Genomic DNA, 56,546 nt, shown 5'->3' on the forward strand with positions numbered 1-56,546 from the left:
CTCTTTCGCGAAACCCCGACCAACAGGGGCCGCCCCAAGGCATGCAAGGCCTCCATATGCTTGAACAAGCTTAGATTGTGTTGCAGGTTTTTGGCGAAACCGAAACCCGGATCAAGAATGATCCGCTCGACGGGTATGCCTGCCGCTGCACATTGCGCCATGCGTCCGGCAAGAAACTCACCGACCTCCCCGGTCACGTCCCGATATTGCGGATTGTCCTGCATGTCGCCCGGCTCACCGAGCATATGCATCAGGCAGACCGGCAAGCCGGTGGCCGCGGCCGCATCCAGCGCGCCATCGCGTTGCAGCGAACGCACGTCATTGATCAACCCGGCCCCCAGCCGTGCGGTTTCGCGCATGACGGACGGGGTCGAGGTATCAACCGAGATGATGACATCCAACTCGCGATGAATTCGCTCGACGATGGGCGCTACGCGCTCGAGCTCCTCCAGCGGCGAAACCGCCCTGGCACCCGGCCGGGTCGATTCGCCACCGACATCGATCAGCGTCGCGCCGGCCGCCACCATGGCTTCGGCGTGGCGCAAGGCCGCATCGAGCTGGTTATATTGGCCACCGTCAGAAAAGGAATCGGGAGTGACATTGAGAATACCCATGACATGCGTCAGGGCCAAATCAAGAACCCGGTTGCCGCAAGGCAACCGGGTCGAGGACTGAACAGAAGTCATTTCAAACCTTAAACGTCAGCAGCCGGACCGCCGATAGGTGTTTCCGGACGCTCGCCCTGCACCACCGGAGGCGTTCCGGACGTACCGGTACCACCCGACCAGTCGCGAGGTTCGCGAGGCGTACGACCCGCCATGATGTCATCGATCTGATCGGCATCGATCGTTTCGTACTTCATCAAGGCATCGGCCATGGCGTCGAGCTTGTCACGGTTATCCGTGAGAATCTGCTTGGCCGTGCCGTAGCACTGGTCAATGATGCTGCGCACTTCGGAGTCGATCAGCTTCGCTGTCTCGCCGGAGAAGCTGGTGCCCTGACCGCCGCCACCGCGACCGAGGAACACTTCACCCTCTTCTTCGGCGTACATCAGCGGACCGAGTTTTTCCGACAGGCCCCACTTGGTCACCATGTTCCGCGCAATCTGGCTGGCACGCATGATGTCGTTGGATGCACCGGTGGTGACACCGTCGAAGCCAAGGGTCATTTCTTCAGCGATACGGCCGCCGTAGAGCGAGCAGATCTGACTGATCAAAGCCCGCTTGGACAGGCTGTAGCGATCTTCTTCCGGCAGGAACATAGTCACGCCCAAGGCACGACCGCGGGGGATGATCGACACCTTGTAGACCGGGTCATGCTCAGGCACGACGCGACCGACAATGGCGTGGCCGGCTTCGTGATAAGCGGTGTTCTGCTTCTCTTTCTCGGACATGACCATGGATTTGCGCTCGGCACCCATCATGATCTTGTCTTTGGCCAGTTCGAACTCTTTCATTTCAACGATGCGCTTGCCGGCACGGGCGGCGAACAGCGACGCCTCGTTCACCAGGTTCGCCAGGTCGGCACCGGAGAAACCAGGGGTACCACGGGCGATCACAGCCGGAGCGACGTCGTCACCCATTGGCACCTTGCGCATGTGGACCTTGAGAATCTGCTCACGGCCACGGATATCCGGCAGGCCGACCACTACCTGACGGTCGAAACGGCCCGGACGCAGCAGCGCCGGGTCCAGTACGTCCGGACGGTTGGTGGCCGCGATGACGATGATGCCGTCATTCATTTCGAAGCCGTCCATCTCTACCAGCAACTGGTTGAGGGTCTGTTCGCGCTCGTCGTGACCGCCACCCATGCCGGCGCCACGGTGGCGACCGACGGCGTCGATTTCATCGATGAAGATGATGCATGGCGCGTGTTTCTTGGCCTGCTCGAACATGTCGCGAACACGGCTGGCACCGACACCGACGAACATTTCGACGAAATCGGAACCGGAAATGGTGAAGAACGGCACTTTGGCTTCGCCGGCAATCGCCTTGGCGAGCAAGGTTTTACCGGTACCCGGAGGACCGACCATCAGTACGCCGCGGGGAATGCGACCGCCCAGGCGCTGGAACTTGCCCGGATCGCGCAGGAATTCAACCAGCTCGCCGACTTCTTCCTTGGCTTCGTCGCAACCGGCAACGTCACCCAGGGTGGTTTTCACCTGGTCTTCGGAGAGCAGGCGCGCCTTGCTCTTGCCGAAGCTCATCGGCCCGCCCTTGCCGCCCGCACCGCCCTGCATCTGCCGCATGAAAAACATGAACACGGCGATGATCACCAGGATCGGGAAGCTTGCGACCAGCAGCTGAGTCCAGATGCTTTGCTGTTCAGGCTGCTTGCCTTCGACCACGACGTGGTTGTCCACGAGGTCGCCGATCAGACCGTTATCCTGGATTGCCGGACGAATGGTCTTGAAGCTGTCGCCATCGTTGCGCTTGCCGGTAATCACATAGCCGTCGACGGCTACGCGCTCGACCTTGCCATCCTTGACCTGCTGGATGAAGTCGGAATAGTTGAGGGTCTGCGGCTCGTTAGGGCTGGAGAAGTTGTTCATCACCGTCACCAGGACTGCCGCGATGATCAACCACAGGATCAGATTCTTTGCCATATCGTTCAATTAACTACCCTCTGAAGCAAGCGCCGCTGATGGCGCGCGCCTCGCATGATATTCACCGGCCTAACTTACTACATTACCTACGACTCTGGCAGGCGTCGTCTGTAACCCTTTGTGAAACACTTTCTACACAATATTCGCTAATGCTCTTGGGGCGAAATACGAAAATCCTATCGACCCGCAAAAAAACCTCGATTTACTCACTACGGCCGCGGTAGCCCCAAGCCAGCATGTATTGCTCGCGGGAACTGCCACGGGAAGAGTCCGGCTTGATCATCTGGACCTTGTCGAATTTCTGACGAGCGTCCTTCACGTAAGCATCAAACCCTTCGCCCTGAAACACCTTGATCACGAAATTACCACCCGGCTTGAGTATCCGAGCCGCCAGATCAAGAGCCAGCTCACATAGAAACATGGCTTTTGGCATGTCCACCTCAGGCGTACCACTCATATTGGGGGCCATATCGGAAATCACAAGGTCCACCTGCGAATTACCCACGGCTTCAAGGATCTGAGCGAGCACTTCGTCCTGGGTGAAGTCACCCTGGATGAAAGTCACGTCCGGAATGCTGTCCATTTCCAGGATGTCCGAGGCGATCAGACGCCCCTGACCACCGATCAGCCGACTAGTGACCTGCGACCAGCCGCCGGGCGCCGCACCCAGGTCGACAACGCTCATACCTGGACGGATCAGTTTGTATTTCTCCTGGACCTCCAGAAGCTTGTAACTCGCACGCGAGCGGTAACCATCCTTCTGCGCCTGCTTCACATAGGGATCATTGACATGTCTTTGCAGCCACTTAAGGCTTGTCTTGGAACGGGCCACGGGCCACCTCGAAAATAAAACGGGTCGTGATTAACTGGGCGGTCCCGGACTCGCTCGGGTAAACTGGCCGCCGCTTTTTACAAGATCAGACGCAGGGGTCAGATTATGCCGCTCACTCAAGAGCAGAAGAAACAGTACAAATCCATTGGCCACCATCTGAAACCAGTTTTGACTGTGGCTGACAACGGTTTGACTGAAGGTGTGTTAGCCGAGCTTGAACGCGCTTTGGCGGATCACGAGCTGATTAAAATCAAGCTCAACATCCTCGATCGCGAGTCGCGCCTGGCGAACATTGCAGAACTGTGCAAGGTCGGCAAAGCGGACCTGGTTCAGGTCATCGGCAAGATGGCACTGATTTACCGCAAGAACTTCAGCGTCAACAAGCAGCTGTCGAACGTCCATCGCTTCAAGTGATGACAAGGGTCAAGGGTGTGCTTCGCGCACCCTGCCACTCCATCCCGGTACCGGCTGCAACACCAGCACCAACCCGGAAAACCCCAGGATCAGATAGCTGAACAGCTGCCAACGCACTGCATCCGGCCAGCCGAAGTGCACCGCGAAGTACATCGCGCACGCATACAGCGCCATCATCAGCAGTTGCCCGCGAATATCGCGCCATAGACTGGCAAGGCCCTCGGCCTGAACCAGCACCAAAGCCTGAAAAATCACACACACTGCGGCGAAACCCACCATCAGTGTATTGAGCATGCCCACGATTTCGTCGATCAGCAGCGGTGCCAGGCCGATATGACCCAGCACCGGCAGCAGACCGATATGCAACAGCCACAGGCCGCCCACCCATAACATCTGGGTCAGCTGCCACAGCATGGCGCCCGCATGCAGCGGGCGCCTTCTTTCAGATGTGACGAACTTCGACAATCTCGTACTCGATAACGCCACCAGGCGTTTTCACGGCGACCACATCACCCTCTTCCTTGGCAATCAAGGCGCGAGCCAGTGGCGAACCCACCGAAATCTTGCCGAGTTTGAAGTCAGCCTCATCCTCACCCACGATGTGGTAAGTGACGCGCTCATCCGTCTCGACATTGGCGATTTCAACGGTGGTGCCGAAAATCACTTTGCCGGTGTGAGGAATGGTCGTGACATCGATGATGACCTGGTTCTGAATCCGGCCTTCGATGTCACGAATCCGCGCCTCGACCATCCCCTGCTGCTCGCGGGCAGCATGGTATTCGGCGTTTTCCTTCAAGTCGCCCAGTTCGCGGGCCGTGCCGATGTCCTGGCTGAGCTTCGGACGGACGACCTTGGTCAGGTGAGCGTGTTCTTCTTCCAGGGCTTTGGCGCCCTTGACGGTCATTGGGTATTTGATCATGCCTTCAATCCTGCGTGTAGATCCTGCAAGCGGCGCACGGTCTTCTCGGGACCGAACTTCAGCGCTTCGCAGATAGCTTCGCCAGCAGCAATGGTGGTGGTGCAGTAGATCTTGTGCTGCAAGGCATTACGACGAATGGAATAGGAGTCAGCAATCGACTGACGGCCTTCGGTGGTGTTGATGATCAAGGTGACTTCGTCGTTCTTGATCATGTCGACCACGTGCGGACGACCTTCGGTCACCTTGTTCACGCGACGGACTTTCAGGCCCGCGGCTTCGATCAGCCTGGCAGTACCGGCAGTGGCGACCACGTCGAAGCCCAAGTTGATCAGATCACGGGCCACGCCTGCAACCAGTGGCTTGTCGTCGTCACGTACGCTGATGAATGCGGTACCGCCGGTCGGCAGCACTTCGCTGGCGCCCATCTGGGCCTTGGCGAACGCTTCACCGAAGGTGTCGCCCACGCCCATCACTTCACCGGTGGACTTCATCTCAGGGCCCAGGATCGGGTCCACGCCAGGGAATTTGGCGAATGGGAACACCGCCTCTTTCACACTGTAGAAGTTCGGAATGATTTCTTTAGTGAAACCGATTTCCTTCAGGGTTTTACCGGCCATCACGCGAGCTGCGATCATCGCCAGGGAAACACCGATGCACTTGGACACGAACGGTACGGTACGGGAAGCGCGCGGGTTGACTTCGATGACGTAGATGTCTTCGCCTTGCAGCGCCAGCTGAACGTTCATCAGGCCGACCACGCCCAGTTCCAGGGCCATTTTCTTGACCTGTTCGCGCATCTCGTCCTGGATGTGCGCAGGCAGCGAGTACGGCGGCAGGGAGCACGCGGAGTCACCGGAGTGAACGCCGGCCTGCTCGATGTGCTGCATGATCGCGCCGATCACCACGTCGGTGCCGTCGCAGACCGCATCCACGTCCATTTCGATGGCGCAGTTGAGGAAGTGGTCCAGCAGCACCGGGCTGTCGTTGGACACCTTCACTGCATCGCGCAGGTAACGCTTGAGTTCTTCTTCTTCGTAAACGATTTCCATCGCACGACCGCCCAGTACGTAGGACGGACGCACCACCAGCGGGTAGCCGATCTTGCTGGCGGCACGAATCGCTTCGTCTTCGCTGCGCACGGTGGCGTTTGGCGGCTGACGCAGGTTCAGGCGCTCGACCATCTGCTGGAAGCGCTCACGGTCTTCGGCACGGTCGATGGCGTCAGGGCTGGTGCCGATGATCGGCACGCCGGCTTCTTCCAGGGCGCGAGCCAGTTTCAGCGGAGTCTGGCCGCCGTACTGGACGATCACGCCTTTTGGCTTCTCGACGCGGCAGATTTCCAGCACGTCTTCCAGGGTCACTGGTTCGAAGTACAGGCGATCGGAGGTGTCGTAGTCGGTGGACACGGTTTCCGGGTTGCAGTTGACCATGATGGTCTCGTAACCATCTTCGCGCAGGGCCAATGCCGCGTGTACACAGCAGTAGTCGAACTCGATGCCCTGGCCGATACGGTTTGGACCGCCGCCGAGGATCATGATCTTGTCGCGGCCCGACGGCGCGGCTTCGCACTCTTCCTCGTAAGTCGAGTACATGTAAGCGGTATCGGTGGCGAACTCGGCCGCGCAGGTGTCAACGCGCTTGTAGACCGGGTACACCTCAAGCTTGTGGCGGTGGCGACGCAGGCTCTTCTCGGTCACGCCCAGCAGCTTGGCCAGACGCATGTCGGAGAAGCCTTTGCGCTTGAGCTTGAACATCATGTCGCGGTCGATGCTGGACAGACCCAGGGTCTTGACCTTCTCTTCTTCCTTGATCAGATCTTCGATCTGCACCAGGAACCACGGGTCGATCATGTTCATGCCGAAGATGTCTTCGACCGACAGGCCGGCACGGAAGGCGTCAGCCACGTACCAGATGCGCTCGGCACCCGGCACGGTCAGTTCGCGCTTGAGGATGCTCATGCTTTCCGGGTTGCTCAGGTCGAGCTTCTCGTCCAGGCCGCAAACGCCCACTTCCAGGCCGCGCAGGGCTTTCTGCAGGGATTCCTGGAAGGTCCGGCCGATGGCCATGACTTCACCGACCGACTTCATTTGCGTGGTCAGGCGCGCGTCGGCTTTCGGGAATTTCTCGAAGGCGAAGCGTGGCAGCTTGGTGACGACGTAGTCGATCGACGGCTCGAAGGATGCAGGAGTAGCGCCGCCGGTGATTTCGTTTTGCAGCTCGTCCAGGGTGTAGCCGATCGCCAGCTTGGCAGCGATGCGCGCAATCGGGAAACCAGTGGCTTTGGAGGCCAGTGCCGAAGAGCGGGATACACGCGGGTTCATCTCGATCACGACCATACGGCCAGTGTCCGGGCAGATGCCAAACTGAACGTTGGAGCCGCCGGTTTCCACGCCGATCTCACGCAGTACCGCCAACGAGGCGTTACGCATGATCTGGTATTCCTTGTCCGTCAGGGTTTGTGCCGGAGCAACGGTGATCGAGTCACCGGTGTGCACGCCCATCGGGTCAAAGTTTTCGATCGAGCAAACGATGATGCAGTTGTCCTTCTTATCGCGGACAACCTCCATCTCGTACTCTTTCCAGCCGATCAGCGATTCGTCGATCAGCAGCTCTTTGGTCGGCGACAAATCCAGGCCGCGGGCGCAGATTTCTTCGAACTCTTCACGGTTGTAAGCGATACCGCCACCCGTGCCGCCCATGGTGAAGGACGGACGAATGATGCACGGGAAGCCGAGCTTTTCGAGGACCGCGTTGGCCTCTTCCATGCTGTGGGCGATACCCGAACGCGGGCAGTCCAGGCCGATGGATTTCATCGCCTTGTCGAAGCGCGAACGGTCTTCGGCCTTGTCGATGGTGTCGGCGTTGGCGCCGATCATCTCTACGCCGAACTTCTCCAGAACGCCTTCGCGCTCCAGATCTAGTGCGCAGTTCAGAGCAGTCTGGCCACCCATGGTCGGCAGCAGCGCGTCCGGACGCTCTTTCTCGATGATCTTGGCCACGGTCTGCCACTTGATCGGCTCGATATACGTGGCGTCAGCCATGTCCGGGTCGGTCATGATGGTGGCCGGGTTGGAGTTCACCAGGATGACGCGGTAACCCTCCTCGCGCAGGGCTTTGCAGGCCTGGGCGCCGGAGTAGTCGAATTCGCAGGCCTGGCCGATCACGATCGGGCCAGCGCCGAGAATCAGGATGCTTTTAATGTCTGTACGTTTTGGCATGGGTTGTCACTCAAATCCGCAGGTCAGTCGGCAAGCCGTCTTGTTCAATCTTTGAAGGCCCGAGGGGGTCACCGGTGTCGGGACCGCCCTCAAGCTTTGCTGCATCAAGGCGAGCGATCAGCGTCGCTTGGCCATTTCGTTGATGAAGCGATCGAACAATGGCGCTACGTCGTTCGGGCCAGGGCTGGCTTCAGGGTGACCCTGGAAGCTGAAGGCGCTCTTGTCGGTAAGCTCGATGCCTTGCAGGGTGCCGTCGAACAGCGATTTGTGGATCGCGCGGACGTTGCCTGGCAGGGTCGTTTCGTCTACCGCGAAGCCGTGGTTCTGACTGGTGATCATCACCACACCGCTGTCCAGGTCCTGGACCGGGTGGTTGGCGCCGTGGTGGCCGTGACCCATTTTCAGGGTCTTGGCGCCGGAGGCCAGGGCCAGCAGCTGGTGACCGAGGCAGATACCGAACACCGGGATGTCGGTTTGCAGTACGTCCTTGATCGCCTGGATCGCGTAGTCGCAAGGCTCGGGGTCACCCGGGCCGTTGGACAGGAACACGCCGTCCGGATTGAGCGCCAATGCGTCAGCCGCAGGCGTTTGCGCCGGCACCACGGTTACGCGGCAACCGCGCGCAACCAGCATGCGCAGGATGTTCAGCTTGACGCCGTAGTCGTAGGCAACCACGTGATACGGCAGCTCGGCGGCGTCGATGGTCGCATGGCTGTCGGTTTTCAGATCCCAGACCGTCGAGCGCCATTCGTATTGCTCTTTGGTGCTGACGACTTTCGCCAGGTCCATGCCCTTGAGACCAGGGAAACCCCGGGCGGCCGCGATGGCAGCTTCTTCAGAGATGTTGTCACCGGCCATGATGCAGCCGTTCTGCGCGCCTTTCTCACGCAGGATGCGCGTCAGGCGGCGAGTGTCGATACCGGCGATTGCCACCACATTGTTGGCTTTCAGGTAGTCGGACAGCGACAGCTTGTTACGCCAGTTGCTCGCCACCAGCGGCAGGTCACGGATGACCAGGCCAGCGGACCAGACGCGATCGGACTCGGCGTCTTCCGGGGTGGTGCCGGTATTGCCGATGTGCGGGTAAGTCAGGGTAACGATCTGTTGGGCGTAGGAAGGATCGGTAAGGATTTCCTGATAGCCGGTCATGGCGGTGTTGAACACCACCTCACCAACGGTGTGACCGTCGGCTCCAATGGCTTCGCCGCGAAAAATGCTGCCATCAGCAAGGGCGAGTATGGCTGGCTTAGTCAAGAAGACCTCCCGTAAATAAAGCCTGAAAGGGCGATCGCAGGTTGTAAAAAAGCGGAGTGACGTATGGACACGTCACCCCGCTTCTTCACCGAATAATTCTGCGCGCTTTTAGTGGACACACTAAAGCTGTAGCTTACAGAAAAAGGCATTTTTGGTCTACCGCCAATGAGCCCTAAAGGCCGGAGAATGCGACAGGACGTCGCTTGGCGGGATAAAACCGGGTCCGAACGCTGGGTTCGAACCCGATTTCGGGCGCATCTTACCTCAGGTCGAGCACATCTTGCATGTCGTAAAGGCCTGGCCCGCGTCCGTCCAGCCACAAAGCCGCACGCACTGCACCCTTGGCGAAGGTCATGCGGCTGGAAGCCTTGTGCGTGATTTCGACACGCTCACCGTCGGCGGCGAACAACACAGTGTGATCACCGACGATGTCACCGGCACGCACCGTGGCGAAGCCGATGGTTTCGCGAGCACGGGCGCCGGTCTGGCCTTCACGGCCGTAAACCGCCACCTTCTTCAAGTCACGACCCAGCGCATCGGCAATCACTTCGCCCATGCGCACGGCCGTCCCCGACGGCGCATCGACTTTATGCCGGTGGTGGGCCTCGGTGATTTCGATATCGACGTCATCACCCAATACACGGGCAGCGGTGTCGAGCAGTTTCAGGCACAGGTTGACGCCGACACTGAAGTTGGCGGCAAAGACGATGGGAATGTCCTTGCCCGCCTCGGCCAGCAACTGCTTCTCTTCGACGCTGAAGCCGGTGGTGCCGATGATCATCGACTTACCGTGCTTGCGGCAGAACGCGAGGTTCTTCAGGGTCACCGTCGGGTGCGTGAAGTCGATCAGCACGTCGAACTCGTCGACCACCCGCCCCAGATCACCGGACAGCGGCACGCCGATACGACCCAGCGCCGCCAGCTCGCCGGCATCGGCACCGACCAGGCTGCTGTCCGGGCGATCCACCGCCGCCGTCAGACCGGCACCCGGCGTTTGCTGCACGGCTTCGATCAGGGTTTTACCCATGCGCCCGGCGGCGCCCATCACTGCAATACGTCGCATGCCTGCCTCCTTACAAATCGCCGAAGAAGCGCTTTACGCCTTCGAACCAACCGGTGGTTTTCGGCGAGTGACTGTTATCGTCCGCCAGCGAGCTACGGAACTCTTCCAGCAATTCGCGCTGGCGACGCCCCAGGTTGACCGGGGTTTCGACCGCCACGCGACACATCAGGTCACCGGCACCGCCACCCCGCACTGGCGCGACACCCTTGCCGCGGACACGGAACTGCTTGCCGGTCTGGGTGCCCTCGGGGATCTTCAGCTTGACCCGGCCATCGAGGGTCGGAATCTCCAGCTCGCCACCCAGCGCCGCGTCGACAAAGCTGATCGGCACTTCGCAGAACAGATGCTTGCCGTCACGCTGGAAGATGGCGTGCTCGCGCACATTGATCACCACGTACAGGTCGCCGGTCGGACCACCCTGCGCACCCGCCTCGCCTTCGCCGGACAGGCGAATGCGGTCACCGGTATCGACACCGGCCGGCACTTTCACCGAAAGCGTCTTGTACTCTTCGACACGACCTTCGCCATGGCAGGAATCGCACGGATCGGAAATGATCTTGCCCTGGCCATGGCAGCGCGGGCAGGTCTGCTGCACCGAGAAGAAGCCCTGCTGCATGCGGACCTGGCCAATACCGCCACAGGTCGGGCATGTGACAGGCGCAGAGCCTTTCTTGGCGCCCGAGCCGTCGCACGGCTTGCAGTTGACCAGTGTCGGAACGCGGATATTCACGGTGGTACCGCGCACCGCTTCTTCCAGGTTCAGTTCCAGGGTGTAGCGCAGGTCGCTGCCGCGCTGAGCGCCGCCACGGGAACCGCCGCGACCGCCACCGAAGAAGTCACTGAAGACATCGCCAAAGATGTCGGAGAAGTTCTGGCCGCCAAACCCGGCACCGCCGCCGCCCATGCTCGGGTCGACACCGGCATGGCCGTACTGGTCGTACGCCGCGCGCTTGCTCGAATCGGACAGCACTTCGTAGGCCTCGTTGGCCTCCTTGAACATCTCTTCCGACGATTTGTCATCGGGATTACGGTCCGGGTGGTGCTTCATCGCCAGGCGACGGTAGGCCTTTTTCAGGTCCGCTTCGCTTGAGCCGCGCTCAACACCCAATACTTCGTAATAGTCACGCTTTGCCATAAGTCTTTGCACTCTTAAGGACGTTCGGCAAACCCCTCCTGAGCCTCGCCAAACTCGTTGAGCCCCAATACAGGCCCGGACCCAACTCACGTCAATTCAACGATCCTGGTCTTTGATTCAAATCGGTACTTTCGGCGCGAAAAGCAGGAGCATTTCCGGCCATACCATCAGCACCCGAGCGATGTCGCATGCTGTAAAAATTCGCTAACTCCAGACACGCCAACGCGGGAGCAAGCTCCCGCGCGGCGACATCCTACCAGTCACCGCCTGAAGGCAGTCAACCGGGCGACCAACAACTTACTTGTGGTCTTTGACTTCTTCGAACTCAGCGTCCACGACGTCGTCGGCTTTTTCAGCTTTTTCGTCGTTTGGTGCAGCGCCTTCAGCAGGCTGAGCCTGTTCGGCGTACATTTTCTGAGCCACTGGCGCGGAGACTTTGGACAGCTCTTCAACCTTGGCGTCGATAGCAGCCTTGTCGTCGCCCTTGATGGCGGCTTCCAGGGCAACTACTGCAGCTTCGATTGCAGTCTTCTCTTCAGCGGTCACTTTGTCGCCGGCATCAGCGACCATTTTGCGCGTCGAGTGAACCAGGGCGTCGCCTTGGTTGCGGGCGCTGGCCAGTTCTTCGAACTTGCGGTCTTCTTCGGCGTTCACTTCAGCGTCACGAACCATCTGCTGAATTTCTTCCTCGGACAGACCGGAGTTGGCCTTGATCACGATCGACTGAGTCTTGCCGGTGGCCTTGTCTTTCGCGCCGACGTGCAGGATGCCGTTGGCGTCGATGTCGAAGGTCACTTCGATTTGTGGCACGCCACGTGGTGCTGGTGGAATCTCGGCCAGGTCGAACTTGCCCAGGGACTTGTTCTGGGCGGCTTGCTTGCGCTCACCTTGCAGCACGTGGATGGTCACTGCGCCCTGGTTGTCGTCGGCTGTCGAGAACACTTGCGATTTCTTGGTAGGAATCGTGGTGTTTTTCTCGATCAGCGCGGTCATCACGCCACCCATGGTTTCGATACCCAGGGTCAGCGGGCTGACGTCGAGCAGCAGAACGTCTTTCACGTCGCCGGCCAATACCGCGCCCTGGATGGCAGCACCCATGGCAACAGCTTCGTCAGGGTTGACGTCTTTACGTGCTTCTTTACCGAAGAAATCGGTCACCAGCTTCTGAACCAGCGGCATACGGGTCTGACCGCCGACCAGGATCACGTCGTTGATCGCGCCAACGTCGATACCGGCGTCTTTCATCGCGATGCGGCAAGGCTCGATGGTGCGTTGAACCAGGTCTTCAACCAGCGCTTCGAGCTTGGAACGCGAGATCTTCACGTTCAAGTGTTTTGGACCGGTAGCGTCTGCAGTGATGTACGGCAGGTTCACGTCGGTCGACTGGCTCGAGGACAGTTCGATCTTGGCTTTTTCAGCCGCTTCTTTCAGGCGCTGCATCGCCAGCGGATCACCCTTGAGGTTCATGCCGCTTTCTTTCTTGAATTCGTCGACGAGGTAGTCGATCAGACGAATGTCAAAGTCTTCACCGCCCAGGAAGGTGTCGCCGTTGGTGGCCAACACTTCGAACTGGTGCTCGCCATCGACTTCAGCGATTTCGATCACGGAAACGTCGAAAGTACCGCCGCCCAGGTCGTAAACGATCACGGTGTGATCGCCCTTGGCCTTGTCCATACCGTAAGCCAGCGCGGCTGCGGTCGGCTCATTGATGATACGTTTAACGTCCAGGCCCGCGATGCGGCCGGCGTCCTTGGTGGCTTGACGCTGGCTGTCGTTGAAGTAGGCCGGAACGGTGATCACCGCTTCGGTCACTGGCTCGCCGAGGTAGTCTTCGGCGGTCTTCTTCATTTTCTTCAGAATTTCAGCCGAGATTTGTGGCGGTGCCATTTTCTGGCCGTTCACTTCAACCCAGGCGTCGCTGTTGTCAGCCTTGACGATCTTGTAAGGGACCATCTGGATGTCTTTCTGCACGACTTCTTCGTCGAAACGACGACCGATCAAACGCTTCACCGCGTACAGGGTGTTGTGCGGATTGGTCACCGCCTGACGCTTGGCCGACTGGCCAACCAGAATTTCGCCATCGTTGGCATACGCAACGATCGAAGGGGTGGTACGCGCGCCTTCGGCGTTTTCGATGACTTTGGCTTTGCCGTTTTCAAGAATGGAGACGCAGGAGTTGGTAGTCCCCAGGTCGATACCGATAATTTTGCCCATGTTCACTCTCCCGAAACTTTGGATTTGGATGCCGCAGCAGTGGTGGCTAACTGCGGTAGCACTTAAACGCTTGACTTCTAAATGGGGGCCTTGCGGCTAATTTCAAGCCTGCTCGTCAATAGAAGGCGAAACTGGCGCAGGCACCTTGCTGACCACAACCATGGCCGGGCGCAGCAGGCGACCGTTGAGCTGATAACCCTTCTGAAACACCTTGAGCACGCTGTTCGGCTCGACGTCGGCGCTTTCCTGCATGGCCATTGCCTGATGCTGCGATGCATTGAAGGGCTCGCCTTCAGGGTCGATCACTTCCAGCTGATAACGCTTCAGGGTGTCCTGGAACATTTTCAGGGTCAGTTCGATCCCTTCGCGCATCGGACGAATGTTTTCGTCGTCAGGGCTGGACAACTCAAGGCCACGCTCGAGGCTGTCGATGATCGGCAGCAGGTCGCCGGCGAACTTCTCCAGGGCGAACTTGTGAGCCTTCTCTACATCCTGCTCGGCGCGACGGCGGACGTTCTGCAGATCAGCTGCTACACGCAAAGCCTGATCATGGGCGCCAGCCAGTTGCTCTTCGAGCACTTGTACACGAGCCGCCAGCTCATCACCCTCCTGGGCAGCTTGATCGGCGTCTAGATTTTGCGTATCCACTGTCTGTTCGTCAGCCATAGATTTCTCCTTTCAATATCGTCCGCGAGCTCAACTCGCGCTTCTGTCCCGGTATATGGGGCCGCAAAATCGAGCTTCAAGGGCCGCTCGTTGATTTAACCCTACAAAACGCAGCTGCATTGTCATTCCCGGGCGCACTAAGGATTTCGTCGGATCAGGCAAATCGAGCTAAAGAGAGGCATTGTCAGCCAGAATAAAAACACTGTATAAATAACCAGACCTAATGCCTGGGAGCGGCCTTTATGCTGGTGCACCTGTCCGTACACAACTACGCCATCGTTGAACATCTCGATCTCGAACTCGATCGCGGGATGAGCGTGATCACAGGGGAAACCGGCGCCGGCAAGTCGATCATGCTCGACGCCCTGGGCCTGACCCTGGGTGATCGCGCCGACAGCGGCGTGGTTCGCCCCGGTGCCGACAAGGCCGACATCCTGGCCACCTTCGACCTGGTCGACATTCCGGAAGCCAGCGCCTGGCTGGCCGAACGCGACCTGGAGGGCGACGGCCCGTGCATCCTGCGGCGGGTGATCACTGCCGAAGGGCGCTCCCGCGGCTATATCAACGGCACGCCCTGCCCGCTTGGCGACCTCAAGGCCCTGGGCGAGTTGCTGATCGACATCCACAGCCAGCACGAACACCAGTCCTTGCTCAAGACCGACACCCACCGCCGCCTGCTCGACGAGTACGCCGGCGCGACAGACCTTGCCCGTCAGGTGCAACTGGCCGCCCAACGCTGGCGCCAGACCCGCCAGGAACTGCACCGTCTGTCCAACTCCGGCGACGAGCAACGCGCCCGCCATCAGCTGCTCAGCTATCAACTCGAGGAACTGGAAAACCTTGGCCTCGGTGAAAACGAGCTGGAGCAGCTCGAGCATGAACACAAGAACCTGACCAACGCCGAAACCCTGTTGGGCATCTGCCGGCAAGTGGTCGAACAATGCAGCGAAAGTGATTCGGGCAATGTGCTGAATGCGCTCACCGCCAGCCTCAACCGCCTGTCGAGCGTGAACAACTCGATCGGCGCCCTGGGCGAAGCCAGCAGCCTGCTGACCAGTGCGCAGATCCAGGTCGAGGAAGCCGTGGGCGAACTGAACCGCTTCCTGGATAATTTCGACGCCGACCCGGCGCGTCTTCAGTACCTGGAAGAACGTCTCGACGCGATCTACACCATGGCCCGCAAGCATCGCATCCAACCGACCGAGGTCGCGGAAATGCAACAGCGCCTGCTGGATGAAATCGAGACCCTGAATGCCAACGACGAATCCATCGAACGACTGAGCGATGAGTTGGCGTCCTACGCCCGTCATTATCAGGAGAAAGCCCGGGAGCTGAGCGACCTGCGCCATCAATCCTCAAGTAGCCTGGCAAGCGCCGTGGAGCAGGAAATCCAGCGACTGGGCATGCCAGGTGGGCGCTTCACCATCGAGCTGCGTCGCAACAGCAGCGATGAATTGCTGCCCAATGGTCTCGAACAGGTCGAACTACTGGTGAGCGCCAACCCCGGGCAACCGCTCAAAGCCCTGGCAAAAGTAGCCTCCGGTGGCGAGCTGTCGCGTATCAGCCTGGCGATTCAGGTGATCACCGCGCAAACCTCTCGGGTCCCGACGCTGGTATTTGACGAAGTGGACGTGGGCATCGGCGGCCCGACCGCCGAGATTGTTGGCCAGCTGTTGCGTCGACTGGGGGAGCGCGGGCAGGTTCTGACGGTCACTCACTTGCCACAAGTGGCGGCACAGGGTCACCAGCATCTATTCGTGCACAAGGTGCGCGGCGAGGACGCCACTCGCACTGCCGTCTCGAAATTGAGCATGAATGGTCGCGTCGAAGAAGTGGCGCGGATGCTTGGCGGCATCGACCTCACCAAAGAGTCCTTGGCTCACGCGAAAAAGATGGTCGTTACCGCGAAGATTTAATAAATGGCAGACAGCACGAAGGCGACCCTGGGGTCGCCTTCGTTCGTTTCGCGAACCTCAAGTTCGCGCGACAGGCTTACTTTTTCTTGCGCACGTACAGTACAAGATTGTGATCAACCATCTCGAAGCCATACTTGTCGACGATTGCCTTCTGCAGCCGCTCGATTTCTTCATCGAAGAATTCGATCACTTCGCTGGTCTCGACATTGACCATATGGTCGTGATGCTTGCCGTCATCCAGCTCGAAGACCGCATGGCCTCCGTCGAAGTTGTGCCGCACCACAAGGCCAGCTGCCTCGAACTGGGTCAGAACACGGTAAACCGTGGCCAGACCGACGTCCTCACCAGCTTCCATCAGTGCCTTGTAGACGTCCTCGGCACTCATGTGGCGTTGCTCGGCGGAATCGAGCATTTGCAGAATCTTGACCCGTGGAAGGGTCACTTTGAGGCCGGCTTTGCGTAGTTCGCTATTTTCAACCATGGTCAGCTTTCTCGCGATGCTGCTTCGCAGCTTCTCTTAATGCGGGTATGATCGGCGTTTACGTTGTCCCAGCCAAGATAGTGGAAGTCGCCCACCGATGCAAAACACCAAGCTCTTGCTAACCAGTTTCACCTTTGTGGGACTGCTCGCACTCGCCGGTTGTTCATTCCCCGGGGTTTACAAAATCGACATCCAGCAGGGCAATGTCGTCACGCAGGACATGATAGACCAGTTACGCCCGGGAATGACCCGCCGGCAAGTACGGTTTATCATGGGCAACCCTCTGCTGACTGACACGTTCCATGCCGATCGCTGGGATTATCTGTACAGCCTGCAACCAGGTGGCGGCGAACGCCAACAGGAACGCATTAGCGTTATCTTCAACCCAAATGACCAACTTGTCAGCCTTTCCGGTGATTTCATGCCGGGCATGAGCCGGGATGAAGCCATTCTTGGCAAGGACAGCGGCACCAACGTGACCGCGCCGGCAGAACAGGTCGAGAAGCCGAAACCGGAAAAACCGGTCAAGCCAGGTTCGTTGCTGGATCAGATTCAGAAGGACGTCGACGGTGTAGAAACCGTTCCGGTCCCGTCTCCAGAGCCTCTGGAAACCTCGCCGCAATAATTTGCGACGCAATAAAAAACCCGGCATGTCCGGGTTTTTTATCGCCTGGCGTTTATTCGCCTCACTGATTGCGCGCCTTGGCCTCGGCTGCCTTGGCGGCGCGCAGCCGGCGAACTTCTTTCGGATCGGCCAATAGCGGCCGGTAAATCTCGATGCGGTCCCCCGCCTGTACTGCCCGAGTGTCCGGATCGAGGATCTGCTTTGCGAAGATCCCCACAGGACAATTGGCCAAGTCCAGCTCCGGGAACGCCTGAGCGATACCCGATTTCTGCACAGCCGCCCGCACTGTCGCCCCCGCAGGCACTGCCACAGTGAGAAGCACCTGACGATCTACGGCGGCATACACCACCTCGACCTCGATAATGGCCTCAACCATGCATCTGCCTGGCCCGCTGGCAGAACGCATCCACCAGCGTATTGGCCGCCTGATTGAATAATGGCCCCAAGGTCGCGCGGATGATCGGCCCGGCGTAATCGAACGACAGGTCCAGGCTGATCTTGCACGCCTTCTCGCCCAGCGGTTTGAACACCCAAATGCCGTGTAATTGATTGAACGGACCTTTTTCAAGGTTCATTTCGATCGATTGGCCAGGCACCAGGGTATTGCGCGTCACGAAATGCTGACTGAGCCCGCCCTTGGCCACGCCCACACTGGCCCTCATGTGCTCGGGGGAGCTTTCAAGGACTTCGGCCGACGAGCACCACGGCAGGAATTCCGGATAACGCGCCACGTCGTTGACCAGGTCATACAGGGCTTGCGCGGGGTACGGCAGCAGGGCCGAACGTTGAATGTGTGTCGTCATGTCAGCGTCACTTCCACAGCTGGGCGGCAAACACTACGAGAATGCCGATGGGCGCCACATAGCGCATCAAGAACAGGGACAGGGCGAACAACATCGGGCTGCGGATCGACAATTCGTCGCGTACCGCTTCCCGACCCATCACCCATCCCGCAAACACCACGAAACATAATCCACCGAGTGGCAACATGATCCGCGAGGTGAAGAAATCGATCACACCGAAGAAGTCCAGGCCACCGGCCGCACCCCATTGGTAGAGATGGAACATCCCGCCTTCGTTCACGAAAAACTTGGCTTGCTTCCAGATATTGAAGGAAAAGACCGTACCCAGGCCGACAAACCAGCAAGTGAAGGCCAACCAGAACGTCACCCAGGCGCGACTGACTTTAGTGCGCTCAACCAGGTAAGCCACCATCGGTTCGAGCAGGGAAATCGCCGAACTCCAGGCGGCAATCGCCACCAGTACGAAGAACACTACGCCCATCAACTGGCCGAAGGCTACGTTGCCAAAGGCAAACGGCAGGCTGACGAACATCAGGCCTGGCCCCTCGCTCGGGTTCAGGCCCGCGGCAAACACAATCGGAAACAATGCCAGGCCAGCGACCAGGGAAACGAACGTATCCAGCAGTGCCACGCCAACGACGGTGCCGGAAATCGATGAATCCTTTGGCATATAGGCGCCGTAGATCATGATCGAACCGACGCCCACGCTCAGGGAAAAGAACGCGTGCCCCATGGCCGGCAGCAAACCGTCCAGGACTTTTTCCGGGTGGAAGTCGAACATGAAATGCACGCCCTCCATGAAATGGCCGGTGGTCATGCTGTAGCCCAGCAACACCAGGATCATCACGAACAGCAGCGGCATCATGATCCGCAGGCTGCGCTCAAGACCGGCGACCACGCCCTTGGCGATCACGATGGCGGACAGCAGCATGAAAATCGTATGCCAAAGTGTCAGACGCCAAGGATCGGCGATCACGTTGCCGAAATACGCGCCCACCTGGTCTGCGGTCACCCCCTGGAAATCGCCGCGCCCCATGTCGATGATGTAATCCAGCGACCAGCCGCCGACCACACTATAGAACGACAGGATCAGCAACGCCGTGATCATCCCGGCGAAAGCCCCCCAGGACCACTTCGCCGAATGTCCCGCCTCCAGCGCCAACACCTTCAAGGCGTTGGCCGGACTCTGCCGGGCGCGACGGCCGATCAGGGTTTCCGCCAGCATGACCGGCACCCCGATCAGCGCGATACAGGCCAGGAACATCAGCACGAAGGCGCCGCCGCCGTAGACGCCGACCATGTACGGGAATTTCCAGATACTACCCAGGCCCACGGCCGAACCGGTCGCGGCGAGTATGAAGACCCAGCGGCTAGCCCAACTGCCGTGGACAGAAACCTTGTCTGTCGACATCGTTATCACGCCCAAGCGTTCAAAAAAGAGGCCGCATTGTCCGGGATTCAATCAACCTGCTCAAGCACGTAGCGAGACCGTAGCCGACTAGCTTGTAACTCCCTATAATGCCGCCCCTATGGCTAAACAGAAGAAACACCCAACAGGGACCATCGCGCAAAATAAAAAGGCGCGACACGATTACTTCATCGAGCATAAGTTCGAGGCTGGTCTGGTCCTGGCCGGCTGGGAAGTAAAAAGTCTGCGGGCAAGCAAGCTGCAACTGGTTGACAGTTATGTGCTGCTCAAGGATGGCGAAGCCTGGCTGCTCGGCAGCCACATTACGCCGCTGATGACCGCCAGCACCCACGTCATCGCCGATCCGACCCGCACCCGTAAATTGCTGCTCAACCGCCGCGAGCTGGAAAAGCTGGCCGCGGCCGTGCAGCAAAAAGGCTACGCCTGCGTGTGCCTGTCCTGGTACTGGAGCAAGCACATGGTCAAGTGCGAGATCGCTCTGGGCAAGGGCAAGAAGGAATACGACAAGCGTGATACCGAACGCGAACGCGATGCCGGTCGCGAGTTGCAGCGTGCGGTGCGCAACAAGGGCAAGGAAGACTAACTCTCTTTTCGCCCGAGACCGCCATCGCGAGCAGGCTCGCTCCCACACTGGATTTGTGAACGACACAAAACAAATGTGGGAGCGAGCCTGCTCGCGATGGCGATAGCACACTCACTACAAATCTCACTGACTACATTCCTTTGCGCCGCTCCGCCCGAGCCACGCGCTGCACTTCCTGACGCACCTCCTCCAGCACTTCCTGCACATACAAAATATGCCGGCTGGAAACTTCCCGCGCCTGCTCCGCCCGACCTTCGATAATCGCCAGGTACAACTCCCTATGCTGTGAAATCAGCATGTCGCGGGTTTCGGTGCGTTGCTTGTACATCCCGCCGATGTTGGTCACCACATTGCGCTTGAGCAGATCGAACAGCCCGCGAATGGTGTGCAGCAACACCGCGTTGTGACTGGCTTCAGCGATCGCCAGGTGGAATTTCGCATCCGCTGCACCCTCCTCCGCACGGCTCACCTCATCGTGGCGCGTGTAGCAGTCCTGCAATTCGTTGAACGCCGTGGTCAGCCGTTCGCGATCGACATCCGTGGCTCGCAGCGCCGCGTAATAGGCGCAGGACGCTTCCAGGGTGTGACGAAATTCCAGCAGGTCGCGCTGGGCTTCAGGGTTGCTTTCCAGCAGATGCAGCAGCGGATCGCTGAAGGTCGTTCCCAACGACTCCACCACATAATTGCCGCCACCCTGGCGACTGACCAGCAAGCCCTTGGCCGCCAGTTTCTGAATGGCCTCGCGCAACGAAGGGCGTGACACGCCAAACTGATCGGCCAACGTACGTTCGGCCGGTAGACGCTCGCCCGCCTTCAGCGTGCCCTCGAGGATCATCCCCTCGAGCCGCTCGACAATATCGTCAGACAAACGGCGCTGACGTATCTGATCAAACCCCATAACTCACTTCTCCACGATCCCGGCAGCTCGCCGGGCCTTCTATTCTGGCCGATCGGCGCCGAGTCGGCACCCTGGCAGATTGCATTGGATCGACCGCATCAGATCACCTGCGCGCCGCGTATTCGACAAAAGTTGCAGGGCGACAAATTGACACGCCGCCCATAAGGCTTTTACCCTAGCCAACAGCGATTGTAAATTGGTATTACCAATTAACCAAGCACGCTGACCAGTGCCTGACCAACAACAATTAGGGGCCACCCCATATGCAAACCTGGCAACAGCTCTATAGTCCGCTCGGCAGCCTCGGCCTTTCCGCGCTCGCGGCCGTCATCCCCATCGTGTTTTTCTTCCTGGCCTTGGCCGTGTTCCGCCTCAAAGGCCATGTGGCCGGCAGCATCACACTGGCCTTGTCCATCGCCGTGGCCATCTTCGCGTTCCAGATGCCTGTCGACATGGCGTTCGCTGCGGCCGGCTACGGGTTCGCCTATGGCCTGTGGCCGATTGCCTGGATCATCGTCGCGGCGGTGTTCCTCTACAAACTGACGGTCAAGAGCGGGCAGTTCGAAGTGATCCGCAGCTCGGTGCTGTCGATCACTGACGACCAGCGCCTGCAAGTGCTGTTGATCGGCTTCTGCTTCGGTGCGTTCCTGGAAGGTGCCGCCGGTTTCGGTGCGCCGGTGGCGATCACCGCTGCACTGTTGGTGGGACTGGGCTTCAACCCGCTGTACGCCGCCGGCCTGTGCCTGATCGCCAACACCGCGCCGGTCGCCTTCGGCGCCCTGGGGATCCCGATCATCGTTGCCGGGCAAGTGACCGGCATCGACGCGTTCAAGATCGGCGCCATGACCGGCCGCCAATTGCCGCTGCTGTCGCTGTTCGTGCCGTTCTGGCTGGTATTCATGATGGACGGCCTGCGCGGCGTGCGGGAAACCTGGCCGGCAGCCCTGGTGGCGGGCCTGAGCTTTGCCATCACCCAGTATTTCACTTCCAACTTCATTGGCCCGGAACTGCCGGACATCACCTCGGCCCTGGCCAGCCTGATTTCCCTGACCCTGTTCCTGAAAGTCTGGCAGCCGAAGCGGGCCGCTGGCCAACATATCGTCGGCGCCGTTTCGGCTTCGGTTGTGAGCGCCAGCGCCGGCGGCTTCGGTCTGCCGCGCAGCACCGTGGCGTCGCCCTACAGCTTCGGTGAAATCCTCAAGGCCTGGTCGCCGTTCCTGATCCTCACCGTGCTGGTCACCATCTGGACCCTGAAACCGTTCAAGGCGATGTTCGCGGCCGGCGGCTCGATGTACAGCTGGGTGTTCAACTTCGCGATCCCGCACCTGGATCAGCTGGTGATCAAGGTCGCACCGATCGTGACCGCCCCGACGGCCCTTCCTGCCGTATTCAAGCTCGACCCGATTTCCGCGACCGGTACGGCGATTTTCTTCTCGGCGCTGATCTCGATGCTGGTGCTGAATATCAATGTCAGAACTGGTCTGACCACTTTGAAAGAGACCTTCTACGAGCTGCGCTGGCCGATTCTGTCCATCGGCATGGTGCTGGCGTTTGCCTTCGTCACCAACTACTCGGGCATGTCCTCGACCATGGCCCTCGTGCTGGCCGGCACCGGCGCAGCGTTCCCGTTCTTCTCGCCGTTCCTCGGCTGGCTTGGCGTGTTCCTGACCGGTTCCGATACCTCGTCCAACGCACTGTTCAGCTCGTTGCAAGCGACCACCGCGCACCAGATCGGCGTCAGCGATGTGTTGCTGGTAGCGGCGAACACCAGCGGCGGCGTGACCGGCAAGATGATCTCGCCACAATCGATCGCCGTGGCCTGTGCCGCGACCGGCCTGGTGGGCAAGGAATCGGATCTGTTCCGCTTCACCCTCAAGCACAGCCTGTTCTTCGCAACGATCGTCGGCCTGATTACCTACATCCAGGCCTATTGGCTCACCGGCATGCTGGTGCACTAAGTACTACACGAAAAAAAGCAAAAACCGACGCCGGACCACGATTCCGGCGTCAGCTATTCACAACCCGGTCTGTAAGGCTGCTGAAAGCTTGCCTCTCTATATTCAGCAGCCTCAACAGACGGATAACCGGGACCACCCGGAGACACGCCTGATGAGCGAGCTTTTTTACAACGCTGTGCCGAACGCGACCCGCGTCGCCCCGCCACTGCCCGAGCCCCGGCAATACCCCACCGAGAAACCGTCACGGGTCTACCTGTTCGGAACCTGCGTCGTGGATCTGTTCTACCCCGAAGCCGGGATGGACGCGATCCACCTGCTGGAACGCGAAGGCATCCGGGTCGACTACCCGCAAGGGCAAAGCTGCTGCGGGCAACCGGCCTATACCTCTGGTTACACCGAACAGGCCCGGACCGTTGCACGCTCGCAACTAACGCTGTTTGCCGGGGACTATCCGGTAGTGGTGCCGTCGGGATCGTGTGCCGGGATGTTGCGCGAACATTACGCCGACTTGTTCAAGGACGAGCCGGAAACCTTGAAACAGGTTCAGGCGCTGGCTGCCCGGACTTATGAACTGGCCGAGTTTCTGTTGTTTGTCTGCAAGGTGCAGCTCAAGGACAGTGGCGAGCCAGTCAAAGTGGCGTTGCACACGTCGTGCTCGGCACGCCGTGAGATGAACACCCACTTGCATGGCCGCGAACTGTTGTCGCAGCTAGGCAACGTGGAGCGAGTCGACCACAGCCACGAAAGCGAATGCTGTGGCTTCGGTGGGACTTTCAGCGTCCGTATGCCAGACATTTCCGGCGCGATGGTGGCTGACAAGACCCGCTCGTTGAAGGAATCCGGTGCACACCAGGTACTCAGTGCCGACTGCGGTTGCCTGATGAACATCAATGGCTCGCTGGAGAAACAGCGGGAAGCGTTGCGCGGCCAACACCTGGCCAGCTTCCTCTGGCAGCGAACCGGAGGCGCCCGATGAACGCCTCCGCGATTATTCCTACGGTTGCCGTAGAAGAGGATTTTCGCACCCGGGCTCACGAGGCTTTGGGTGACAAGCAACTGCGAAACAACTTTCGCACTGCGATGGATTCACTGATGACAAAACGGGCAGCGTCCTTCAGCGATGCCCATGAAAGAGAACATCTGCGAGTGCTGGGCAATGCTGTCCGCGCCCGTGCGTTATCCAAGTTGCCCGACCTGCTCGAGCAGCTTGAACAGAACCTGACCCGCAACGGTGTGACAGTGCACTGGGCGGAAACGGTGGACGAAGCCAATGGCATCGTCCTGTCGATCATCCGCGCTCACGAGGGGCGGCAAGTGATCAAGGGCAAATCGATGGTCAGCGAAGAGATGGAGATGAACCACGTCCTCGCTGAACAGGGCATTGAATGCCTGGAATCGGACATGGGCGAGTACATCGTCCAGCTCGACTTTGAAAAGCCTTCACACATTATTATGCCGGCAATCCACAAGAATGCCGGTCAGGTCGCGTCCTTGTTCCATGACAAACTTGGCGTGGAATACACCAAGGACGTTGACCAACTCATTCAGATCGGTCGCAAAGTCTTGCGCCAGAAATTCTTCGAAGCGGACATCGGCGTCTCCGGCGTCAACTTCGCCGTGGCCGAAACCGGCACCCTGCTACTGGTGGAAAACGAAGGCAACGGGCGCATGACCACTACGGTGCCGCCAGTGCACATCGCCGTCACCGGCATCGAAAAAGTCGTGGAAAACCTGCGCGACGTGGTGCCGCTCTTGTCGTTGCTGACCCGCTCTGCGCTGGGCCAGCCGATCACCACTTACGTCAACATGATCTCCGGCCCGCGCAAGGAACATGAACTCGACGGCCCGCAGGAAGTGCACCTGGTACTGCTGGACAATGGTCGCAGCCAGGCCTTCGCCGACAGCGAATTACGCCAGACCCTGAACTGCATCCGCTGCGGCGCCTGCATGAATCATTGCCCGGTCTACACTCGCATCGGCGGTCACGCCTATGGCGAGGTTTACCCTGGGCCTATCGGAAAAATCATCACCCCACACATGGTAGGCCTGGCGAAAGTCCCGGATCACCCCAGTGCTTCGTCTCTGTGCGGTGCCTGCGGTGAAGTCTGCCCGGTGAAAATCCCGATCCCCGCCTTGCTGCGACGTCTGCGGGAAGAAAACGTCAAAGCGCCGGACAGCCCGCACAAAGTGATGCGCGGCCAGGGCAGCAAATATTCGCGCAAGGAACGCTTTATCTGGAACGCCTGGGCCAGGCTCAACAGTTCGCCGACGCTCTATCGCCTGTTCGGCTTTTTCGCCACCCGCTTGCGCGCCCTCGCGCCGAGCAATGTCGGTCCGTGGACACAAAATCACAGTGCACCGAAACCCGCTGCCCGCTCACTGCATGACATGGCCCGCGAGCATCTGGCCAAACAGGGAGACCGTTGATGAGCGCCAAGCAAAATATCCTCGCCAAGCTGCGCAAAAGTCTGACGGGCACCACGCCGGTGCCTGACGAGTTCGACGTCGAACTGGTGACCCAGCCCTACACCTACGCGCCGGAACAACGCATCCCGCAGTTGCGCAAACTGATGGAAGCGGTACACACGGAAATCCATCTGACGTCCGGCGAAAGCTGGCCCGTGTTGCTGGCCCAATTGCTGCGGGATCGTCAGCTGCCGAACCTGCTGATCGCGCCGACCACGCCTCATGGTCAACGCGTCACTCAACACTGGGCGAAAAATCCCGGGCTACCGACACTCAAGTCCTACGACCGTCCGGTTGAAGCATGGAAAGCCGAGCTGTTCAATGACACCGCCGCCAGCCTGACCACCACCCTCGGCGCCATCGCTGCGACAGGCAGTCTGATTCTCTGGCCGACGCGGGAGGAACCACGCCTGATGAGCCTGGTGCCGCCGGTGCATTTCGCCCTGCTCAAGGCCAGTGAAATCCGCGACAACTTCTATCAGGTGCAGCAGGAATTCGAATGGGCCCAAGGCATGCCGACCAACGCGCTGCTGGTGTCCGGCCCGTCGAAGACCGCCGACATCGAGCAAGTTCTGGCTTACGGGGCTCACGGCCCGAAAGACCTGGTGGTTTTGATCCTGGAGGACCAATGAGTCTACCGACGGCTTTCCTGCGTGATGCGCAGCAATTGATTCCCCAGGAGCGCCGTTTCGACGACCCGCTGTCGACCCTGGCCTTCGGCACTGATGCCAGTTTCTATCGACTGATTCCGCAACTGGTGATTCGTGTCGAGTCCGAAGATGAAGTGGTGGCGCTGCTCAAATTCGCGCAACGGGACCAGGTCCCGGTGACCTTCCGCGCTGCCGGCACCAGCCTCTCCGGACAGGCGATCAGCGATTCGGTGCTGATCGTTCTGGGGGATAACTGGAACGGTCGCGAAATCCGTGGCCAAGGTACGCAAATCCGCCTGCAACCGGGCGTGATCGGCGCTCAGGCCAACGCTTGGCTGGCACCGTTCGGGCGCAAGATCGGCCCGGATCCGGCCTCGATCAACGCCTGCAAAATCGGCGGCATCGTTGCCAACAATGCCAGCGGCATGTGCTGCGGCACCGCGCAAAATACCTATCACACCCTGGCCGGCATTCGTCTGGTGCTGGCCGACGGCAGTCGTCTCGACACCGAAGACTCGGCAAGCGTTGCCGCGTTTCGCGACAGCCACGCGGCGCTGCTTGAGCGACTGGCAACCTTGGGCCGCGAGACCCGCGCCAATGCCGAACTGGCTGCGAGAATCCGCCACAAATACCGTCTGAAAAATACCACCGGCCTGTCACTCAACGCCCTGGTGGATTTCGACGAGCCTGTGGATATCTTGAGCCACTTGCTGGTCGGTTCCGAAGGCACCCTCGGCTTCATCAGCGCGGTGACCTACGACACCGTGATCGATCACCCGAACAAGGCGTCGGCGCTGATTGTGTTCCCGGACGTGGAGACCTGCTGTAACGCAGTCAGCGTCCTGAAGCGCCAACCGGTGTCGGCCGTGGAATTGCTCGATCGCCGCAGCCTGCGTTCGGTGCAGGACAAACCCGGCATGCCGGCTTTCGTACAACACCTGTCGAACAATGCCTGCGCCCTGCTGATCGAATCCCGCGCCGCTTCGTCCACCTTGCTGCAGGAACAGCTGACGCAAATCATGGCGTCGTTGACCTCGTTCCCCGTAGAGAAACAAGTCGACTTCACCGAAGACCCGGTGGAAAACGCCCGGCTCTGGGCGATCCGCAAGGACACCTTCCCCGCCGTCGGCGCGGTGCGCAAAACCGGGACCACGGTGATCATCGAAGACGTGACCTTCCCGGTGGAACAGCTGGCCGCCGGCGTAAACCGCCTGATCGAACTGTTCGACAAACATCACTACGATGAAGCGATCCTTTTCGGACACGCCCTGGAAGGCAATCTGCACTTCGTCTTCACCCAAGGCTTCAACAACCCGGAAGAAGTCGCACGCTATCAGGCGTTCATGGATGACGTCGCACAGTTGGTGGCAGTGGAATTCGGCGGTTCGCTGAAAGCCGAACACGGCACCGGCCGCAACATGGCGCCCTTCGTCGAACTGGAGTGGGGCAGCGACGCGTACCAATTGATGTGGCAGCTCAAACGCCTGCTCGACCCCAACGGCATTCTCAACCCGGACGTGGTGCTCAGTGAAGATCCGCAGATCCACCTCAAGCACCTGAAGCCACTGCCGGCCGCCGACGAGATTGTGGATAAATGCATCGAGTGCGGCTTCTGCGAGCCGGTCTGCCCGTCGAAAGGCCTGACCCTGAGCCCGCGCCAGCGCATCGTGATCTGGCGCGACATCCAGGCGAAGAAACGCGCCGGGGTGGACACCACAGAACTTGAAGCGGCTTACGAATACCAAGGCATCGACACCTGCGCCGCGACCGGACTCTGCGCCCAACGTTGCCCCGTAGGAATCAATACCGGCGACCTGGTGAAAAAGCTGCGCAGCCGTAACGCGACCCATACGAAAACCGCCAACTGGCTGGAAGGCAATTTCGCCACTGCACTGCAAGGCGCACGCTTCACCCTGCACGTGGCCAACGGCGCGCGGATGCTGTTGGGCGCGCCGCGACTGGCGAAACTCTCGGCCACCCTGACGCGATTATCCAAAGGCCAGGTCCCGCAATGGACCAACGCCATGCCGCAACCGGAAAAAGCCATTCGCTTCAGCCCGAGCGTGTCGGACCAGCGCCCTCGGGTGGTGTACCTGGCGGCCTGCGTGTCGCGAGCAATGGGGCCGGCGGCGGGTGATAAAGAGCAAATGTCGCTGTATGACAAAACCCGCGGGCTGCTGGAAAAGGCTGGTTACCAAGTGGTCTTCCCGGACAATCTGGACAGTCTCTGCTGCGGTCAACCCTTCGCCTCCAAAGGCTACGCCGAGCAGGCCGAACACAAACGCCAGGAACTGATCGGCGCGCTGCTGCACGCCAGCCGTGGCGGGCTCGACCCGATCTACTGCGACACCAGCCCCTGCACCCTGCGCCTGGTTCAGGACCTGGGTGAAGTTCGACTGGACCTGTACGACCCGGTGCGTTTCATCCGCACACATCTGATGGATCGCCTGGACTTCACGCCCCAGGAAGCGCCGATCGCGGTGCATGTCACCTGCAGCACCCAGCACCTGGGCGAAAGCCAGGCACTGATCGATCTGGCGCGCAAATGCAGCAAGAACGTGGTCATTCCCGAAGGTATTCACTGCTGCGGATTTGCCGGTGACAAGGGCTTCAGCACACCGGAGTTGAACGCTCACGCCCTGCGTACGCTCAAGGATGCCGTGCAGCAATGCAGCGAAGGGATTTCCACCAGCCGCACCTGCGAAATCGGCCTGACCCAACACGGTGGAATCGACTACCACGGGCTGGTGTACCTGGTGGATCGGGTCACCCGGGCGAAGGCGATCTGAAGAAAAATAGAACCCTGACGAGCCGCCGCAGTCCACTGATCAAGCCCCGCAAAACGCGGGTCTTCCCCACACTCGGCAGCCCGTCCTGATGGCCAGCGATGCCTGGATCCTCAGCTCAAGGAGATACACATGAAACGTTCTGTACTGTTAAGTCTGTTCGTTACTGCTTCCATGATGGCGTCCACCTCGTTTGCCGCTGAAGAAGACCTCTGCACGACCAACCTTCAAACCATCGAAAATTACAAAGCACAGATTTCTCCAGAGATGAGTGATCAGGTGGCGGCCTCCGTCAAGAAAGCCCAAGCCTCCCACGCACTGGGCACTAAAAAAGGCACTGAAGATTGCATCGCCGAGACGACTCAGACCATTCAGGATATCCAGAAAACCACTGACGGGGGCAAAACCCAATAGCCCAGCAAACGCCAACCTTCGGGTTGGCCTTAGGGGAATTGTTGGCGTATACGCTCCACCCGATACGAAGCAAACCAAGACCCGCCAAGTGCGGGTTTTGTTGCATCTGAAGGTTGGGTAATCCTCTATAATGCCAATGCTTCTATCAAACAGCTTTCTCATAGCAATTTTTGCAAAAAACGAATTCCTGCGCAGCCTCGGAGTCTTTTAAGTAGGCCCTCATCAATCGTGGCTGGTATTCCAACCTCGGCCGAGCCGCCCGCCCATACGGCAGCACCGAGACCATCAGTCCAAGGAGATATCCATGAAACGTACCGCACTCGCTGGTCTGTTCATTTCTGCTGCAATGTTGGCCTCTCCCGTATTGGCTGCAGACAACAACCTTTGTACGAGCAAGCTGCAAGAGCTCAAAAGCAAAGTGAATTCACTTCCGGCGAGCTCCAGCCACACCACAATGGAAATCAAGCGACTGATGTCCAGCGCCGAAGCGTCCCAAGCCGCCGGGGACGACAACAAATGCGTCACCGAGGCCACCCAGGCTTCGGCACTCGCCGACCAGCAGCGCAACCAAACCACGCCATAATCTGTGGCGGCCAACCTTCGGGTTGGCCTTCTGTCGCGCGTTGGCGTACACTACGCAGGCTTGTTGCTCACCATGATTCACAGAGCAACAGGCTCGGGGCCGTTTAGGATTCGACGCCGGTTGCGAAACTTTAGGTGCATGCCGAGTTGGTAACAGAACTCGTAAATCCACTGTTGCAACTTTCTATAGTTGCCAATGACGAAACCTACGGGGAATACGCTCTCGCTGCGTAAGCAGCCTTAGCCCTTCCCTCCTGGTACCTTCGGGTCCAGCAATCATCAGGGGATGTCTGTAAACCCAAAGTGATTGTCATATAGAACAGAATCGCCGTGCAGTACGTTGTGGACGAAGCGGCTAAAACTTACACAACTCGCCCAATGCACCCTGCCCGTCGGGTCGCTGAGGGTTAACTTAATAGACACGGCTACGCATGTAGTACCGACAGCGGAGTACTGGCGGACGGGGGTTCAAATCCCCCCGGCTCCACCAATTGAGACACCACCGAAGCCCGCCCAGTGCGGGCTTTGTTGCATCTGGAGTTCGGTATTCCAAAGGCCAACACGCCCCCCTGTAGGAGCTGGCTTGCCAGCGAAGAGGCCAGCCAGACCACCCCAAATCCCCAGCGGCCGCATCAACCCCGCCGTCGCCGCGACCGCCCCCGGAGACGCCCATGCACCAAGCCCTCCCGATCATCGACATCCAACCCAGCTTCACCCCACCCCAATGGCTCATCGACGGCACCCGCACATTGATCGGCACCCTCCCCAGCGCCGCCACCGTCGAACGCCACGACGAATCCAAAACCCCCTTCCAGAAACAACTCGGCTGGCACCCGGCACCCGATGACGACAGCCTGATCCAGGCCGACCGGATCTTCATCAAGCACGGCTACGCGCCATCGCCGCAAACTATCGAATTTTTGCAAAGCCTGAAGGTGGAACGGGTACTGGTGTGCGGCCTGCAAACCGACACCTGCTGCCTGGCGGCCGGGTTTGCGTTATTCGGTCGGCGTGAGCAGCGTCAACCGTACCCTCACTGCGCTGCGCATTAATCAAGCCGTCAGGATCGCCAGCCCGAGCCAAGCGTTAGCACAGCAGCGCTCGACCCTTCGCACCCGCGCGCCGGATGGCCCAAGACCACCCACAGGTACGGATAGCACTCGAGGCGCTTGGCAAACAGCAACACGAGCGGCTGACCGCGATGGTCCTTTTGGCGCGAGCAACCGGGATGCGTCTGAAACCAGAAAAAGCTGATGAGGGATCACTGGCGGATCGACGCCAGGAGGTGCCGGGCCTGTTCGCCCAACAGCGCGCTCAGGCTGTCGAGGATATGTGGATGCGGTTCATTGGCCCGGGTCATGGCGAAAAGCGTCACTGGCCATGAAGGCGTCAGGGTGCGTATTGCCGTTCGCTCGGGCGGCGCGCTGAGGGCAGTGAACGGGTCGACGACCGCGAGTCCCGTGCCGGATGCCACCAGCGCGCTCGCCAACGAGTAGGTCTGGACGCGAATGGCCATCCGCGGTGGCGGGTCGAAGGTGTTCAGGTGCAGACCCAACTGAGAGAACAGGGGATCGGCATGGGACAACCCAATCAGCGGCGCATCACTGAGTTCCTCGACCGGCAACGGCAATGCTTGTTGCTCCGGCGTCCAGTAATCCCGCGGCGCCAACGCCACCAGGACGCTCTGGGCCAGGGGCTGCACATTCAGGCCAGGGTGATCGGGGTAACGCAACGTCAAACCGATATCGATTTCGCGCATGAACAGGTTCTGCACCAGCTCCTGGCTGTGCAGGCTGGCCAGCTCGCACGAAGTGCCGGGGTAGCGCCGAGTCCATTCGCCGATCAGGGTCGGCAACAACGAAAACGCCAGCGCTGGCGTGGCACCGATACGCAAGGTCTGCCCGGGTTGATGGCGCAGGTTTTGGGCCAGCCGCCGCACACCGTCGACACTGGCCGTCACCTTGTTCACCTCCCGCTCCAACTCCAGTGCTTCGGGCGTCACCAGAAGCTTGCCCTTGACCCGCAAAAACAGGGCAAAACCCAGTTGCGATTCGGCGTGCTGCAGGGTTTTGGTCACCGCTGGCTGGCTGATATGCAGGAGTTGCGCCGCCCCGCTGATGGACCCCGCTTGGCGAATCGCCTGGAACACCTCGATATGTCTGAGTCGCATGTTTTAACCCATAACCTTTATCTATACCCACTTTATCTTTATTCATTACCCGCCCGCTGTCATGCCCATTACTGTGAAGCCTGCTTGCAAAACAGGAACGGGATCATGACTCAGCGTGTGTGCATCATCGGTGGTGGCGTGATTGGCCTGACGACGGCTTACGCCCTGGTGCGTCAAGGGCTGCAGGTCGACCTGATCGATGCGCAACCGGACCTCGCCCGCCAGGCCAGCTTTGCCAACGGTGGGCAATTGTCCTATCGCTACGTGGCGCCGCTGGCCGATGCCGGAGTGCCACTGCAGGCCCTGGGCTGGATGTTGCAAGGTGACTCGCCGCTCAAGCTGCGCCCGCGCCTGGATGTGCGCCAGTGGCGCTGGATGATGGCTTTCCTCGGCGCCTGCCGAGGTTCGGTCAACCGTCGTAATGCGCAACAGCTTTACCGTCTGGCACTGCAAAGCCAGCAGGTGCTGAACACCTGGCGCGAAGAAGACGCGCTGGGAGATTTCGCCTGGCGACGCAACGGCAAACTGGTGACGTTTCGCTCCCGGAGCAGTTTTTCCCATGCCCGCACGCGGCTTTGCGAACCTCAGACCCAGCAGGTGCTAAGCCCGAATGAACTGTTCGACCTCGAGCCGACACTAGCGAACGCGCCGTTTGTGGGCGGCATTTTTACGCCGGACGAAGAAGTCGGCGATTGTTATCGGTTCTGCCTGTTGCTGGCAGAGCGGTTGCGGGCTTCGGGGCTCTGCCACTTTATCCTCGGCCAAGCGGTAACGCGCATCCGCGAGGTCGGGGGCAAGGTGCAGGCGGTGGAGCTGGGCGATCAGGTGCTGCCAGTGCAACAGCTGGTGTTGAGCGCCGGTTATCGCAGCGCGGCACTGGCGCTGCCAGGCATGCGAATTCCGGTTTATCCACTGAAGGGATACAGCCTGAGTGTCCCCATTCTGACTCAGCATCAAGCGCCTGAGGTGAGCGTCACCGACTATGACCGCAAAGTCGTTTACGCACGGCTCGGCCAGCAACTGCGCGTCGCCGCCATGGTCGACATTGTTGGTTTCGATCCCTCCATCGACCGCCGACGAATCGACAGCATTCGCCAGGCCGCTTCAGCACTCTTTCCCCACGGTGGCGATTACCCGCAAGCACTGGAATGGGCCGGCATGCGCCCGGCAACACCCAGCGGCGTGCCCATGGTCGGCGCGGCGCCGTACCGCAATTTGTGGCTGAACCTGGGCCACGGCGCACTGGGCTTCACCCTTGCCTGTGCCAGCGCCCAGCGCTTGAGCGAGATGATCGCTGGCCGCGAAGACACCCAAGTGTGATGCAGCACCTGCCTGTTACTGGAGCGGGTTGCCATAGAGTTGAGGACGACGATCGCAATGCACGTCGTTCCGGTCACCGATGCGCTTGTTACGCGCTTGCGCGAGGTTCATCGTCGCCAGCAAAATCTGCTCGCCGGCAAGCTCCGTCGGCCCCGTCAGAGGATAACCGTCGGCGTCGACAATGACCGATCCCTGAACCCAGCCGACCCCGCGCTCGTGGCCGTGGCGATCACACGCGGCGATGAATATGCGGTTGACCGCCGCATTGGCCTGAACGCGTATGACTTCAGTTGGACGTTCGGTTTCTGGTCGTGGGCCATCGGGCCAATTGACGGGAGCGCAGAGCAGCTCCGCACCCGCCAATGCCGGTAGCCGTACCCACTCAGGAAACTCCAGGTCGTAACAGATCATCATGCCGATTCGCCCAAAAGCAGTGTCCACCACCGGCGGCTGCTCGCTTCCGGCGCTGAAAATCGAATTTTCCGCGCCCCAGAGATGAGCCTTTCGGTAAACCGCGCGCAATCCTTGAGCATCGATCATTGCCGCACTGTTGGCCACCCGCTCGCCCTCCAGCCGCTCGCAGAATCCTGCGACGATCACGATCTCCAGTTCGCGGGCCAGTGCCTCCCACAAGCGTAAGGTCGGCCCATCTGTCGATTCAGACGAGGACAGCGCTTCGCTACGGTTAACAAAGAGGTAACCGCTCTGCACCAGCTCGGGCAGCACCACCACCTGGGCGCCGCGGGAGGCTGCCGAACGGATCGCCCGTTCAGTGAGTGTTCGGTTGTAGGCAAGATCGCCAATCTTCGGCGCCATTTGGCAGCACGCGACGATGATATTTCCGGGTGTGTTCATTGTGCAGACTTCCATTGGTAGAACATGTGCTCGTTGACGGTGATCAACGCTCATTTTCTGTCGACGTATGAGCCATCGAGACGATATCGCTTTCGGTGATTGAATCGATGATCCGGCGTTCGGACTCAAGATCGATCGAACGACTGAGTATGAAATAGCTCAAGCCGGACACCACCAGGCCCACCAGCCAGGCGATGTCGACGCCTTCGAGCAGGCGCGCCAGCGGGCCGACGAATACTTCCTGGCCAGCGGCGGCGTCAAAGATGTAGAAGAACGGCACCATGGCGGCAAAACCTATCAGGTACGAAGCGATGCCGCGAAATTGCCACGCGCCGTAAATGCCCTTGGGAGTAAAGAAATGGGGAATGGCGTAGCGGCCTTTACGAACAAAGAAGTAATCCACCAGGTTGACGGCAGTCCATGGCACCAGGAAATACAACAGCACGACCAGGAAGGTATTCAACAGCGCAACACCATCACCTTTGATCGACAGCACGCAAGCCAACAGGATCACGCTGATGGCGAAGATCGACATCACACGAGCGCGAGGCGTCGGGGTGATCTTTTTGATGGAATCGACACCGGTCAACAGCGTCAGCATGGCGCTGTAAGTGTTGAGCGCGATGATCGGCAGGAAGCCCACCACCGACACCAGCACCAGTGAATGGCCCAAGCCAGGAATCATTGAGGAACCGACCTGATTCAACGCAACCAGTGCATCAGTCGCGTGCAACTGCTGCGCAAGCCAGGCACCCAGGCCGATCATCCATCCGCCCGACAAGGATGCCCCCAGAAACAAGGCGGTAATCAGTTTTGCACGACTGGTGTTCTTGGGCAGGTAACGTGAGTAATCGGACACATACGGCGCATAGGAAATGTTGTAGCTGGCACCAATGGCAAACATGCTGGCAAACGCGACCCAGTTGAAGCCGAGGGTCGTTGCGGGAGCGACGTCACTTTGGCCTGCGCCAAACATCAAGGCGATGGTGACGAGCGAATAGAGCGGCAAGGTCACCAGCAGCGCCCATTTGAACGCCTTGTGCATCATGTCGTGGCCATAGATCGCCAGCAACGCACCGATCAGCACCACCGTGACGGTCACAATGGTCGGATCGAGTCCGAAGACATGCTTGAGGCCACCCGCGATGAGCGTAATGTTGACCACGTTGAAGCCGACGAACACAAACATCGTCGCGATCAATGCGAGGATTACGCCGCGATAGCCGAATTGGGCCCGCGACTGGATCATTTGCGGAAGGCCCATCTCAGGCCCTTGAGAGCCGTGGAACGCCATGAAAATGGTGCCGAACATGATACCGAGCGTACCCGCCAAGGTAGCCCACAGTGCGGACAGTCCCAGGCTTGGACCCACAAAACCAATGGAAATGGTGAAGAAGTGGAAGTTACCCAAAAACCAGAAAGGGCCCTGGTTGATGAGTTTGGCGTGCCGTTCGTTTTCCGGAATGTAATCGATCGAATGGCCTTCGATGGCCATCCCTGCGCTCGCCTCGATGGCGCCCGCTGAGCTCTTGGACTCGGACATACGACTCTCCTTTTGCTTGGAATCGATAGTGATAATTGTTTTTATAGGGACTAAAGCTGCATTCAGGCTGAGTACCGGCCCGTTGAACTGTATGGATGTGATCGGAACTGTTAAATATCGCAGGCCAACTGTTCACATTGATGTTTGTCTATGTAGCTAATCGGAGCTCGTATGCTAGGAACTGTATCGGAACTGGATCTACGCTTGATCCGGGTGTTTCTTGCCGTCGTTGAGGCGGGGGGGATTTCGGCAGCACAAACGGCGCTCAATACCACACAACCCACCATCAGCGCGCAATTGGCCACGCTGGAAGCCAGGCTCGGATTTCGCCTTTGCGAGCGAGGGCGGGCGGGGTTTTCCGTCACGCCCAAGGGGAGCCAGTTCCTCGATGCCGCCCGCCGATTGATGGCCGCAACGGAGGGATTTCGCATTGAAGTCCAGCACATCAATCGCAAGATCACCGGCAACATCAATATCGGGTTACTGGGCCAGATCGATCCCGTGGTCAATAAAAAAATTGCCTTGGCCATCGCCCGATTACGATCCCACCACGAAGGGCTGTACTTTCACTTTACGGAAGTGTCGTCATCGTTTCTGGAAGAGAAACTGATCAATGGTCATCTCGATCTGGCGATAGGCTATTTCTGGCGCCGCCTACCTAACCTTGATTACATTTCACTGTTTAAAGAAGCACAAATCGCCTATTGCGGCCCCACGCATCCTCTTTTTGAAAAGGTGGGGGCGCTCAATATCGAGGATGTTCGGGAGCACGACTGGGTTTGGCCCAGCCACCCGTTACCAGAAATGCCGGTACCCACGTCCCTTGAACGTTTGACGGCGCTTACCGACAGTATGGACGGGGCCGCTTTGCTTATCCTGTCGGGCCAGCACCTGGGTTTTCTGCCGCAATTTTACGGCGCCAAGCATGAAGCGTTAGGGCAGTTGCACCCACTTAACCCTGAGCTGTTGCGCTATGAGGTCGTGTTTCATGCAGCGGTTCGACACTCTACCCGCCAGCATGAGGTGGTGAGCAACTTTTTGACAGAGTTGGTCGACATTTTTGGGGCGAAATCGGTAAGCGCCTGACAACTTGATTTGACCGCGACATGACGTGATGGCGAGACAGGTCGGACCGGGACCGGGTAACTCTGCCCTTTCAAAGGCGCTTGCCGCCTACTCGATTGATCGGAAACTTCGGCGACTTGAGCAACCATGTCCTATCAGGCAACAATGATTGACTCTTCGTTGATGATCGCGCGCAGCAATTAGCTGAACATCGCGCAGCCAAACTTGCTGCTATAGCCAGCGGTGCATTTCATCCCCACTCACGGAGTTACCTATGTAAATCGTTCAGAACAAGTGAGCAGGTTCTCAAAACTCCAACAATAAAGGAGAGAATAATGTTCTTAGAAGGTTACGCGCCGCTGATTATGAGCGGTACTTGGGTAACGATTAAGCTTGCCGTACTGTCTCTGCTGCTTTCCGTGCTGATGGGGCTGGTGGGTGCCAGTTCGAAACTATCCAGCAGCCGCCTGCTGAGTGGCCTCTCCACCGCCTATACCACGCTGATTCGCAGCATTCCCGATTTGGTGATCATGTTGCTGCTGTTCTACAGCATCCAGATTTTCCTCAATCACATCACCGAATGGCTGGAAGTTGATCAGATCATCATTAACCCTTTCGTGGCCGGTGTGGTGACGTTGAGCTTCATCTACGGAGCTTATTTCACTGAAACTTTCCGAGGTGCATTTCAATCGGTACCGCGTGGTTCGATCGAGGCCGCGGTGGCTTATGGCATGTCCCCTGGGGAAGTATTCAAGCGCGTATTGTTTCCGCAAATGATGCGTTTTGCTTTGCCTGGCATCGGCAATAACTGGCAAGTGCTGATCAAAGCAACCGCGCTGGTGTCGATTATCGGTCTGTCCGATATCGTCAAAGCCACTCAGGATGCCGGTAAAGGCAGCATGCAGCTGTTCTATTTCACCATCGTCGGCGCATTTATTTACCTGACGATTACCACGATCTCCAGCATCGTATTGACTTGGCTTGAGCACCGCTATTCGGTGGGCGTCAGAAAGGCAGAACTATGATTGAGATTATTCAGGACTATTGGCAGGCCTATTTGTGGAGCGACGGTTATCGTGTATCCGGCGTGGCGATGACACTTTGGTTGCTGATCCTTTCGGTCGCCTTCGGCTTTTTGATGGCGGTGCCTTTGGCAATTGCACGGGTTTCCAAAAATCCGCTGATCCGCGGCCCTGTATGGTTTTACACCTACGTATTCCGCGGTACGCCGCTGTATATCCAATTGCTGCTGTTTTACAGCGGCATATATAGCCTGCAAGTCGTGCGCTCGGATCAAATGCTGGACGCGTTTTTTCGCGAAGGTTTCAACTGCGCCGTGCTGGCGTTTGCTTTAAACACTTGTGCTTACACCACTGAAGTTTTCGCTGGAGTAATCAAGTCGATTCCATACGGCGAGGTGGAGGCGGCGCGCGCCTATGGCATGTCCCGGTTCATGTTGTACCGCCGCATCATCGTGCCGTCCACGCTGCGTCGCGCGCTGCCGTTCTACAGCAATGAAGTGATTCTGATGCTGCACGCCACCACGGTCGCGTTTACCGCCACCGTGCCCGACATTCTGAAAGTGGCGCGCGACGTAAACTCGGAAACTTATGCCTCGTTCGAAGCATTTGGCATCGCTGCCCTGCTGTACGCGTGCATTGCTTTTTTGCTGGTTTGGCTGTTCCGCCGCTTCGAGAACCATTGGCTGGCCTTTATGAAACCCCAGGGCCATTAATCCGCCTGGCTGCAACAGAGAAAACAAAATGTATAAATTGACGGTTGACGACCTGTACAAAAAATACGGCGCTCACGAAGTGCTCAAAGGCGTTTCGCTCAAGGCCAAGGCGGGCGATGTGATCAGCATCATCGGCTCTTCCGGTTCCGGAAAGAGTACCTTTCTGCGCTGCATCAACTTCCTGGAGCAGCCGTGTGCCGGGCGTATCACAGTGGCCGGCGAAGAGATCCAGACCAGGCTCGACAAGTACGGTGCGCTCAAGGTAGTGAACCGCAAGCAGCTGCAGACCATGCGCAGCAAGCTGGCTATGGTGTTCCAGCATTTCAACTTGTGGAGCCACATGACGGTGTTGGAAAACATCATCGAGGCGCCCATTACTGTACTGGGCATTAGTCGCACAGACGCGATTGGCCGTGCCCGTAAGTATCTGGCAAAAGTGGGCCTGGCTTCGGTAGAAGACAAGTACCCATCGCACTTGTCCGGCGGCCAGCAGCAACGCGTGGCGATTGCCCGCGCGCTGGCGATGGAGCCGGAGGTGATGCTGTTCGATGAGCCGACTTCGGCGCTGGACCCGGAGTTGGTAGGTGAAGTGCTGAAGGTGATGCAATCACTGGCCGAGGAAGGCCGAACCATGGTGGTGGTGACGCACGAGATGGGCTTTGCCCGCCATGTGTCCAACCATGTGGTGTTCCTGCATCAAGGCAAGATTGAGGAGCAGGGACACCCGTCTGAGGTGCTGAACAAACCGAAAAGCCTACGTCTACAGCAGTTCCTCACCGGCAGCCTGAAATAACCTTTCTTTGATCGGGTCGTGCTTGGAGGGTCCCGGGATGAACGCCCCCCGATAATTCGCTGAACATCGTGTTGTCGACTTGCTGAAGCAAGTTGCACACGTCATTCCACTCAAGGAGCCGCCTATGTTCCCTGTCGTAGATTTAGTCACGCTTGCCCGATCGCTGCCAGCTGATACCGACTACTCACTGGGCCAATTATCCAGTTCGTCACTGGTCCTGCTGAACTTAAAGCCTCAGCCTTATCCGATCGAACTTCACTCAGAGACCGAGCGCATCCTGGTGTTGCACGGTGAGGCGGGTGTCGAGTTTGATCAGGGTGAAGTACGACTGGCCTGCGGAGCACTATTAGTCCTCCCGCCTGGACAGCGTCATACCTTTTCTGCGGATTCGGATGCTGTGGTGCTGGCAATCTTTGGAGAGCCGGCGTGAAGTGGTTAACTCCAATCGATCAGGCCTCCTGTTGATCGAAGATCGCCGTGATGCGGCGGCAAGCAAACTCACTTAAAAACTCCAATAAACTGAACCGTCCACTTGCAAAGGTTTTAACTTATGAAAAAGGTACTTGCAGTGATGTCGCTGGCGTTGATGGCGACTTCCATCGGAGCGTCGGCCAAGGAGTTGAAGGAAATTCGTTTCGGAGTCCAGCCGGACTCTCCTCCGTTTGAGATGAAAATGGCCGATGGCAAACTTACCGGTTTCGATATTGATCTGGGCGATGCTATTTGCGAAAAGCTCAAGGTTGAATGCGTGTGGGTGGAGAATGACTTCGACGGCATGATCCCAGCGCTCAAGGCCAAGAAGTTCGACGGTGTGCTCTCTTCCATGAGCGTAACCGAGAAGCGGCAAAAGCAGATGGCGTTCTCCGACAAGTTGTTCAACGCCCCGGCGCGCATGGTGGTCAAAAAGGGTTCCACGCTGCTGCCTACCGCTGAATTGCTTAAAGGAAAGCGCATCGGCGTACAGCAAGGAACTACGCAAGAAACCTACGCTAAAACCTACTGGGCGCCGCTAGGGGTGACCGTGGTGTCGTACCAGAACCAGGATCTGAATCAGGCGGACCTGGTAGCAGGTCGTGTGGATGCCACGCTGCAAGACGCGGTGCAAGCGGACGTGGGTTTCCTGCAAACCCCGCGTGGCCGTGACTTCGATTTTGCCGGGCCGCCCCTGAACGACTCGAAAACGCTAGGCAGCGGTACCGCCATTGGCCTGCGCAAGGAGGATGACGAGCTGCGTCAGCTGATCAACAAGGCAATCGCCGACATTCATGAGGATGGCACCTACCAACGCCTCGAGAAGAAGTATTTCTCGTTCAGTCTCTACGATTAAGCCTAAGCGATTAGCCTGCCCTCTCTGGTGGGCGGTTCATATATTCGATGTATTCGTGACACGCATCGATTATTGAAACACAAATAAAAAAACCGCCTGGCCAGGCGTAAACATATCGCTCGTAAAAACGATTTGGCCTGCGTGCGAGGTCAGGCACGCGTTAGAAGTTGATTAACCAAAAATAATAAAATCGACTCTATGGAGAGTTAATATGCCCTTTACCCGTACTGTTCTTGCGTTGTCCCTTGGGCTGGTTTTTTTGCACAATCAAGCCCAGGCTGCACCTCCATTATCTCTAACGAACGGCAACTCAGTTCTGACTGCACAGGCGAGCAATGCCTGGATTGAAGTGAACAAAACTGCACTAGAACACAATATTCGCACGCTACAAGTTGAGCTGGGGGGTAAGTCGAAGCTCTGCGCGGTTCTTAAAGGCGACGCCTATGGTCACGGTATTGGCCTGGTGATGCCCTCGGTGATCGCGGCGGGTGTGCCGTGTGTCGCCGTTGCCAGTAACGAAGAAGCACGCGTGGTTCGAGAAAGTGGTTTTAAAGGTCAGTTGGTTCGTGTTCGCACGGCTGCCTTGGGGGAGGTGGAGGACGCGCTTCAGTACAACGTTGAAGAATTGGTGGGTAACCTCGACTTCGCCCGCCAAGCGGCTGAACTTGCACACCAGCACAATCGCAAATTACAGGTTCATATTGCTCTGAACTCCGGCGGCATGAGCCGTAGCGGGCTGGAGATGGCAACCGAACAGGGCAAGAAAGATGCGGTGGCGATCACCAAGCTGCCAAATGTCGATGTGGTTGCGATCATGACCCACTTTGCGGTGGAAGATAAGGATGATGTACGCAAGTGCCTGGCCACCTTCAACGAGCAGTCGGCCTGGTTGATGGATGTCGCACAGCTTGATCGTAAGAAGGTCACGTTGCACGTAGCGAACTCGTTCGCCACTTTGGAGGTGCCGGAGGCTCGCTTGGATATGGTTCGTACTGGGGGGGCCTTGTTTGGCGACACTGTGCCAACGCGAACCGAGTACCAACGTGTGATGCAGTTCAAGACACATGTTGCGTCAGTCAACAGTTATCCAGCGGGCAATACCGTCGGCTACGACCATACCTTCACACTGACTCGCGATTCAAAACTGGCGAATATCACGGTGGGTTACTCCGACGGTTATCATCGTGTATTTACCAATAAAGGCGTGGTGTTGATAGAGGGTCGTCGCGTCCCAGTGGTTGGCAAGGTCTCGATGAATACCTTGATGGTCGATGTCACGGATGTACCCGAGGTAAAGGCGGGGGATGAAGTGGTGTTATTTGGTAAACAAGGGGGCGCGGAGGTAACACAGGCTGAAATCGAAGAAATCAATGGAGCGCTTTTGGCTGATCTCTATACCGTTTGGGGAAACTCAAACCCCAAAATAATGGTGAAATAGTTCTGGTATCGGTAAGAAATAATGCATGGCGCGCTCCTTGGGGCGCGCCGTCGCTTGATCAATGAGTTTTACAGATTCATTAATGAATCGCGCTCCGCCGTTGCGACCGTTATCCCTTGCACTGGCCCAACAGGGTGGGTGGCGGGCACTACGCAGGTCGAAGGCAATCTGTGCCGGCCCCGGTGGCATCAACCTCGGACTTCATCACCTCAACCACATAATTGAGCCAGCCGCTGGCGCTGCTGGGGCGATAAACCAGCACGACCTGTTGGGTACATGAGAAAGGGTTGTCAGTCAGATCGAGCCGTAACAGCTGAAGTTCGGCCAGCGCATAGTCCGGCAGGTAGGCCAGAGCCAAACCCGCGCGCACAAGGCCATCAACCAAAAGAAGGTCATCGCTGCGGTAGCGGATGATCCGCGGTTGCTGATCGTCACGCCAGCCGTCGGTAGCCGGCCCACCTTGCAGCCCGCGAAACGGCGGCTGTGTAGGGACCACGAAGGGGTATTTCAGAACCTCGCTCACTGTGGCGCATGGGCTACTGGCACCGAGGGTGAGCGGGTGGTTTGCGCCGACGGCCACTTCAAAGCGGGTCATTCCGATGTTCAGCGCGCTATGGCGCGGGTCGAGCGCCCCCAGGGCTGCCGTGGTCACCAGTGCCAGATCCGCCTCACCGCGGGCCAAGGCACTGAGCGCTTCGTCTTCCTTCTCGTTGCCGAAAGCCACTTGAGCGCCGGGAAAGCGTTCGCCGATCAAACTGGCTATGCGCCGTCCCCAATTCAACTGCAACAGCGCGGGCCCGGAGATCCGGCAATGGAAACTACCGCGAGTCCCTAGAAACTCACTACGCATCTGATCGGCATTGGCCATCAGCGCCGCCGCCCGATCAAGCAATCGCGCACCGTCGGCGTTCAAGCGCAGATTGCGCCCTTGGCGGTCGAACAGCGTGGTCTGCAAGGCTTGTTCCAGTCTCTTCAGCCCCTTGGACAGAGCACTCGGGCTGAGGTGCAGTTCCCAAGCGGCATCGGACAGGTTTTGGTGGCGCGCAAGGGCCAGGAATTGGCGCAGGGTCGCTAGATCGAATGTTTCCATTTGCTCAATTAATGTTGAATATTCGTGGATTGAAAAGCAAGTTTTGTGGCGGAGAATAGCGAACGTTTTTCGCCTCGGCAAGGGAGAGGCGATGCTTAATCGATACGCATAATCCACTGTGTCCCGACCTGCGGGAAGGAGTTGCCGTGCACGCTTTGGAGCTCATATTGCCTATTTTGGGAGACGTCACATGAAGAAGATCGCTTGCCTTCAGCACCTGGCGGAAGAAGGGCCTGGCGCCCTCGCCGATTGGGCTCTGCGTCGTGATGTCGCCATCGAACTGTTTCGCGGTGATCTAGGGCAGTTGCCGACGCACGGAGACTACGATGCCTACGTGTTGTTGGGAGGCCCCTTCGATGCGGTAGGGGCGGATTGCCCATCTTGGCTGGAGCAGGAGAAGGCCTGGCTTGGCAACGTGCTGCGCATGGCCAAGCCGGTGCTCGGTATTTGCCTGGGCGGGCAACTGCTCGCTGATCGGCTCGGGGCGCAGGTTGCCCCCATCGACCACCCTGAGGGGGGATGGTGCGAGGTGGAGATCATCGGGGATGGTGAGGATGACGGGCATAACATGCAGGTACTGCAGTGGCACGAATGTGGTTTTGCGTTGCCGGCTGGGGCCAGGCATCTGGCCAGGGGATCAGACTGGGAAAACCAGGCTTACTCAGTCGGCGATGGGATGATCGGATTGCAGTTTCACCCGGAATGGACACCGCATATTGTGAATGCGCTCAACCGCCGTTTTGCTGCCGAGTCGCCACTGCCTATGCCCTCAACTGCGGATGAAGCCTGTTACGCCCGTATGCACCAGTGGTTCTTCGGATTACTCGATCATTGGTCGGCGTCATGGTCGAAGTGAGGGGGACACCAATGAGTCGATGACAACAGGTAGAGGTGAACCGCAGCATTGGCGTGCCAGAGCTTGCCGTTTGCGATAGGAGGCTGCGCACCCGTGCGATCCATGTCACACGCGAGGCAACCTGGACAACTCCCACAAGGAACAACATGAACGCACTTTTCATAGGTTACGGTCGTATGGGCAGCGCCATCGGCGAAGCCTGGCTTGCAGCCCGCTTGGTCGACAGCCTTTCAGCGGTCGATCCGCATTTGCAGTCGTCCAGTAGCGCCAGCCTATACCCAAGCCTGGACGCTGTACCGGCGCGCCCCTTCGACATCATTCTGGTGGCGGTCAAGCCCACCTATGCCTGTGAAGTCCTGGCCGCCCTGCCTGACGTCCTGTGCGAGGGTGCCGTGGTTATTTCAGTAGCGGCCGGCGTGACCGTGTCCAACCTGAGTCAAGCCCTTCGTCAGCGCTGCCCGGTGGTTCGCGCCATGCCTAACACACCCGTCCTGGTAGGTGCCGGTTGCACCGGCCTTTATGCTGATGCTGCATTGGGTGATACCCGGCGCGAGCTGATCACCCGCCTGTTCGCTGCAGTCGGCCTCGCCAGTTGGGTCGATCGTGAAGAGTTGTTGGATGCCGTCACCGCCATCTCCGGCAGTGGTCCGGCCTATTACCACTTGTTCAGCGAAGCCCTTTCTGCAGCTGGCGTGGCGCTCGGGTTGAGCCCTGAACTGGCCAATGCGCTGGCCGCACAAACGGCCTTTGGCGCAGCTTCGCTGCAGACTCAACCGGGCGCCGATTTCGTCGCCCTGCGCACCGCGGTTACCTCGCCCAACGGAACCACGGCATCGGCAATCGCCACGTTCGAACAGGATCAGGCCCTGCGTCACCTGGTTGAAGCGGCTGCCCGAGCGGCTCATCGTCGCTCGCAGGAGCTTTCCCAAGGCGTCTGACCCACAGCCTCCGGCATGCGGTGTTCGATGACTATCCGGGACTGTATCTGCCGCCCCATCAGCCCAAACGCGACGCGTAACACAGGGAGTATCAATGCATCAGGTTGCACAATGTTATCTTGGCGTATGGAAGCGGCGTTTGATCCAGCACCGCTCAGGGCGTTCGGACAGCGAAACGGTCGTGTATTGGCTACAGACACCGCGACTGTTTGCCGACCTGCGAATCCCCTCCAATCCACTCCCACGTCTGGCGCTTGAAGCTCTCAGCCACTCTCAACATCTGGCGTTGTGCGAACAGAAAGGTTTCGCCGGAGTGACCCAGATAGACGCCGACATTTGCCAATGGCATCGCAAAATGGACTATCAGCCGGTGAGTGGCGCTGAGGACATTGGTCGCATGCACTTTGAAACCAGTGAGTGCCTGATAGAAACCGCTCTGGACGAAAGTTACTATGAAATATGGGAACGCTTGCCCGACTCCCTCGGCGCTTGTCGTGGCCAATGGTTGCACGCGAGAGATGAGCCATCGCGTCAGGGCTGTCTGCTATTGGTCGGGGACTATTTTCTGTTCGCCGCCAGCCGCCCCACACCGTTGACACCGGGTGCTCATTTGCGCGAAACGTTCAGCCAATCCGAAAGCTCGATAAACCCTGCTTCCCTGTTCGCCTGCGAACTGTCTTTTGGCCGACATCATGCCGGAAAAACCCCATGGAAAATCGAGTGCTCAACGCTCCCCGCCAAAACTGGCCAATTCCTGCTGCCATCATCGGTGGACCCGTTTGCCCCGGATATTTTCGCCAATGAAGCCGTCATGTCTTCACTCGGCACATTCATTCCAACTGGCGGTTGGCGCTGTGCGCCTGATCCGTGACACCTCCACCGTCAGCATAAAAAACCCGAAGGGCTCAAACCGTTCGGGGTGGTCTGTAGCGCACTGCTTACAACTTGGCGATCGATACCTCGGTGGATTTCACGAAGGTAATCACTTCACTGCCGACCACCAGTTCCAACTCTTTGACCGAGCGCGTGGCAATCACCTGGCTGGGGCGTCGCCTCTTTTTAGTGGGCAGTGGTGGTCTTGACGAATCCAAAACACCCTTCCAGAAACATCATTTCAAGCGCACCGTGACATTGGACCAACTGCAGCAACGTTAAAGTCGGGATGCTTGGCGCTACACCCTCTATGCTGCTGTCTCATCTACGTGGACAACACCACCGAACAGAAGCATTCAGGAAGATGTGCATGATTGCCCGGATTTCAGCTTCCTTCGCTGTCACGATTTCTTTGGCTGCCCACGCTACCGTCGAGGTCGCACCTCTTGTCGACCCCCCTTTCAATAACGGCGCCGAAACCGTGACGGCCACCCAATCCATCAAAGGCCCGCTCACAGCGCAGCACCTGTCATCGAGACTTGTCGATGATGCCAGGGACAGCATCCAGCCGTTCGACCAAACACTCGAATTGCAGGGCATTCGTTTTCATGTGACGACGGCGTTGGTCGATGGAAATCCTGTGCTCTACATCACACCCCAAGGGCTGGAAATCGACAACTCGAAGGTAACTCACCCTCTCACCGGCAACATCGTTCGAGCGGAGGTAGCGGACCTTGATCGCAACGGGTCACCCGAGATTTACGTCTTCGTCAAATCATCGGGGCGTGGGATGGCGGGTGAGCTCATTGCCTACTCCGCTAACCGCAAGAAATCGCTCAGCACGATTTATCTGCCTCCTGTCAGTGACAACCCGAAATTTGCAGAGGGTTACCAAGGCGAGGATGAGTTTGCTGTGACGGAAAATTCGTTGGTGCGGCAGTTTCCGGTTTATGACGGTGCTGACGCCGAGGCTGGGCGGACGGGAAAAATTCGGCAGGTTCAATACAGGTTGATCCCAGGGGAAGCTGGGTGGCTGTTGAGAGTTTTTCAGGTGACGGATACTGAGGCAATCTTTTGAAGGAGAAAGTCACTCTCCGCCAAAGACGCGCAGCTCCTGAGGCTGAAGTCCCAAGAAATTCCCCGTCAAATCGTGGCGCCCCTCCCTCTCCGTCCTAGGAAATTTCCTGCAAGACGCGTCGCCTTCCATGAACTAGCGAACTCTGCCCGTCATAGATAGCCTTCAGATGTCGCTGCAAATCAGCGATCAGCTTTGACAGGCTGAAAACCGGAACCTTCCACTCTGCCTAATAAAACGGCATGCTTGCGCGCGTGCAGTTTTTTCATGGCGGCTGTGCGTGGGGCATCTTTGGATGCACCGGTTTCCTGTGTTTCCGGTCTGTCAACCTGCGTACAGCTGCCACCCTCCCTGATTGACAGCAGGGGAATGGCAGGTCCTATGACAAACCAGGAATTAGACCATGAAAAAACACAGCCCCAATCCACCGGACGCCTTGCCGGATTTGGCAGCCGATGCCCCCGATTTATCCAGGCTCTCCGAAGTCACTGAACCCCTCGTGAGCGCCCGCCTGCGCAATCCACGTCTCCCCGATCCCGTCAGCCACGTCTTCACCATCCTCCCCGACATCGACACACCCTCCCTGCTCGCTCACGCCTGCGAAACCCTGGCCTCGATCAACGTCATGAGCACGGACCTTGCCTGCGATCTGGAAAGCTCTCGCCGCAACGTAGCGCTGGCGATCCAGCAACTGGCGGTGGTGGCCGAACTGTTGGTAAACCGGGCGCTGGACAACCTGGACCCACCCGATGAATTGCCAGAGACCTGTCCACCAGTCAACCCTGAGTGGCCACGTCCTTTTTTACCAACTGGAGGTTTTTGCCATGGATCGATACATGCCGGTTACCGGCACTGAAGCGCCTCTGGACGTGTTGTGCGAAACCGCGGCCTACCGCATCCGCACGGCAACCCAATTGCTGGAGAGCTTCGCTGCAAACGAAAATGTTCACAGTGAACTGGCGCGGGTGTTGGTCGCTTCACTGCGCGACGGCTGCGATTTGTTGAACGTTTTTGGGCGGCGATTGCAAAAGCGGATTTAGACGTAGAAAAGAAAATGGGCGACCTCACTGAGGTCGCACTTTTTTATGATTGCTTTATCTGGTTTCGCAGCCTTATTTCTTGAATGTGTCAAAGGTAACAGACAAAAAAGTGGTGCCACTAAATAGATCCGTCCCCCTTTTTGAGACCACTACCAATAGGAAAACGCCCGCGGCCCCCTTGAAGTCATCCCAGCCGAGGCGTGGTGGCAAGGGAGTGGATGAATACTCGATCACGCGGCGACGCAGCGACTCCAGCTCATCCGTACCGACCACTGCCGCAATACGCGGCGGTAACGCATCGGCAATCAGCGCCTGGCCGGTGGCTGCGTCAGTTGCGCCGCACAGGTTTGCGCGGAGCGTGCGGTTGCGGGTGTGCTCGATCAGGGTTCGCAGTAGATACATTATTGCATCGGCGAGTCCCCAGGCGAGGTTGCAACCCAGCGCAGCGATCATCATCGTACGTTCCGCTTCCTGGCCCGACGTCGCTACGCTGATGGTGCCAGTGAAGGTCATTGCCATGAGCAGGCCAAAGATCACTTCAGTAATACGCTCCACTGGATCCAGCACGCGTGCCCGCTTAGTTCAGACTTGACCTGTTACAACGCAATACATCGACAACGACGACGCTTTTTCTATTTAAAGTTGTGCTGCATCGGCAATTGACCCGCGAAGGCGAGACTTTTTCTACGTTTTCTTCCTCTCGCGACAGACGGGAAGCGACTGCCTTGTAGGACTGCCAATGTCGTTCTATCGTTAAATCCCACACTTCGAGTAACGTTTCAGGTTTTCGCGGCACAACAGCCCCAGTTGACCGCGAGCGGTAAACAGGTAGGGGCTAGAAGTGATCGAATACTCTGCAAGGAGAATGATCATGATCCGCAGGTATTATCTGACCGCCCTGACCACTCTGGCCATTGCAGCTGGCGGCTACTGGGTGCCGACGCAGGCTTTTGCCACCAATCAGGCTGACCAGCGACAAGAGTCGCGCGATACCAAGCAGGAGGGGCGCGACGCTTCCCGGGAAACCAAGGAAGAATGCAAGGAAGGCGACGAAAAGAGCCGCGCCGATTGCCGCCAGGATAAGCGCGACACTAAACAGGACACGCGTGACACCGCTCGTGACATCAAATACTAATAACGTACATCTCACCCCCGCACTTCGCTGTGGGGCCAGGAAGGTTGATCCTTTCGGCAATCGGTTGTAGCTGCGCGGCGTCTTGACTCCAAGACTGTGCACTGCAACTGCAGAGAACGATCAAGGGGCGCGGCCCAATTCCGCCAATCCCGACAAAGGCAGTGCATATGAAAGCGGCACTCGCGTACTTCGCCAAACGGGTAGTTGCAGGTTTACTCGTTATCGTCCCCATCTACCTCGCCATCCTGGTGTTGCTCAAGGGCATGAAGTCACTGGGACAACTGGTGCGACCCTTTTCCAAACTGTTGCCGGAATGGCTGCCTGCCGAGCAGCTCTTATCGTTGATTCTGGTTTTGCTGATCTGCTTTTTCATTGGCGCCGCTCTGCGTACACGTTTGGGCGAACGCACCCGCACGCGGGTGGAAAGGGGGGTGTTTGAAAAAATCCCCGGCTACGGCCTGTTTCGTAGTCTGACCCAGCAAGTGGCGGGAGATAGCCGGCAAAATGTATGGAAGCCCGCCTTGGTCGAAATCGAAGATGCTCTCGTGCCGGCTTTCATCATTGAGGTGTTCGAGGATGGCCGCTACACCATCTTCGTCCCTTCAGTGCCCACGCCATTGGCCGGCGCCATCTACGTGCTGGAAGCGAGCCGCGTGCATCCTCTGGATGTCTCCTTCACTGATGCCTTTAAAGTCATCACCAAATGGGGCTTGGGTGCCAAGGATCTGGTGGCGGCCATGGAAGCCGGGACCAGCCGGAGAGAGGTCCCGATTCTGGTAAGCAAGGCTGATGGCGCGCCTTAATTAAAACGGCCTGCTCAAGTAGCTCACCAAGATGCCGGTAGAGCGGGCCCTTCAAACCGAAATGACCGAACACCTGGACAGAAAATGGGCGACCTTACTGAGGTCGCCCGTTTTTAAGCTGTCATCCAAGGCTTCGTGCACAACGACTCAACAAAAGGTTTCACTTTATGTAACTTTCTGTTGGGTCGGCTTCCTCACATCGCGCACAGATGAATTTTTCTTCACCCCACCGCCCCTCTCCAACCGGTACATTGCACTCGCTCTTCAAGAAACTACGGTTTGCCCGCCCTCCCGCGGGCTTTTTTTTGCCTTTTGAATGGTTCGCTTCATTCGGTCATCCAATAACCGCCCTCCTCTGACGCAATTCACTCCCTATAGCCCTATAGGGTGTACCATCAAAGACTGTCCATCAGATATCAGTTAGCCATGTCCACGCTAAGCGAAGAGAGCCGTCAGATCGTAGCTTCTCTGACGCACCGCGTTGGCCCCAACGCTGACATCGCAACAGTCGCACAAGCGATCGCATCAATTTTGCAGGCAATGGTCGTAGCCCTCACGCCCATTCTTGGTCAACAAGGGGTTGCCGCGCTTTATCGCCGCAGTCTCCATCTGTGCGCCGCCAACCATCCGCGCCTGGCCGGCACCTACGACAGTGTGCAGGCCTCCCTGGACCTGACAGCCCTCAAGTCCGTACTCGTTGAGCAAAGCGCAGCCGATGCCCTGTTTTTCGGTGAAGTGTTGCTGAGTACTTTCTACCAGCTGCTGACCACGCTGATCGGGCCCTCGCTCACCGCACGTTTGCTTCGTGGCGTGTGGGAACCTTCTTTGAGCGACACCCCTTCGCAGGAAACTTCGCCATGAGCACCAAAGTGACTATCAACCGCCTGGCCACCGGCGTGCCAGGACTGGACGAGGTACTGGGCGGAGGTTTACCGGAGTTTTCGTTCAACTTGATCGCAGGCCCTCCCGGCTGCGGCAAGACCACCCTCGCTCACCAGATGATGTTTGCCCTGGCAACGCCTGAGCGCCCGGCACTGTTCTTTACCGTGCTCGGCGAGCCTCCGCTGAAGATGCTGCGTTATCAGCAACAATTCGATTTTTTCGACAGTGAAGCGATCAATCAGTCGATCCGCTACATCAATCTGGCCGACGACACCCTGGCCGGTAATCTGGACGAAGTATTGCGGCGCATTGTCAGCGAGGTGGAGGCGCATTCACCGGCGCTGGTGTTCGTCGACTCGTTCCGTTCGGTGGTACTGGCCAGCCAGACCCAGGACAACCCGAACAACAACCTGCCGCAGTTCATTCAGCAACTGGGCATGTTGATGACCACCTGGCAGGCGACAACTTTCCTGATTGGCGAATACTTCACCGAAACCGACACCAACCCGATTTTCACCGTCGCCGACGGCCTGATCTGGCTGCGCCAGAGCGTCCAGCGCAATTCCATGGTGCGCAAAATGGAAATCATGAAGATGCGCGGTCAGCCGACACTTCCGGGGCTGCACACCTTCCGCATCGCGACGTCGGGCATCAAGGTCTTTGCGCCGGCGGCACTCAACCCGGTGGAAGCGCCACAGGAATTGCCCATCAAACGCCTGAAGATGGGCGTCGCGCAACTCGACGATATGCTTGGCGGCGGGCTGCCCCGTGGTTACTCCTTGCTGGTGGCCGGGCCGTCGGGCTCGGGCAAGAGTATTCTGGCCGCGACTTTCCTCGCTGAAGGCGTACGCAATGGCGAAACCGGGGTGATCGCGGTGTTCGAGCAGCGGCCCAATCATTCCCAGAATGCGACCCTCGCCCGCCTTATCCAGAGTGGTCAGGTCGGTCTGGTGGACAGCCGCGCTCCGGACCTGTCCATCGACGAAATCGTGCAGTTGCTGCTGAGCGAGATCACCCGGCTGAAAGCCACCCGCGTCGTGATCGATTCACTGTCGGGTTTCGAACTGGCGCTGGCTCCCACTTTCCGCGAAGACTTCCGTGAGTCGCTGTCGCGCATGGTCACCGCCCTGACCAGCGCCGGCGTCAGCGTGTTAATGACCTCTGAGCTGGAAGACCGCTACACCGATCTGCGTTTCAGCCCTTACGGTACGGCGTTCCTCACCGACGCCATCATCGTTCAGCGCTACATTGAAGTGCAGAGCCGCCTGCTGCGCATCATGGCCGTGGTCAAGGTCCGGGCCAGCGCCCATTCCGATGAATTGCGCCTGTACCGCATCGACGATCAAGGTTTACAGATCGGCGAGATGTTGCCGGAGCAGGAAGGATTGCTCGGGGGCAGGCCAACCCGACAGCACGCTGACAAAGACCAGGGATGAACGAACCATCATGAATGAGGCTAACAGCAAGAACGAGCAAGCAATGGCCACCGCCGCTCGCGAACTGTTCCTGCTCGGCCAGAAAACCGTCGAGGCGCGAGCCGTACTGGCGGCGCTGCAAAAGGAGCTGAGCGAGGCCAACACCCAGCTCGTCGATAGCCAACAGGTCGAGCAACTGATCGAGGCCAATCAGCAATTGGTCCTGGCGATTCTGCTGGCGCAGTCGGATGCGGAAAAACCCCAACGCTCGGCCGAAGAACACCAACGCTACCTGGAGATGCGTGACACCAACGAACAACTGGTGCGTGCCGTACTCAGTGCGCAACACCTGCAAGCCTCGGCCGAGCACAGCCTGGCCCAGCAACAAAATATCCTCACGCTGGTGGCTCACGAGCTGCGCAATCCTTTGACCCCCATCAGCATGATCGCCGGTCGACTGGTGCGGGTGCCGAAGGAAGAGCTGCCCCGAATGCAGGCACTGATCGAAGGCCAGGTGCAGCACATGTCGCGCCTGGTGGACGATTTGCTCGACGTCTCCCGCGCCAGCACCGGCAAGTTGCGCCTGGATTGTCGAATCGTCGATATGGTGCAAATCATTCAGGACGCCATCACCGTGTGCAGCCCGGTGATGGCTGCTCGTCATCTGCACTTCACCGCAGAGTTGCCTGAAGAGGCGCTCGCGGTGAACGGCGATGCGGTACGGCTCACGCAAATCCTCGGCAACCTGCTGGGCAACGCGGCCAAGTACACCCAGGCGGGCGGCACGGTTACGCTGTCGGTGACCCGCGAAGACAATCTGCTGCAGATGAGCATTGCCGACAATGGCATCGGTATTTCTGCCAAGGCGCTGCCTTTTATCTTCGAGCCCTTCGTGCAGGATGTTCACGCCGTCGACTTCAACCGTGCAGGCCTGGGCATTGGCCTGACCGTGGTTCGCGAGCTGGTCGAGGCCCATGGCGGCATGGTCATCGGCATGAGTGATGGCGACGGCAAGGGCAGTACCTTTATCGTGACCTTGCCGTTGGCGGTTTGAGTTTTTTTAATCATCGCCATGAAACACCTGACCAGCGCTGGTCGCCGCAGACTCCCCTGTGGAAGCAGGCTCGCCCGCGAAAAAACCATCTCAAATGACGGGCTGAGGCTGAGCCGCCAACGTCGGTTCTTCATGCTTCTGCAAAACCGGCAACTCCAGCCGCGCTCGCCCATAGAACGCCAGCGCCGTCAGCAAACACGCCAGCCACACAAAGATCCCGGCCCAGAAGGTGTGGGACATGTAGTGCCAGCCTTGCAGGACCCGCGTCGTGCCGTAGACGAAACCAAGGGCCAACGAGCCGTACATCACTGCTTTGGAATGGCGCCAGCGGTAACGGCGCGCGACGAAGTACAACGCCAGCAGGGTAAAACCACCCGACGCATGACCGCCCGGCCAGCAACGACCGCTGCCTGCGACGTGCAGCAGATCGAAATTCTGGTACCACTCCTTGTGTTCAACCTGCCCCCCGTACTGGGTCGTTTCGATCGGGCAATACACACTGGTATGACCCTTGAGGTAGTGGATGACACCTGTGCTGATGGAAAACGCGAACACCACATAGAGGAAATCACGACGGTGCCTGCTGGCAAACCGCAGCACCGGCGCGACCTTGATCTTTTCCAGGAACGCGATGATTGTCGAATGCTTTTCAGCTTTCAGACACGGCCAGAGGAACGACAGCAAGGCGCCGACGATGGCTATCTCGCCGGTCCAGTTCGGGATGATCCGCGCCCATTTATGGGTGATCTTTTCGAAGAGATGGACATGATCCAGCGGGAAAACTTTCGCGACCGGATCATAAAAAAGATCGCTGAAGGCGATGTCGATTCTGGTGAGGTCGAACAGCAGGAAAACCACGACAGCAAAGACCAGCGGGATACCGAAGTTCACCCGGTAGAAACGCGAGCGGGAGGACGTCAGCATTGAGCGCCCTGATCGAGAAAGTGAAGTCATTCGCCGGTCACCGAGCGCCAGTCCGACGCGTCGATGAAACCGAGCATGCGCGGCGCCTGTAACGATTCGGCAGAAATGAACAAGGAAGCGCCGTAACCCAGGGTCGAGCTTGGCAACTCGAGGTCTTTCAGAAGTTGCGACATGCATTCGCTGTGGGTGACCAGAATCAGGTTGCGGCCGGCCACTTTGTGCGCCAGGGCGTCACGCAACATGGTGCCCTTGCAGTTGATCAACCAGTCATCATCGAAACTGACCTTGTTGAACATATAGCCGGCGGTCTGCGCGGTCCGCATGACCGGGCTGTTGTAGATGTCGGCCTGGTTCAAGCCCAGTCGTTCGAACTGCGCACCCAGCGCCACTGCCACGCTACGGGAACGCTCGGTAATGCCGTCATCGCCGCTCAGGCAGGCTGCCGAGGAGTGATCGCAACGCTCGACGTGGCGCACCAGCACGATCATGTCACCTTTGGCCCAGCCGGCCGCCAACGCTCGGGCGCCGGCCACATTACCGTCGGCCAGGTCCGGCACGGCGGCGGGGCGCAACAGCCATACCGTCAACGGGATCACCAGCAGCGCAGAGGCCAGCACCACAGCCCCGTTGCGATAGCGGGCCAGAGGGCTCAGGTCGAGGGAGCGTTTAATCCCGAACAGTCTCAGTCTCAATTCCACATCAAGCCGCCCCGCCGGCATGCATCACTGTCATTCGATGCCGCGAGGGTAGAGAGGCGCGCGTTGGCTGGAAGTGAAACGGTTGTGAAAAAAAGCTTAAGAACAACGGCAAAAGACCTCCCTACAGTTCCCGGCCTCGCTGCCGATACACACCTGCTACCCACCTTGCTGGCGCCCAAAAACAACAATCTTCCAGCCAACCGACGATCAAGAAACACAACGTTCCTGGAGGAATTTGATGAATAGCTGGTTCGGCAATATCAGCGTGAACCTGAAACTGGGCCTGGGGTTCGGCCTGGTCCTGGCATTGACCTGCGTCCTCGCCCTGACCGGCTGGATGAGCCTGGGCAGTTTGATTGACCGCAGCAACTGGATGAGCGACATCACTCAACTCAATGCCGGCCTGACCAAACTGCGCGTGGTTCGTCTGCAATACATGCTGACCAACGGCGACGAAACCGCCGCGCAAAACGTACAGACCACCCTGGATGCGTTCTCCGCCCAGCAACAAGCGCTGCTGGCGAAATTCAAGAGCCCGGACAATTTCAAGTTGCTGAGGGAACAAGGCGCCGTCATCGAGGCTTACAAGACGTCCCTGAATAAAATGCGCAGCGCCTACCGCACCGGCAACAGCGCCCGCGATGTGATGGGCAGCAACGCCGAAACCGCCAGCAAGCTGATCGATGCCATCAACTCCGACGTGCAGCAAATGCCTTCGAGTGATCAGCGCTTCGAACAATTCCAGGCCATCACGGCCGCCAAGGAAGCCTTTTTGCAGGCCCGTTACGAAGTGCGCAGCTACACCGCCACCACCAATGCCGAGACCGAACAAAAAGCCGTCCGCCAACTGGATGTGGTGATTGCCAGTCTGAAGTCATTGAGCGGGCATTTCGCCGAGACTCAGCCTGAAGCCCTACGTCAGTTGGAAACCGCGCTGAGCAACTACCGCAGTGCCTTGCAGGCTTATAAAAACGCCAGCAACGACGCCGTCCAGGCGCGCAAGGAAATGACCGAACAGGGCGCTGCCATCGTGTCCCTGAGCGATCAGCTGTATCAGATCCAGCTCGACCGCCGTGACGCCGAAAGCGCCCAGGCCCGCACCCTGCAACTGATCAGCACGCTGCTGGCATTGTTGGTGGGCATCATTGCTGCCGTCATCATCACCCGCCAGATCACCGGCCCGTTGCGCGACACCCTGGCCGTGGTCGAGCGCATCGCCGGTGGCGACCTGTCCCACGACGTCAAGGTGACTCGCCGCGACGAACTCGGCGTGTTGCAGCAAGGCATTGCGCGCATGGGCGTCACCCTGCGCGATTTGATCAGCGGCATTCGCGATGGCGTCGCCCAGATTGCCAGCGCCGCCGAAGAGCTGTCGGCCGTGACCGAACAAACCAGCGCCGGGGTCAACAGCCAGAAGGTCGAGACCGATCAGGTGGCCACGGCCATGCACGAGATGACAGCTACGGTGCAGGAGGTTGCGCGCAATGCCGAACAAGCCTCCCAGGCAGCGGCCGCCGCTGACGGCGAAGCTCGCGAGGGCGACAAGGTGGTCAACGAAGCCATCGCCCAGATCGAACGCCTGGCCAGCGAAGTGGCCCGTTCCACC

Annotated in this window: 53 protein-coding genes, 1 other RNA gene and 5 pseudogenes (2 of these 59 cut by a window edge); 35 read left to right on the forward strand and 24 right to left on the reverse strand. The window is 58.6% G+C overall.

The window, feature by feature from the left end:
• The 3 genes from folP to rlmE form a co-directional block, all read right to left on the reverse strand.
• Positions 1-686, reverse strand: partial view of a dihydropteroate synthase gene (gene folP / locus F8N96_RS28290; RefSeq protein ID WP_150800595.1) — the 5' portion only. Its footprint begins 166 nt before the window's first position; 686 of the gene's 852 nt are visible here — the first part of the coding sequence; it begins with the start codon at positions 684-686; the stop codon falls past the left edge of the window.
• Positions 687-694: 8 nt separating this feature from the next.
• Complete coding sequence (gene ftsH, locus F8N96_RS28295) at positions 695-2,605, reverse strand: ATP-dependent zinc metalloprotease FtsH (protein ID WP_150766389.1); 1,911 nt, start codon at positions 2,603-2,605, stop codon at positions 695-697.
• 202 nt (positions 2,606-2,807) lie between these two features.
• Positions 2,808-3,437 (reverse strand): 23S rRNA (uridine(2552)-2'-O)-methyltransferase RlmE, encoded by a 630-nt coding sequence (gene rlmE, locus F8N96_RS28300; RefSeq protein WP_008005470.1) that lies wholly within the window; start codon positions 3,435-3,437, stop codon positions 2,808-2,810.
• A gap of 105 nt (positions 3,438-3,542) precedes the next feature.
• Between rlmE and F8N96_RS28305 the strand changes: the two genes are divergently transcribed.
• Complete coding sequence (locus F8N96_RS28305) at positions 3,543-3,851, forward strand: YhbY family RNA-binding protein (protein WP_008005472.1); 309 nt, start codon at positions 3,543-3,545, stop codon at positions 3,849-3,851.
• A 9-nt stretch (positions 3,852-3,860) separates the two neighbouring features.
• Here the strand turns inward: F8N96_RS28305 and F8N96_RS28310 are convergent, their stop codons facing one another.
• From F8N96_RS28310 to grpE, 8 genes are all read right to left on the reverse strand, one after another.
• Positions 3,861-4,265 (reverse strand): MFS transporter, encoded by a 405-nt coding sequence (locus tag F8N96_RS28310; RefSeq protein ID WP_150800596.1) that lies wholly within the window; start codon positions 4,263-4,265, stop codon positions 3,861-3,863.
• Positions 4,266-4,293: 28 nt separating this feature from the next.
• Positions 4,294-4,770 (reverse strand): transcription elongation factor GreA, encoded by a 477-nt coding sequence (gene greA, locus F8N96_RS28315; protein ID WP_019651075.1) that lies wholly within the window; start codon positions 4,768-4,770, stop codon positions 4,294-4,296.
• A complete protein-coding gene (gene carB / locus F8N96_RS28320; RefSeq protein WP_150800597.1) occupies positions 4,767-7,988 on the reverse strand; it encodes a carbamoyl-phosphate synthase large subunit in 3,222 nt (1,073 codons plus the stop codon). The genes greA and carB overlap by 4 nt, the downstream gene beginning before the upstream one ends.
• 117 nt (positions 7,989-8,105) lie before the next feature.
• Entirely contained in the window at positions 8,106-9,242 is a 1,137-nt protein-coding gene (gene carA, locus F8N96_RS28325) for a glutamine-hydrolyzing carbamoyl-phosphate synthase small subunit (RefSeq protein WP_150800598.1), read from the reverse strand.
• A gap of 259 nt (positions 9,243-9,501) precedes the next feature.
• On the reverse strand, positions 9,502-10,305 hold the full coding sequence (gene dapB, locus F8N96_RS28330; protein WP_150800599.1) for a 4-hydroxy-tetrahydrodipicolinate reductase: 804 nt from the start codon (positions 10,303-10,305) through the stop codon (positions 9,502-9,504).
• Between the two features lie 10 nt (positions 10,306-10,315).
• Positions 10,316-11,440 (reverse strand): molecular chaperone DnaJ, encoded by a 1,125-nt coding sequence (dnaJ, locus tag F8N96_RS28335; protein WP_150800600.1) that lies wholly within the window; start codon positions 11,438-11,440, stop codon positions 10,316-10,318.
• Positions 11,441-11,737: 297 nt separating this feature from the next.
• The gene (dnaK, locus tag F8N96_RS28340) at positions 11,738-13,654 is read right to left on the reverse strand and encodes a molecular chaperone DnaK (protein ID WP_150800601.1); all 1,917 of its coding nucleotides are present in this window, start codon (positions 13,652-13,654) and stop codon (positions 11,738-11,740) included.
• Positions 13,655-13,756: 102 nt separating this feature from the next.
• Positions 13,757-14,320: a nucleotide exchange factor GrpE gene (gene grpE / locus F8N96_RS28345; RefSeq protein WP_128871914.1), complete on the reverse strand. Its 564-nt coding sequence runs from the start codon at positions 14,318-14,320 to the stop codon at positions 13,757-13,759.
• A gap of 242 nt (positions 14,321-14,562) precedes the next feature.
• Between grpE and recN the strand changes: the two genes are divergently transcribed.
• Entirely contained in the window at positions 14,563-16,236 is a 1,674-nt protein-coding gene (gene recN, locus F8N96_RS28350; protein ID WP_150800602.1) for a DNA repair protein RecN, read from the forward strand.
• A gap of 76 nt (positions 16,237-16,312) precedes the next feature.
• On the opposite strand, the gene fur is transcribed toward recN, so the two are convergent.
• Positions 16,313-16,717: a ferric iron uptake transcriptional regulator gene (fur, locus tag F8N96_RS28355; protein WP_003197684.1), complete on the reverse strand. Its 405-nt coding sequence runs from the start codon at positions 16,715-16,717 to the stop codon at positions 16,313-16,315.
• Positions 16,718-16,814: 97 nt separating this feature from the next.
• Between fur and F8N96_RS28360 the strand changes: the two genes are divergently transcribed.
• A complete protein-coding gene (locus F8N96_RS28360; RefSeq protein WP_150800603.1) occupies positions 16,815-17,342 on the forward strand; it encodes an outer membrane protein assembly factor BamE in 528 nt (175 codons plus the stop codon).
• A 61-nt stretch (positions 17,343-17,403) separates the two neighbouring features.
• Here the strand turns inward: F8N96_RS28360 and F8N96_RS28365 are convergent, their stop codons facing one another.
• From F8N96_RS28365 to F8N96_RS28375, 3 genes are read right to left on the reverse strand one after another with little or no spacing between them, the layout of a single operon-like run.
• On the reverse strand, positions 17,404-17,718 hold the full coding sequence (locus F8N96_RS28365; protein ID WP_150800604.1) for an RnfH family protein: 315 nt from the start codon (positions 17,716-17,718) through the stop codon (positions 17,404-17,406).
• Positions 17,711-18,145, reverse strand: a complete 435-nt coding sequence (locus F8N96_RS28370) for a type II toxin-antitoxin system RatA family toxin (RefSeq protein WP_150766400.1) — start codon at positions 18,143-18,145, stop codon at positions 17,711-17,713. The genes F8N96_RS28365 and F8N96_RS28370 overlap by 8 nt, the downstream gene beginning before the upstream one ends.
• 7 nt (positions 18,146-18,152) lie before the next feature.
• Positions 18,153-19,556 (reverse strand): sodium-dependent transporter, encoded by a 1,404-nt coding sequence (locus F8N96_RS28375; protein WP_150800605.1) that lies wholly within the window; start codon positions 19,554-19,556, stop codon positions 18,153-18,155.
• 118 nt (positions 19,557-19,674) lie between these two features.
• On the opposite strand from F8N96_RS28375, the gene smpB reads away from it, so the two are divergent.
• Complete coding sequence (gene smpB, locus F8N96_RS28380) at positions 19,675-20,157, forward strand: SsrA-binding protein SmpB (protein ID WP_007900551.1); 483 nt, start codon at positions 19,675-19,677, stop codon at positions 20,155-20,157.
• Between the two features lie 130 nt (positions 20,158-20,287).
• Here smpB and F8N96_RS28385 read toward each other — a convergent pair whose 3' ends face one another.
• Positions 20,288-21,055 carry a GntR family transcriptional regulator gene (locus tag F8N96_RS28385; protein WP_150800606.1) on the reverse strand — a complete coding sequence of 256 codons (768 nt, stop codon included), beginning with the start codon at positions 21,053-21,055 and terminating at the stop codon, positions 20,288-20,290.
• 263 nt (positions 21,056-21,318) lie between these two features.
• On the opposite strand from F8N96_RS28385, the gene F8N96_RS28390 reads away from it, so the two are divergent.
• From F8N96_RS28390 to F8N96_RS35535, 10 genes and pseudogenes are all read left to right on the forward strand, one after another.
• Positions 21,319-23,013, forward strand: a complete 1,695-nt coding sequence (locus F8N96_RS28390; RefSeq protein ID WP_150800607.1) for a lactate permease LctP family transporter — start codon at positions 21,319-21,321, stop codon at positions 23,011-23,013.
• A 151-nt stretch (positions 23,014-23,164) separates the two neighbouring features.
• Positions 23,165-23,989 carry a (Fe-S)-binding protein gene (locus F8N96_RS28395; RefSeq protein ID WP_150800608.1) on the forward strand — a complete coding sequence of 275 codons (825 nt, stop codon included), beginning with the start codon at positions 23,165-23,167 and terminating at the stop codon, positions 23,987-23,989.
• A complete protein-coding gene (locus F8N96_RS28400; protein ID WP_150800609.1) occupies positions 23,986-25,440 on the forward strand; it encodes a LutB/LldF family L-lactate oxidation iron-sulfur protein in 1,455 nt (484 codons plus the stop codon). The genes F8N96_RS28395 and F8N96_RS28400 overlap by 4 nt, the downstream gene beginning before the upstream one ends.
• Entirely contained in the window at positions 25,440-26,111 is a 672-nt protein-coding gene (locus F8N96_RS28405) for a LutC/YkgG family protein (RefSeq protein WP_150800610.1), read from the forward strand. The genes F8N96_RS28400 and F8N96_RS28405 overlap by 1 nt, the downstream gene beginning before the upstream one ends.
• Positions 26,108-28,918, forward strand: a complete 2,811-nt coding sequence (locus F8N96_RS28410) for an FAD-binding and (Fe-S)-binding domain-containing protein (protein WP_150800611.1) — start codon at positions 26,108-26,110, stop codon at positions 28,916-28,918. The genes F8N96_RS28405 and F8N96_RS28410 overlap by 4 nt, the downstream gene beginning before the upstream one ends.
• A gap of 129 nt (positions 28,919-29,047) precedes the next feature.
• Positions 29,048-29,329 (forward strand): hypothetical protein, encoded by a 282-nt coding sequence (locus tag F8N96_RS28415; RefSeq protein WP_150800612.1) that lies wholly within the window; start codon positions 29,048-29,050, stop codon positions 29,327-29,329.
• A gap of 304 nt (positions 29,330-29,633) precedes the next feature.
• Entirely contained in the window at positions 29,634-29,912 is a 279-nt protein-coding gene (locus F8N96_RS28420) for a hypothetical protein (protein ID WP_150800613.1), read from the forward strand.
• A 95-nt stretch (positions 29,913-30,007) separates the two neighbouring features.
• Positions 30,008-30,401, forward strand: a transfer-messenger RNA (tmRNA) gene (gene ssrA, locus F8N96_RS28425).
• Between the two features lie 181 nt (positions 30,402-30,582).
• A complete protein-coding gene (locus F8N96_RS28430) occupies positions 30,583-30,963 on the forward strand; it encodes a hydrolase (RefSeq protein ID WP_318187390.1) in 381 nt (126 codons plus the stop codon).
• A pseudogene (locus F8N96_RS35535) lies at positions 30,923-31,184 on the forward strand (integrase); the annotation flags it as partial. The gene F8N96_RS28430 and the pseudogene F8N96_RS35535, both read left to right, overlap by 41 nt.
• Here the strand turns inward: F8N96_RS35535 and F8N96_RS28440 are convergent.
• A complete protein-coding gene (locus F8N96_RS28440) occupies positions 31,173-32,081 on the reverse strand; it encodes a LysR family transcriptional regulator (protein WP_150800614.1) in 909 nt (302 codons plus the stop codon). The pseudogene F8N96_RS35535 and the gene F8N96_RS28440 sit on opposite strands and share 12 nt — an antisense overlap.
• Between F8N96_RS28440 and F8N96_RS28445 the strand changes: the two genes are divergently transcribed.
• Positions 32,067-33,401, forward strand: coding sequence for a D-amino acid dehydrogenase (locus tag F8N96_RS28445; RefSeq protein WP_412071826.1), 1,335 nt, complete (start codon positions 32,067-32,069; stop codon positions 33,399-33,401). The genes F8N96_RS28440 and F8N96_RS28445 overlap by 15 nt on opposite strands.
• 15 nt (positions 33,402-33,416) lie before the next feature.
• On the opposite strand, the gene F8N96_RS28450 is transcribed toward F8N96_RS28445, so the two are convergent.
• Entirely contained in the window at positions 33,417-34,256 is an 840-nt protein-coding gene (locus tag F8N96_RS28450; protein WP_150800616.1) for a nitrilase family protein, read from the reverse strand.
• A 43-nt stretch (positions 34,257-34,299) separates the two neighbouring features.
• A complete protein-coding gene (locus F8N96_RS28455; RefSeq protein ID WP_150800617.1) occupies positions 34,300-35,799 on the reverse strand; it encodes a purine-cytosine permease family protein in 1,500 nt (499 codons plus the stop codon).
• 171 nt (positions 35,800-35,970) lie between these two features.
• Between F8N96_RS28455 and F8N96_RS28460 the strand changes: the two genes are divergently transcribed.
• From F8N96_RS28460 to alr, 7 genes are all read left to right on the forward strand, one after another.
• Positions 35,971-36,885 carry a LysR family transcriptional regulator gene (locus F8N96_RS28460; protein ID WP_150800618.1) on the forward strand — a complete coding sequence of 305 codons (915 nt, stop codon included), beginning with the start codon at positions 35,971-35,973 and terminating at the stop codon, positions 36,883-36,885.
• 314 nt (positions 36,886-37,199) lie between these two features.
• Positions 37,200-37,889: an ABC transporter permease gene (locus F8N96_RS28465; protein ID WP_150800619.1), complete on the forward strand. Its 690-nt coding sequence runs from the start codon at positions 37,200-37,202 to the stop codon at positions 37,887-37,889.
• Positions 37,886-38,599, forward strand: coding sequence for an ABC transporter permease (locus F8N96_RS28470; RefSeq protein WP_150800620.1), 714 nt, complete (start codon positions 37,886-37,888; stop codon positions 38,597-38,599). Before F8N96_RS28465 ends, F8N96_RS28470 begins: the two co-directional genes overlap by 4 nt.
• A 28-nt stretch (positions 38,600-38,627) precedes the next feature.
• Positions 38,628-39,392, forward strand: coding sequence for an ABC transporter ATP-binding protein (locus tag F8N96_RS28475; RefSeq protein ID WP_150800621.1), 765 nt, complete (start codon positions 38,628-38,630; stop codon positions 39,390-39,392).
• Between the two features lie 124 nt (positions 39,393-39,516).
• Positions 39,517-39,822, forward strand: coding sequence for a cupin domain-containing protein (locus tag F8N96_RS28480; RefSeq protein WP_150800622.1), 306 nt, complete (start codon positions 39,517-39,519; stop codon positions 39,820-39,822).
• Between the two features lie 120 nt (positions 39,823-39,942).
• A complete protein-coding gene (locus F8N96_RS28485; protein WP_150800623.1) occupies positions 39,943-40,719 on the forward strand; it encodes an ABC transporter substrate-binding protein in 777 nt (258 codons plus the stop codon).
• 211 nt (positions 40,720-40,930) lie between these two features.
• Positions 40,931-42,157 carry an alanine racemase gene (gene alr, locus F8N96_RS28490; RefSeq protein ID WP_150800624.1) on the forward strand — a complete coding sequence of 409 codons (1,227 nt, stop codon included), beginning with the start codon at positions 40,931-40,933 and terminating at the stop codon, positions 42,155-42,157.
• 148 nt (positions 42,158-42,305) lie between these two features.
• Here alr and F8N96_RS28495 read toward each other — a convergent pair whose 3' ends face one another.
• Complete coding sequence (locus F8N96_RS28495; RefSeq protein ID WP_150800625.1) at positions 42,306-43,364, reverse strand: LysR family transcriptional regulator; 1,059 nt, start codon at positions 43,362-43,364, stop codon at positions 42,306-42,308.
• A gap of 73 nt (positions 43,365-43,437) precedes the next feature.
• On the opposite strand from F8N96_RS28495, the gene F8N96_RS28500 reads away from it, so the two are divergent.
• From F8N96_RS28500 to F8N96_RS28510, 3 genes are all read left to right on the forward strand, one after another.
• A complete protein-coding gene (locus F8N96_RS28500) occupies positions 43,438-44,103 on the forward strand; it encodes a type 1 glutamine amidotransferase (RefSeq protein ID WP_150800626.1) in 666 nt (221 codons plus the stop codon).
• A gap of 146 nt (positions 44,104-44,249) precedes the next feature.
• Complete coding sequence (gene proC, locus F8N96_RS28505; protein WP_150800627.1) at positions 44,250-45,041, forward strand: pyrroline-5-carboxylate reductase; 792 nt, start codon at positions 44,250-44,252, stop codon at positions 45,039-45,041.
• A 94-nt stretch (positions 45,042-45,135) separates the two neighbouring features.
• Positions 45,136-45,912 (forward strand): hypothetical protein, encoded by a 777-nt coding sequence (locus F8N96_RS28510; RefSeq protein ID WP_150800628.1) that lies wholly within the window; start codon positions 45,136-45,138, stop codon positions 45,910-45,912.
• Between the two features lie 67 nt (positions 45,913-45,979).
• On the opposite strand, the pseudogene F8N96_RS28515 reads toward F8N96_RS28510, so the two are convergent.
• A pseudogene (locus F8N96_RS28515) lies at positions 45,980-46,084 on the reverse strand (transporter); the annotation flags it as partial.
• A 200-nt stretch (positions 46,085-46,284) separates the two neighbouring features.
• Here F8N96_RS28515 and F8N96_RS28520 point away from each other — a divergent pair.
• From F8N96_RS28520 to F8N96_RS28530, 3 genes and pseudogenes are all read left to right on the forward strand, one after another.
• Positions 46,285-46,992, forward strand: coding sequence for a hypothetical protein (locus F8N96_RS28520; RefSeq protein WP_150800629.1), 708 nt, complete (start codon positions 46,285-46,287; stop codon positions 46,990-46,992).
• A gap of 400 nt (positions 46,993-47,392) precedes the next feature.
• Positions 47,393-47,743 (forward strand): annotated as a pseudogene (locus F8N96_RS28525) (DUF6124 family protein); the annotation flags it as partial.
• Between the two features lie 70 nt (positions 47,744-47,813).
• On the forward strand, positions 47,814-48,029 hold the full coding sequence (locus tag F8N96_RS28530) for a hypothetical protein (protein WP_150800630.1): 216 nt from the start codon (positions 47,814-47,816) through the stop codon (positions 48,027-48,029).
• A 141-nt stretch (positions 48,030-48,170) separates the two neighbouring features.
• Here the strand turns inward: F8N96_RS28530 and F8N96_RS28535 are convergent.
• Positions 48,171-48,596, reverse strand: a pseudogene (locus F8N96_RS28535) (hypothetical protein); the annotation flags it as partial.
• 274 nt (positions 48,597-48,870) lie between these two features.
• On the opposite strand from F8N96_RS28535, the gene F8N96_RS28540 reads away from it, so the two are divergent.
• The 5 genes from F8N96_RS28540 to F8N96_RS28560 all read left to right on the forward strand — a co-directional run bounded on the left by F8N96_RS28540 (position 48,871) and on the right by F8N96_RS28560 (position 53,318).
• On the forward strand, positions 48,871-49,164 hold the full coding sequence (locus F8N96_RS28540) for a hypothetical protein (RefSeq protein ID WP_224794134.1): 294 nt from the start codon (positions 48,871-48,873) through the stop codon (positions 49,162-49,164).
• 167 nt (positions 49,165-49,331) lie between these two features.
• Positions 49,332-49,967, forward strand: coding sequence for a DUF502 domain-containing protein (locus F8N96_RS28545; RefSeq protein ID WP_150800631.1), 636 nt, complete (start codon positions 49,332-49,334; stop codon positions 49,965-49,967).
• A 426-nt stretch (positions 49,968-50,393) separates the two neighbouring features.
• Positions 50,394-50,828 (forward strand): hypothetical protein, encoded by a 435-nt coding sequence (locus tag F8N96_RS28550; RefSeq protein WP_224794135.1) that lies wholly within the window; start codon positions 50,394-50,396, stop codon positions 50,826-50,828.
• On the forward strand, positions 50,825-52,285 hold the full coding sequence (locus tag F8N96_RS28555) for an ATPase domain-containing protein (RefSeq protein WP_150800632.1): 1,461 nt from the start codon (positions 50,825-50,827) through the stop codon (positions 52,283-52,285). The genes F8N96_RS28550 and F8N96_RS28555 overlap by 4 nt, the downstream gene beginning before the upstream one ends.
• Before the next feature lie 10 nt (positions 52,286-52,295).
• Positions 52,296-53,318 carry a sensor histidine kinase gene (locus F8N96_RS28560; protein ID WP_150800633.1) on the forward strand — a complete coding sequence of 341 codons (1,023 nt, stop codon included), beginning with the start codon at positions 52,296-52,298 and terminating at the stop codon, positions 53,316-53,318.
• Between the two features lie 90 nt (positions 53,319-53,408).
• On the opposite strand, the gene F8N96_RS28565 is transcribed toward F8N96_RS28560, so the two are convergent.
• On the reverse strand, positions 53,409-54,242 hold the full coding sequence (locus F8N96_RS28565) for a phosphatase PAP2 family protein (RefSeq protein WP_150800634.1): 834 nt from the start codon (positions 54,240-54,242) through the stop codon (positions 53,409-53,411).
• 26 nt (positions 54,243-54,268) lie between these two features.
• On the reverse strand, positions 54,269-54,940 hold the full coding sequence (locus F8N96_RS28570; protein ID WP_150800635.1) for a histidine phosphatase family protein: 672 nt from the start codon (positions 54,938-54,940) through the stop codon (positions 54,269-54,271).
• A gap of 373 nt (positions 54,941-55,313) precedes the next feature.
• Here F8N96_RS28570 and F8N96_RS35930 point away from each other — a divergent pair.
• A pseudogene (locus tag F8N96_RS35930) lies at positions 55,314-56,240 on the forward strand (methyl-accepting chemotaxis protein); the annotation flags it as partial.
• A 144-nt stretch (positions 56,241-56,384) separates the two neighbouring features.
• Positions 56,385-56,546: the start of a methyl-accepting chemotaxis protein gene (locus tag F8N96_RS35935; protein ID WP_412071828.1), read on the forward strand. The gene runs 552 nt beyond the window's last position; only the first 162 of its 714 coding nucleotides appear in the window; the start codon lies at positions 56,385-56,387; its stop codon lies off the right edge, out of view.

This window comes from Pseudomonas fluorescens (assembly GCF_902497855.1).
GTDB lineage: Bacteria > Pseudomonadota > Gammaproteobacteria > Pseudomonadales > Pseudomonadaceae > Aquipseudomonas > Aquipseudomonas fluorescens_BI.

Coding starts and splice junctions, on each gene's coding strand:
- ftsH (WP_150766389.1), bottom strand. CDS start 2,605: ATGGCAAAGAATCTGATCCTGTGGTTGATCATCGCGGCAGTCCTGGTG.
- F8N96_RS28305 (WP_008005472.1), top strand. CDS start 3,543: ATGCCGCTCACTCAAGAGCAGAAGAAACAGTACAAATCCATTGGCCAC.
- F8N96_RS28310 (WP_150800596.1), bottom strand. CDS start 4,265: ATGCTGTGGCAGCTGACCCAGATGTTATGGGTGGGCGGCCTGTGGCTG.
- greA (WP_019651075.1), bottom strand. CDS start 4,770: ATGATCAAATACCCAATGACCGTCAAGGGCGCCAAAGCCCTGGAAGAA.
- carB (WP_150800597.1), bottom strand. CDS start 7,988: ATGCCAAAACGTACAGACATTAAAAGCATCCTGATTCTCGGCGCTGGC.
- dapB (WP_150800599.1), bottom strand. CDS start 10,305: ATGCGACGTATTGCAGTGATGGGCGCCGCCGGGCGCATGGGTAAAACC.
- dnaJ (WP_150800600.1), bottom strand. CDS start 11,440: ATGGCAAAGCGTGACTATTACGAAGTATTGGGTGTTGAGCGCGGCTCA.
- dnaK (WP_150800601.1), bottom strand. CDS start 13,654: ATGGGCAAAATTATCGGTATCGACCTGGGGACTACCAACTCCTGCGTC.
- grpE (WP_128871914.1), bottom strand. CDS start 14,320: ATGGCTGACGAACAGACAGTGGATACGCAAAATCTAGACGCCGATCAA.
- recN (WP_150800602.1), top strand. CDS start 14,563: ATGCTGGTGCACCTGTCCGTACACAACTACGCCATCGTTGAACATCTC.
- fur (WP_003197684.1), bottom strand. CDS start 16,717: ATGGTTGAAAATAGCGAACTACGCAAAGCCGGCCTCAAAGTGACCCTT.
- F8N96_RS28360 (WP_150800603.1), top strand. CDS start 16,815: ATGCAAAACACCAAGCTCTTGCTAACCAGTTTCACCTTTGTGGGACTG.
- F8N96_RS28365 (WP_150800604.1), bottom strand. CDS start 17,718: ATGGTTGAGGCCATTATCGAGGTCGAGGTGGTGTATGCCGCCGTAGAT.
- F8N96_RS28370 (WP_150766400.1), bottom strand. CDS start 18,145: ATGACGACACACATTCAACGTTCGGCCCTGCTGCCGTACCCCGCGCAA.
- F8N96_RS28375 (WP_150800605.1), bottom strand. CDS start 19,556: ATGTCGACAGACAAGGTTTCTGTCCACGGCAGTTGGGCTAGCCGCTGG.
- smpB (WP_007900551.1), top strand. CDS start 19,675: ATGGCTAAACAGAAGAAACACCCAACAGGGACCATCGCGCAAAATAAA.
- F8N96_RS28385 (WP_150800606.1), bottom strand. CDS start 21,055: ATGGGGTTTGATCAGATACGTCAGCGCCGTTTGTCTGACGATATTGTC.
- F8N96_RS28390 (WP_150800607.1), top strand. CDS start 21,319: ATGCAAACCTGGCAACAGCTCTATAGTCCGCTCGGCAGCCTCGGCCTT.
- F8N96_RS28395 (WP_150800608.1), top strand. CDS start 23,165: ATGAGCGAGCTTTTTTACAACGCTGTGCCGAACGCGACCCGCGTCGCC.
- F8N96_RS28400 (WP_150800609.1), top strand. CDS start 23,986: ATGAACGCCTCCGCGATTATTCCTACGGTTGCCGTAGAAGAGGATTTT.
- F8N96_RS28405 (WP_150800610.1), top strand. CDS start 25,440: ATGAGCGCCAAGCAAAATATCCTCGCCAAGCTGCGCAAAAGTCTGACG.
- F8N96_RS28410 (WP_150800611.1), top strand. CDS start 26,108: ATGAGTCTACCGACGGCTTTCCTGCGTGATGCGCAGCAATTGATTCCC.
- F8N96_RS28415 (WP_150800612.1), top strand. CDS start 29,048: ATGAAACGTTCTGTACTGTTAAGTCTGTTCGTTACTGCTTCCATGATG.
- F8N96_RS28420 (WP_150800613.1), top strand. CDS start 29,634: ATGAAACGTACCGCACTCGCTGGTCTGTTCATTTCTGCTGCAATGTTG.
- F8N96_RS28430 (WP_318187390.1), top strand. CDS start 30,583: ATGCACCAAGCCCTCCCGATCATCGACATCCAACCCAGCTTCACCCCA.
- F8N96_RS28445 (WP_412071826.1), top strand. CDS start 32,067: ATGTCTGAGTCGCATGTTTTAACCCATAACCTTTATCTATACCCACTT.
- F8N96_RS28440 (WP_150800614.1), bottom strand. CDS start 32,081: ATGCGACTCAGACATATCGAGGTGTTCCAGGCGATTCGCCAAGCGGGG.
- F8N96_RS28450 (WP_150800616.1), bottom strand. CDS start 34,256: ATGAACACACCCGGAAATATCATCGTCGCGTGCTGCCAAATGGCGCCG.
- F8N96_RS28455 (WP_150800617.1), bottom strand. CDS start 35,799: ATGTCCGAGTCCAAGAGCTCAGCGGGCGCCATCGAGGCGAGCGCAGGG.
- F8N96_RS28460 (WP_150800618.1), top strand. CDS start 35,971: ATGCTAGGAACTGTATCGGAACTGGATCTACGCTTGATCCGGGTGTTT.
- F8N96_RS28465 (WP_150800619.1), top strand. CDS start 37,200: ATGTTCTTAGAAGGTTACGCGCCGCTGATTATGAGCGGTACTTGGGTA.
- F8N96_RS28470 (WP_150800620.1), top strand. CDS start 37,886: ATGATTGAGATTATTCAGGACTATTGGCAGGCCTATTTGTGGAGCGAC.
- F8N96_RS28475 (WP_150800621.1), top strand. CDS start 38,628: ATGTATAAATTGACGGTTGACGACCTGTACAAAAAATACGGCGCTCAC.
- F8N96_RS28480 (WP_150800622.1), top strand. CDS start 39,517: ATGTTCCCTGTCGTAGATTTAGTCACGCTTGCCCGATCGCTGCCAGCT.
- F8N96_RS28485 (WP_150800623.1), top strand. CDS start 39,943: ATGAAAAAGGTACTTGCAGTGATGTCGCTGGCGTTGATGGCGACTTCC.
- alr (WP_150800624.1), top strand. CDS start 40,931: ATGCCCTTTACCCGTACTGTTCTTGCGTTGTCCCTTGGGCTGGTTTTT.
- F8N96_RS28500 (WP_150800626.1), top strand. CDS start 43,438: ATGAAGAAGATCGCTTGCCTTCAGCACCTGGCGGAAGAAGGGCCTGGC.
- proC (WP_150800627.1), top strand. CDS start 44,250: ATGAACGCACTTTTCATAGGTTACGGTCGTATGGGCAGCGCCATCGGC.
- F8N96_RS28510 (WP_150800628.1), top strand. CDS start 45,136: ATGCATCAGGTTGCACAATGTTATCTTGGCGTATGGAAGCGGCGTTTG.
- F8N96_RS28520 (WP_150800629.1), top strand. CDS start 46,285: ATGATTGCCCGGATTTCAGCTTCCTTCGCTGTCACGATTTCTTTGGCT.
- F8N96_RS28530 (WP_150800630.1), top strand. CDS start 47,814: ATGGATCGATACATGCCGGTTACCGGCACTGAAGCGCCTCTGGACGTG.
- F8N96_RS28545 (WP_150800631.1), top strand. CDS start 49,332: ATGAAAGCGGCACTCGCGTACTTCGCCAAACGGGTAGTTGCAGGTTTA.
- F8N96_RS28550 (WP_224794135.1), top strand. CDS start 50,394: ATGTCCACGCTAAGCGAAGAGAGCCGTCAGATCGTAGCTTCTCTGACG.
- F8N96_RS28555 (WP_150800632.1), top strand. CDS start 50,825: ATGAGCACCAAAGTGACTATCAACCGCCTGGCCACCGGCGTGCCAGGA.
- F8N96_RS28560 (WP_150800633.1), top strand. CDS start 52,296: ATGAATGAGGCTAACAGCAAGAACGAGCAAGCAATGGCCACCGCCGCT.
- F8N96_RS28565 (WP_150800634.1), bottom strand. CDS start 54,242: ATGCTGACGTCCTCCCGCTCGCGTTTCTACCGGGTGAACTTCGGTATC.